This window comes from Pontixanthobacter sp., assembly GCF_049682855.1.
GTDB lineage: Bacteria > Pseudomonadota > Alphaproteobacteria > Sphingomonadales > Sphingomonadaceae > Pontixanthobacter.
On the sequence record NZ_JBAUIK010000017.1, the window covers coordinates 1 to 57,671 of the forward strand.

Here is a 57,671-nt window from a genome sequence, read left to right on the forward strand (position 1 = left end):
CGTCTGACGACACGCTGGAGGGCGGCGAAGGCGATGACCGGCTGGTTGGCGGTATCGGCGCTGATGCGATGAGCGGGGGGCTTGGCAACGACATTTATTATGTTGACGATGCAGGCGATACAGTAACGGAGAACGCTGATGAGGGCACTGATACGGTAGTCTCGACGGTCAATTATACGCTGGGCGATAACGTAGAGAACCTGACCTTGACGGGCACCGGACCCTTAAACGGCACCGGCAATGCGCTTGATAACCGCATCGTTGGCCGCGATGGTGTTAATGTGTTGAGCGGCCTTGCGGGTAACGACGTGCTGGTCGGCGGCGCGTCTGACGACACGCTGGAGGGCGGCGAAGGCGATGACCGGCTGGTTGGCGGACTTGGTAATGACACTGCCGTATTTGCAGGAGAGATTTCTACATATTCGATCATCACGTCTGGAGGGTCGTTCTTGGTCAGAGACAATGCTGCCGCGGTCGATGGTGATGATGGTTCCGACAGAGTTTTGAGTGTTGAATATTTGACTTTCAAGAATGCAGAAACAGTATCCCTCTCTGCTCCGATCATTCTGGATCTCGATGGCAACGGCATTGAAACAATCAATGCAGCTTCAAGTTCGGCGCGTTTCGATCTTAACGGTGATGGTATTGCTGATGATACTAGCTGGATCGGAACTGGTGATGCATTTTTGTTTCTGGATCGCGATGGGAACGGAACAATGTCAGGAGCTGACGAGATCAGTTTCATAGATGATGTTGAAGAAGCCGCCTCAGACCTTGCAGGTCTACGCGCCTTTGACTCAAATGGTGACGGTGTCCTTACAAAAGACGATGATCGTTTTGATGATTTCGGTATCTGGCGTGATGCCAACGGAGACGGTGTGGTCAACGATGGTGAAACCTTGTCTTTAACAGAGGCGGGCATCGCGTCGTTCGACTTAACCGGAACAGCGGTTGAATCTGTTTTTGAATTTGGCGAGGTAGCCGTCGTGAATACGGGCAGCTTTACCCTCGCAAATGGCGAGCAGCGCACTTTTGCCGATGCCGCATTGACCTACTATTCGGGTTCATCAGCTCCAATGGAGTTTGGCAGCGATAGATCAGTGCCAACCGATTATGCTTCACAAGATCCTGTTGAATTCCGTTATGGCAATTGGGTCGAAGGGTTGTTAAGCAGTGGATGGCGTCGCATGGCTGGAACTATGCTTAGTGATCCAGACCTTCGCAGGAATACTCGCTATTCATCTCCGCATATGGCGAGTAGCGACTTGACTGCAGGACAAGCTGCGGAGCCTCAGCGACTGCATGTATTGCCAGAAATACAAAGGCCTTTGTCTGATCTCCGAAGTACGACTGAGACAGAAATCAGTACGGCAAACGCAGTCGCAGACAATGTGCCATCCAGTTGCCCTACTCTGCATCTCACACGCGATAGGATGGAAATTTATGGAGGCGGCCCGCTCGTGCTGGATGGATTGACCATACAAGATATTATGGAACAGCGTTTTTTCGGAGGTCCGGACGCTTTGGATACCGACACTCCGGCTGTTCAACCTACTGCAGCTTTGCCCAAAACGTTGAGACCAACGACCGAGGGCGATGATCTAACCTTTATGGGTAAGGATGATCCAATTGGCACACCCGCAAATGGTCTATCGGATATCAACAATACGCGACGTTTAGCCCTGCTGCGGCAAGATATGGCCAGCTTTGGCATCCAAGGCGCATTAGATGAGAGGCAAGCAAGGCAAAGTTCAACGCAATTGTTAGATCATCTGTACTCCTAACCGTATTGAAGGGCTTGTGGAATGGGCGCAGCTGTCAAGAACGCTAAGCAGTGCCATGCCGGAATTGATCTGGTGTTTGAGCTTGGATCGATACTGGCCGTAATGGCTACGACTCATGAGCGTCTGCTTTCTCGGCCTTCAGTTCCATAAGCAGCTATTCCACTTCCTTTCCCGCTTACGGTCTTTCGCTAACGGTTGCTTGGTAGATATCCCTTAAAAGCCGTCTGTCCGCTTTTGGTGCGAGGATCAGGCAAAGCCCAAGCGCCCGCCATCGCGATTCATCAACTTTCGAACCATTAGTGGAACAGGGGACTGTAAAGGACGTTCTACCCATCTCAGGCGCGCCCCACTTTTTGTGCGATTCCCTTACACATGTCTTACACACTTACACAAAACCTTACACAAATTTGGCTTGACGAAAAAATTATAACTTGTTATCAGTATATTAAATTTGTCTCGTTCCACTCAAAATGCGGTTCTTAACGGAGTGCCCGTTCGAGTCGGGCCAGGGGCACCACTCCTTTCAACAGTGCAGCGATTGCGCTCTCGCCGGTGATTGGGCGCGCATTATTATAGCCGCTAAGCGTCCAAAGCCTGCCAGGTTCAGTCGGACGGCTCAGCTATATCACATGACATTATGCAGGGTTTGCGCCATCGCGCCCCGTTTTGGCCCCGCTTGATCGCGACCTCACTTATTTGCGATTTGCGCATCGTGAGACTGCAATATCGACCCGTCATCGCCATTATCGCGGCGGCTGGGCCCGTAATCGGGATCGATCGAGCCATCGTGATGGGGGTGTCGCGCTCCGCCGAATAGGAGCGAGTTCATGCGATTTTAGCTCCGACTGTATAAATGCACGCCGCGCGAGCTCAGGCGGGTCGATCAATCGGACCGATAATCGACGAAATAGCTTGTGTTTAATGCTGTCCTTTGAGAGTCAGTGTTGTAACGATGCCAGACGCACCCTCCTATCACGCCCTTGCGGCGATGGCCGTGACAATCGCGATGTTTGTCGCCTTTGCGCGCGGACGGCTTTCTGTTGAGATTGTTTCGCTGCTGACCATCGCAGTTATTGCGGTTGGGCTGTATTTTTTTCCGCTGGAAGATACCAAGCCAACGGACGGGTTGGCGCTCGCATTTTCCGGGTTCGGCCATTACGCGCTAATTACCATCTGCGCGCTGATGATAATGGGGCGGGGACTGGTGGTGACCGGCGCGCTGGAGCCTGCCGCACGGCTGCTGGAGGGGGTGTTCAAGATTAATCTGCAGCTCGGCCTGCTGGTTTCACTGCTCATCGCGTTTTTTCTGTCGATGGCCGTTAATGACACGCCGGTTCTGGTTCTGCTGCTGCCGATATTCGTGGCGCTGGCCAACCGCGGCGGGCTGGCAGCATCGAAGACGCTGATCCCGCTTAATGCCGCTGTTCTGATCGGCGGGATGGCAACTACCATTGGGACTTCGACCAACATTCTGGTGGTGTCAATTGCGGTTGATTTGGGCATGCCGCCGATGGGCGTGTTCCACTATACACCGATAGTGCTGATCGCCGCATTGGTTGCGCTGCCATATTTATGGCTCGTGATGCCCCGATTGCTTGGCGATAACCGGGTTGAAACAGAAGATACGGTCCGACGCTTTGAAGCGCGCTTGCGGATAGGGGCGGACAGCGTTCTTGCCGGACAGGAATTGGCGGCGATTTTGCCCAAACTTCCCGCAGATCTGAAATTCATTGGTGCGCCCGATGGTGCCATATATGAAGACCAGCGATTGCTTGTCACTGGAACGCATGAAGCATTGGAAGATGCCATGCGCACGCTGAAAGGGGAAGTTGCTCCGGGTTGGGTATTGGACCGGATCAAGCGCAAATCGACTGAAAAACGCAGAGACATAACCGTGGTCGAAATGACTGTGACGGGGGATTCGCGGTTGATATCACGTACCATGTCGACCTCTGGCATTGCCGATTTATACGGGGTTGCGGTTTTAGGTATCCACCGGCCCGAGCGTATTCTGGGGCAACAGCGGGACGAGTTTAATCCTGGCGGAGATTTGCGCATCGCGGAAGGCGATGTGCTACTGGTTATGGGGCTGCTTGAAGACCTGCATGATTTTGCCCGCAATGATAGCCTGTTGATCCTGGACGGTGCCCGCGAGTTGCCGCGCCGATCCAAGGCTGTTCTGGCCGCAGCGATCATGTTCGGGTCGGTATTTACCGCGTCGATTGGATTGCTGCCAATTGCGATTTCTGCGCTGGCCGGGGCGATACTGATGTTTGTTACCGGCTGCGTGAAGTTTGACCGCGTCGGCAGGGCGCTATCGGCGAAAGTGATCGTGCTGGTCGCTGCCAGTATCGCGATTGGCCGGATTATACTGGAAAGCGGCGCTGCCGCATGGCTTGGCGAATTGATGTCTATGGGATTGCAGCATTTGCCGCCTGCCGCAGTGTTGGCTGTCATTATGCTGTTCGTCACTTTGCTGACTAACTTTGCGTCCAATGCGACGGCGGCGACTGTGGGTACGCCGATTGCCTTTAACATCGCCTCGCAATTGGGTCTGCCGGCAGAGCCATTGATTCTTGCGGTCTTGTTTGGCTGCAATCTGTGTTATGCGACACCCATCGCATATCAGACCAATATGTTGATTATGGCGGAAGGCAGTTACGAATTTAAGGACTATATTCGCACCGGTGTGCCGCTGGTGGTGCTGATGGTCACTACGTTATCGATATTGCTGGTGATGACATATGGGATGTAGCTGTTAACGTTGGTGAGACGATTTCTTTTGATGGGGGTGTCAGTATGATGAGAACGGTTTTGGTAGCAAGCTGCGCGGCACTTGCCTTGAGCGTGCCGGTCAACGCCAACGAGCTGCGTGACGCATTGAGCGAAGATATGCCCGCGCTGATGGCGCTGTACCGTGATCTGCATGCCAACCCTGAACTAAGCTTCCAGGAAGTAGAGACCGCGGCAAAATTGGCAATTCGGGCCCGCGCGCTCGGTTTTGAGGTAACCGAGAACATCGGTAAGACCGGCGTCGTTGCCGTGATGCGCAACGGGGATGGGCCAGTGGTCATGCTGCGCGCAGATATGGATGGGCTTCCGCTAGAGGAGAAGACCGGACTACCTTATGCATCCAAGCGGACGGCGGTTCCGGCATCAGGGGTCGAAACCGGCGTGATGCACGCCTGCGGTCACGATACGCATATGACAGCTTGGGTTGGCGCCGCGCAGCTTCTGTCCGAACGCAGGGACCAATGGTCGGGCACGCTGGTGATGATCCTTCAGCCTGCCGAAGAAATTGGCGAGGGCGCTCTCGCGATGCTGGAGGACGGGCTTTATACGCGGTTCCCCAAGCCGGATTATGTTTTGGGATTCCACGATGCGGCCCAATTTCCCGCCGGCATGATCGGGTATTCGCCTGGCTTCGCGCTGGCCAATGTCGACAGTGTCGACGTAACCGTTCCCGGCGTGGGCGGCCACGGTGCCTATCCGCATACGACGAAAGATCCGATTGTTCTGGCCAGCGCCATTGTGATGAAGCTGCAAACTTTGGTGAGCCGCGAAAGCAGCCCGCTAGATCCCGCAGTGGTTACTGTGGGCAGTTTTCATTCTGGCCATAAACATAATATCATTTCAGACGAAGCGCGCCTGCAGATTACGGTGCGGTCCTACACGGACGAATCGCGCCAGCTCTTGCTGGATGGCATCGCCCGTATTGCCAAGGGTGAGGCGATAGCCGCAGGCATGCCTGAGGACCGGATGCCGGTTGTAACGGTACAGGATCCCTATACGCCATCGACCTACAATTCGCCTGACTTTACGGAAACCGTCATGGACGGTTATCGCGCGCGTTTTGGCGAGGAGCGCGTCATGCAAGTACCATCGGTGATGGGCGGAGAGGATTTCGGCCAGTTCCTGCGCGCAAGCCCCGATGATACGAAGTCACTTATTTTCTGGGTAGGCGGGGTGCCGCAAGACCAGTTTGACAAGGCGCAGAATGGAGAGGGTGAATTGCCCTCGCTGCACAGTCCGTTCTGGGCGCCTGACGCTGAAAACGTTATTGCGACTGCAGCAGAAGCCATGAGCGCGACGGTGCTGGACTTGCTTAAGCCCGCGTAGAGTCAGCTGCGGTCAGAAATCTGCGCTCGGGCCTGATCCTCCGGAACGGGCAAGCGAACTGTTAGAAACGAGCTCGATCGTGTCTCGGCTTGTCACCGGACTGACCCCGCCGTTCAGACGCGCCAGCAGGGCCTCCTGATCGTTCTCGGACATGGTGAGGAATCTGTCGCGCGTAATGCCCAGGTGTTTGAGCTCAACATCGGTAACGGCGCTCACAAGCTTGCGCAGTAAGGGCACATTTCTGGCACTATTGGCAGCCGTAGAAAATCCGCCAACCGGCGTAAGCGAACCTGGTGCAGCGCCGCTATAAAATCCGCCCAGTCCCCCTGAGTCTGAGACGCTACTGTTGGCGATGACCATGACCGGGTCCTTGGGTTTCTCGGCATAGGCCTGAATATCGGCTGCCTGCTCCACCACGGCCTCTCGGCTTTCGCCATCGGCCATTAAGGCGAGCACAACGGTAAGGCCCACGGTGACCAATGCGAAATGCTTGTACATCTTGGCATTTACGACAATGAGTTTTTGTTTGCTGGCCATATTTTCCGCTTAACGCGTAGAGGTTAAGCATCATCTTGAATTTATGGTTATCAAATACGTAACCGCCGATGCGATGTTCTGTTATTGCTGAAGCGGCAAAATGTGCGGCCGCCAGAACTGAAGCTCTGACGGCCGCGTCTCCTCCCCAGGAGATAGGTTTGATGAGTCAGCTATAGGTGCCGAGCCGGTGGTGAAGCGCATTGATTTTAGCGAGCTCTTCGCGGTCATCAGTCGTTTTCGCATGGCTCGCCAGAGCGGTGCGCAGCAATTTGAAATCAGCGGTCGACAGCAGCGCACGTGCGCGGCCAGGTTCGCTTGGCTTTTTCTCGGTATCGGACATGCTATCTTCTTCCTTTATTCCAGCTGCCACCTGTCAGGCGGCGGCGGTTCTACCTGCATCATCAGGCAGCGGCAAACTGGTTCATCGTGTTCTTGGCGCCGCCGGCCTTCAGAGCTGCTTCGCCCGCAAAAGCGTCCTTGTGATCGTCACCAATATCGCTTCCTGACATGTTCTGGTGTTTGACACAGGCAATTCCTTCACGGATCTCCTTACGCTGTACCCCTTTGACATAGCCAAGCATACCTTCATCGCCAAAATACTCCTTGGCGAGATTGTCAGTGCTGAGCGCCGCCGTGTGATAAGTGGGCAAGGTGATCAGGTGGTGGAAAATACCTGCCTGTGCAGCCGCATCGCGCTGGAATGTGCGGATCTTCTCATCAGCCTCGATTGCAAGATCGGTTGCATCATAATCGACGCTCATCAAATTATCCCGCTCGAATGCCGACACGTCCTTACCCGCCTCGGCCCAGGCATCATAGACTTGCTGACGGAAATTGAGTGTCCAGTTAAAACTGGGGGAATTGTTATAGACCAGTTTCGCATTGGGAATAACTTCGCGGATGCGGTCCACCATACCGCCGATCTGGCCAATATGCGGCTTCTCGGTCTCGATCCACAGCAGATCAGCGCCGTTCTGCAGTGATGTGATGCTATCCAGGACGCAGCGATCCTCGCCGGTTCCAGCGCGGAACTGGAAGAGGTTGGATGGCAGACGTTTTGGCCGCAGCAACTTGCCTTCACGGCTCAGAAAGACATCACCGTTCTGGATGGCAGACGGATCAATCTCTTCACAATCAAGGAAGCTATTATACTGGTCGCCCAGGTCGCCTTCTTCTTTTGTGACAGCGATCTGCTTGGTAAGACCGGCTCCGAGCGAGTCTGTGCGCGCGACAATGATGCCATCTTCAACACCCAGCTCAAGAAATGCGTAACGGATAGCACGGATTTTCTGCAAGAAATCTTCATGCGGGACGGTAACCTTACCATCCTGGTGGCCGCATTGTTTTTCATCAGAAACCTGATTTTCGATTTGTAATGCACAGGCACCGGCTTCGATCATTTTTTTGGCCAGCAGATAGGTAGCTTCCGCATTGCCAAAACCAGCATCGATATCAGCAATGATAGGAACGACATGGGTTTCATAATTATCGATTGCGTGTTCTAGCCGTTTGGCTTCGACCGCGTCGCCCGCATCACGGGCAGCATCGAGCGCGCGGAACATTCCGCCCAATTCGCGGGCGTCAGCCTGTTTGAGAAACGTGTAGAGCTCTTCAATCAAGGCGGAGACGCTGGTTTTTTCATGCATGGATTGGTCAGGCAACGGGCCAAATTCGCTGCGCAACGCGGCAACCATCCAGCCGGACAGATAAAGGTAACGCTGTTTGGTTCCGCCAAAATGTTTCTTGATCGAAATCATCTTCTGCTGCGCGATAAATCCGTGCCAGCAGCCGAGTGACTGCGTGTACTGTGCCGGGTCCGCATCATATGCATCCATATCAGCACGCATGATTTTGGCTGTGTATCTGGCAATATCGATGCCAGTGTTGAAGCGGTTTTGCAGCTTCATCCGCGCGGCTGTCTCCGCATTGATCGCACTCCACGGTGAACCTTGCTTTTTAATAGCCTGGTCCAGTTCGCTGATAGTGTTTTGGTAAGTCATATTATTCTCCGAGGGAGGGGAAGGAGGGGCGGCAATTGTGCCTGCCCGACCGCTATGAACGAGTACCGTGCACAATAATATGGAAAATTACATACTTTCTTGTCTTTTGACACGATATAGGCAAGGTGTCTGTGTAATTATGTAATGAAAGTGACAAATGCCAGATCAAGCCATCTTTGCCGGCGCAGCGATCCGCCGGCTGCGCAAGCGTGAAGGGCTCACTCAGGCGGCAATGGCGTCTCGACTGTCATTCTCACCCAGTTATCTCAATCTGATTGAGCGTAACCAGCGGCCATTGTCGGCCCGGGTAATTGTTCAAATCGTCGATCAGTTCGATTTTGACCCGCGCAGCCTTCGCGAAGATGAAGCGATTGGCGGGGTTGACGGCATGGCCCGCCGCCTCACGGATGAACGCTTTGCCGGTCTTGATATTGATCGTGATGAAATTGCCGAGTTTCTGGCGGCCGCTCCGCATGTCGCCGCCGCTTTCGCTAAGCTGTATGATACCGCTGGCGATAGCGTAGAAACCGCGAATGACCCGCTTGCGCAAGCGCGTGCTGAAATCGAAAAATGGCGCAATCATTTTGCCGATTTGGATGATGTCGCAGAGGGATTAGCGGATGAGCTGCGGCTTTCTCGCGGTGATCTGGGCGTGGCGCTGGCAAAACGTCTGCGCGTCAAACATCAGTTAATGATCCGCATCTTGCCGAGCGATGTGATGCCCAATGCTCTGGTGCGGCTCGATCTGCATGCGCGGCAGCTGCAATTGTCCGAAATGCTGACGCCAGCCTCGCGTAATTTTCAGATTGCGGTGCAGATCGCTCAGCTTGAGCAGCGTGACGAGATCGTCAGCCTCGCGTCAGGCTCAAAATTTACTGATGAGGCCGCACGGTCCTTGTTTGAACGCCATCTATATGGCTATTTTGGAGCGGCATTGCTGATGCCCTATGGCCGCTTCTTCAGAGCCTGCGAGAGCACGAATTATGATTTGCAGATTTTGCAAATGCGTTTCGGCGTGAGCTTTGAACAGCTCGCCCACCGGCTAACGACCATGCAGCGTATTGGCCAGCGCGGGCTGCCGTTTTTTATGGCGCGTATTGATCGGGCCGGGCAGTTCTCCAAACGTTTTTCCGGTGCCAGTGGTGCAACCTTACTCGAAACAGACAAGAGCTGCCCGTTATGGATCGCCAACCGCGTTTTTGACCGTCCGGGACAGTTATGCACCCAGCCTATCAAAGTCGACGGAGGCGAGGCCGGACCTGATAGCTGGGTCACGATGGCCCAAACCGTATCGGGTAGCGGTGCACCGCACGAGGCACAATTTGCTGTGGTTCTAGGTGTCGAGAGCCGCTTTGCCGACAGCCTCTCGCTCGACAGGATTGAAGAAAAACCGGTTGCGATTGGTTTGGGGTGTGCCCGCTGTTACCGGCCCGAATGCCGTCAACGCAGTCTGCCCCCTGGCAGAGCTACCCTGCGGTTTGACCCGGTGGTGCGCGGCAACACACCGTTTGCCTTCGGCGAGGGCTGAGATCAGGCATTAGCGGAGCGTTAAGATAGAAAAATTCTTGAATACAGTGCATTAGGCCATCTGTGTAAAATTTACCGACATTTCACTTCTTTGCCGTATCTGGTTTTGATCAATTGCGATTCCAGGCCGGCACACATGATCCGTTTGTTTAAACATTATATACCCAACGCGGTGGTTCTGCTCGCCCTTTGCGATATTGCCTTGCTGTTTTTGGCCGGTGAGCTGGGCTGGCAGCTGCGTGCGTCGCAAATCGGCATGACACCTGGCTTGCTCAGCGACCGGTCATTTTCCATGATCGCATTCGTTGCAATGGTGTGGATCGCGATGGTCTCGGTCGGCTTGTACGGCAGTGATGCGCTACGCTCCTTGCGGTTTGCCTGTTCGCGTCTGCTGGTTGCTATCAGCCTTGGCATTATCGCGGTCTCTGTTCTGGACTATCTGGTCCCGGGCTCGGGTTTATGGCGATCAACGCTGCTCTATGCGATGGCATTCGCGGTGATGTGTTTGATCGGTAACCGACTGGTCGTCGGAAAGTTTCTAGGCACATCAACATTTCGGCGCCGGGTCATGGTCCTCGGGGCCGGTATGCACGCAATGCGTCTGAAAAAACTGTCTGAAAAGGACGGATCGGGTTTCTCGATCGTGTCCTTTGTCGGGATGAATGAAGGTGAGCAGATCGTCAAAGAGGCGATAGCGCGCTCGGCTGTGCATGATCTGGGTAAATTCGCTGAAAATCTCGGTGTCAGCGAAGTCGTGTTAGCATTGGAGGAGCGGCGCAATTCATTGCCGCTCAAAGATTTGCTGCGGATGAAAACCACTGGCGTTCACATCAACGATTTCAGCAGCTTTGTAGAGCGTGAGACCGGGCGGGTCGATCTCGATTCGGTCAATCCCAGCTGGCTCATATTCTCGGACGGGTTTTCATCGGGGCGCATGTTTTCAAGCGCGGCCAAACGGATGTTTGATATTCTGGCAAGCGGCCTGTTGCTCCTTCTCACCCTCCCGATTATTGTCCTGTTCGCCATACTGGTGAAACTCGATAACAAAGGTCCGGCGTTCTTCCGTCAACCGCGGGTTGGTCTGTTCGGCCAGACTTTCGATGTGATCAAGCTGCGTTCGATGCGCACCGATGCGGAGAAAGACGGGGTAAAATGGGCGGAAGAAAATGACCCGCGCATCACCCGTTTGGGGCGCTTTATCCGTAAAGTGCGGATTGATGAATTACCGCAAACGTGGAGCGTGCTGAAAGGCGAAATGAGCTTTGTCGGGCCGCGTCCCGAAGTCCCCAAATTCGTGACCGATCTTGAAGAGCAGCTTCCCTATTACGCGGAACGGCATATGGTGAAGCCGGGTATCACCGGTTGGGCGCAGATCAACTATCCCTATGGCGCGTCAATCGAAGATGCGCGGCACAAGCTCGAATATGACCTTTATTACGCCAAGAATTATACGCCGTTTCTTGATCTGTTGATCCTTCTGCAGACGCTGCGCGTGGTGCTGTGGCCTGAAGGCGCGCGTTAATGGGAAGCTGGACCGAAGCGTGGCTTGTTGCAGGCTTCGCCATGTATCTTGGCGGCGCAGCAGCCTGTGCCATCGGTGCTGGGTGGATATGGCGGATGGGCGACCGCGACCGGCCTGATCGCAGGGCAGTTCTCGCGGCGCTTTCTCTGACTGCAAGCTGGTGTGTCATGGTCGCTGCGTTCGGACCCTTGTCATCGTGGTCCTCCATGGCAGAAGTTTGCCGCAATCTTGCATGGTTACACGTATTGTACCGCCTGTTTGCGCATGATGGACGGCATGAAACCTTGCGGCCCATCCGGCCTGTCATGGCGGCGTTGGCATTTGTTGAGTGTCTGCAGATTGTTTTGATCGTTATCGCGGTTCGCTTTGCAATCACCACAGAGTTAGAAATTCTGGTCTTTCAGGTATCCGCGATGTTCCGCGTAATGGTATCGGTTGGCGCGCTGGTACTGCTGCACAACCTCTATGTCGGGGCAACGCAAAGCATCCGGCCCGTGCTGCGATGGACTGCGGCTGCTCTTGCAGCAATGTGGTCCTTTGATCTCAATTTCGATACCGTCGCCTATCTTGGCGGGGAATTGCCGCTCGAACTTGCCGCGATCCGCGGATTGGTCGTCGCGTCCATGACCGTACCCTTAGCGATTGGCTCTACCCGCAGCGCCGCACAAATACGATTACGGCCATCGCGCAAAGTTGCCTTTCAGACATTGTCGCTGTTGGTGATTGGCGCGTATTTGCTGTTGATGGTGGGCATAGCCCAGTCGCTATCCATGCTGGGCGGCGATGTGGGCCGGTTAACTCAGGTTGGCTTCACTTTTGCAGCCACCGTGGTTGCCCTATTGTGGCTCCCTTCGCATCGATTAAGGGGTTGGGTGCGGGTGACGGCGGTCAAGCATCTGTTCCAGCACCGGTATGATTATCGCGCGGAATGGCTGCGCTTTACCCAAACCATTGGCCAGATTGATGGGCATAGCGACGGGCTTGGGGATTTGAAAACTCAAACCGATACCGGTCAAAACCCGGTCGTTTCCAGTGAGACTTTGCAGGGTGAGACTTTGAAAAACCCTACATTGCCGGGGCAAACGTTACAGGAACGCATCGTCAAAAGTATGGCCGACATTACCGACAGCCCATCGGGCCTTTTGTTCCTGGTGGGTGAGGGTGGTGCGCTGGAGCTGGCATCGCGGTGGAACTGGAAGAATGCTGCGGTCCCTGCAACAGATCCGATCCCCAGGGATCTCGCTGACCTATTCGAAAGCCGTGGCTTCATTCTTGATCTGGATGATATTCGTGCGGGCAAAGACTGGCATGGCGAAGCGGTTCTGCTTCCCGATTGGCTGCGCTGCGAACAGGCAGCGTGGGCGATTGTACCGCTCCTCCACTTTGACAGGCTGATCGGCGTTATCGTCTTGTCGCGCCCGGCAGAACCACGACGGCTCGATTGGGAGGATTTTGATTTGCTCCGCGTCGTTGGCCAGCAATTGGCGAGCTATCTCGCCGAGCAGGCCGGGCAGACATCGCTTATGGAATCTGCCCGGTTCGATGAATTTAACCGGCGGATCGCATTTGTGATGCATGACATCAAAAATCTCGCAAGTCAGCTCTCACTGTTGTCGCGCAATGCGCAGCGGCACGCCGACAATCCGGAATTCCGTGCAGATATGCTGGTCACATTGAAAAACAGTGCTGATAAATTAAACGGCCTTCTCGCACGGCTTAACCGGTATGGCACCAGCGGATCGGAAACACGCGGACCGATCGATATGTTGCATGTCGTCAAACGGGTGATGGACCAATACGAGGCAGTTCACCCATTATCTCTGGCGCGAAGAGAGAGCGGAGAGATTATCGCCAATGCCGAAGGTTTGGAACAGGCGCTGGTCCATCTCGTTCAAAACGCAATCGATGCCAGCGACGCCGGCTCTCCTGTCTCTCTTGACATTAGCAGTGACGGAGCAAGCGGGCGGATTGAAGTCATCGACTCCGGCTGCGGGATGAGCGCCGAATTCATTCGCGACGGCTTATTCAAACCGTTTGTGTCGTCCAAAAATTCCGGTTTCGGCATTGGCGCATTTGAAGCGCGGGAAATGATCCGCGGTATGGGCGGACGGCTCGATGTGGATTCGCGTGAAGGCATTGGAACACGCTTCGCGATATCCTTCCCGCTGGCCGCCGCGCAAATCGGCGCAAATGAACCAAAACTGCAACAACAGATGAAGGTGGTGTGATGGCCCATTCGAAACCAGACGCCTTGCCCAAATTGCTCATTGTCGAGGATGATGAAGGTCTGCAGGCACAGTTGAAATGGGCGTATGAGGATTTTGACGTCACGGTTGTGGGCAACCGCGAAAGCGCCTTGGCTGCGCTACGTGCGGAAGAGCCGCCGGTGGTGACGCTTGATCTGGGCCTTCCCCCTGACCCGGACGGCACGACCGAAGGTTTTGCCATTCTCGATGCGATTATGGCGTTGAAACCTGACACGAAGGTTATCGTTGCATCGGGTCATGGTGCCCGTGAGAGTGCACTGCGTGCGATCGAGCGTGGGGCTTATGATTTTTATCAGAAGCCGGTGGACATTGAGTCGCTCGGCCTTGTCGTCCGGCGCGCCTTGAAGCTGCACCAGATAGAAGATGAAAACCGCCGTCTGGCGGGACAGGTAGGCGAGGATAAAACTGTTCTGGGTAAATTGATCACGGCTGCGCCTGAGATGGTGAAAGTGGCCCGCACTATTGAACGCGTTGCCGGTGCCAATGTGTCAGTCATGTTGTTGGGGGCCAGCGGAACGGGGAAAGAATTGCTGGCCCGCGGTGTCCATGATTCCAGTGATCGCAAATCCGGCGCTTTTGTGGCAATCAACTGTGCTGCAATACCTGAAAACCTGCTGGAAAGCGAGCTGTTTGGTCATGAAAAAGGAGCCTTCACAGGAGCGGTAAAAACCACCCAGGGCAAAATTGAGATGGCGCATGGCGGGACCTTGTTCCTTGATGAGGTGGGCGATATTCCGCTGCCGTTGCAGGTGAAATTGCTAAGGTTCCTGCAGGAGCGTACGATTGAGCGTATCGGCGGGCGCACCCCGATCAACGTCGATACGCGAATAGTGTGCGCCACGCACCAAAACCTTGAGAGTATGATCGAGACTGGCGGTTTCCGCGAAGACCTGTTTTACCGCCTCGCCGAGATTGTCATCAAGATACCAACCCTGGCGGAGCGGCCGGGTGATGCTACGCTGCTGGCCAAAGCTTTCCTCAACCGGTTTGCGACCGAAATGAATCCGCAGGTCAAGGGGTTGGCTGCCGATGCGCTCGCGGCGATTGATGGCTGGAATTGGCCGGGGAATGTGCGTGAGCTGGAAAACCGTGTCAAACGCGCGGTCATCATGGCGGATGGCAAGCTTGTGTCAGCAGCCGATCTTGATTTGGAGGGTAGCGAAGAAGACGGCGGCGATGCGCTCAATCTCAAAAGCGCGCGCGAGCAGTCTGATCGCAAGATAATCCGCCATGCACTCGCCCGTAGTGAAGGCAATATTTCGACTACCGCCAAGCTTCTCGGAATAAGCCGGCCAACTTTATACGATCTTTTGAAACAGTATGATCTGCAAACTTAGCATTCCTGCTGGTGCAATTTTGGCGGCAGCATTTTCGCTGGGATTGGCTGGATGCAGCGATCCTGAGCCCGATCCGTCACCTCTGGAGCAGGCCGAGAAAGCGCTTGCCGAGGGAGAGGGCCTGGCCGCGGAAGTGATACTGCGCGATATGCTCGCAGCAGGCGCAGACCGGACTGCATTGGCAGCCTATCTGGGGGAGGCTGAACTGCAGCAAGGGCAATTGGCAGAAGCGCGCCAATGGCTGGGCGATGGTGCGTTTTCTGAAGATATGCGCGGGCACGGCTTCCATATGCTTGCCCGACTGGAAATGCAGGAAGGCAATTTGCCTTCTGCCGGACAGGCATTTGATCAGGCGTTGAAATACCAACCAGAGAGTGCTGAGCTGTGGGTGGATATTGGCCGATTGCGTTACCGGGGCGGTGAACAGGTTCAGGCGGTCGATGCAAGTATTTATGCCGTTGAGCTCGATCCTGAAAATGCCGAAGCTTTGCGTTTTCGTGCCCAATTGGTGCGCGATGCCGAAGGGATGCGAGAAGCCATTCCTTGGTTTGAGCGGGCGCTGGAACGTAATCCCGAAAATGTCGATCTGATGCTTGATTACGCCGCGACGCTTGGCGAGCTGGGCAGAGTAAAGGACATGCTGAGCGTCATCCGCGAAGTATCGCGGATTGATGTTGGCAATAAGCGTGTGTATTTTCTTCAAGCCGTGCTGGCTGCGCGAGCCGGGAATTATGATCTGGCGGGGCTACTGCTGCTGCGCAGCAGCCGTGCGGATCAGGAGATGCCCGCGGCCATGCTGCTATCAGGCATTATTGATCTGGAAAACGGAAACTATGCCAGTGCCGCACAAACGCTTGAGCGGCTGGCTGGCAGACAGCCGGACAACCGCCGTGTGCGCCAATTGCTCGCGCGGGCGTTGTCACTGGGCCAGAACGACCGCGAGCTGATTTATCGCTTTGCCGGGACAGCGCAGCAGCCGAGCGCGTCCCCTTATCTAAGAATGCTGGTGGCGCGGTCTTATGAAGCGTTGGGTGATCGTGAGAAAGCTGGGCCTATGCTGGATTTGGCCGCACTGCCACGAGGCCGAAATTTGGTCGCTGTACCTGCCGGTTCTGACTTGAACGTAGCAGAGGCGAGGGGAGGGGCCACCGGATCGGCTGCATTGGGCTTGATCCGCGCCCGAATCAGCGCCGGTCAAGCAGCCGGCGCGCCTGCTGTGGCGGAACAGTTGCTGCGCAATTTACGCGGGTCCGCTGATGCGCTCGCTCTGGCGGGAGATGCCAATATGGCGGCGCGTAAATATCGCGCTGCGATCAATCGATATACGCAGTTTGGAACGGTGCGAAAGCCGTGGCTGATCACCAGAAAGCTGGTCACTGCGCTGGAGGCGAGCGGCCGCGACAGCGAGGCTCTGGCAGTCCTGGCGCGGTACTTCGTGGGTGATCCGGGCAATACGGAGGCCGCGGCCAGTCTCGCACGCGAAGCCTATATGCGTGATGATTATACCAGCGCCGCCATATTTGCTGATCATGCCTTGACCAATGGCGGAATGCGCGATCCGGTGCTGCACGCCATGCGTGCGGAAATTGCGATCAAAATGGGCGAGACAGAACTAGCCGTGAAGATGGCTAAGCGCGCCTACGCCTTGCAGCCCATGAGTGAAGTGACCACCAATGTGCTCGCGAATGTTTTTCGCGACATTGGCGGACATGATCAAAAGGTTGATACGCTAACAGCCAAGGCGGCAAAGCTGCCGGCCTGATCCACGAAACAGCCGGCGCTTTCGCTCGACAATCCTGAAATCGCAGGGCAGTGGGCAGCCATGCTGCAGCGCCTTGTCCGTATTGATGTGATGGTCCGTATGCTGGTGCTCGCGATCCTGCTGGCCACGTTCCTGCCGGTGACGGGCCAGCGATTGGAAGCTGCTTACGCGGTTTCTAATGTAGCGGTATTTTTACTGTTTTTCCTCAATGGTATCCGCCTGTCGCGCGGTGATGTGGCACGGGGCATCCGGCATGTCCGTTTACTGGTTCCGCTCGCCCTGTGGTGTTTCGGGGCAATGGCTGCGGCGGGATACGGCTTGTCCCTGCTCGCTGCGGGGCTGGTTCCGCCCTTGATCGCTTTGGGGCTGCTGTATCTAGGCGCTTTGCCTTCAACGGTGCAATCTGCAACCGCCTACACTTCGATTGCGGGCGGCAATGTTGCAAGTTCAGTCGTATCTGCCGCTCTGCTCAACATTTTGGGTGTGTTTGTTTCCGCCCCGATTTTTGCATGGCTGAGCGGCGGCGCATATGCAGATGTGAACCTGGACAGCCTAATCAGATTGTTTTTGATTGTGCTGTTGCCGTTTGGCTTAGGGCAAATGTCCCAGTTGCGAATGTTGCCGTGGCTCCATTCGCACCCTTCGTTGATCGGTTGGATGGACCGGACTGCCATTTCCATCGCCGTCTATGTCGCGTTCTCCGGCGCTGTCGAGCAGGGCATATGGACGCGCCTGGATCTGGTGAGCTGGGCCTGGTTGCTGGCATTACTATGCCTGTTATTGGTCGTCGCCTATGGCGGCGCCTGGCTGCTGTCGGGGGTCTTGTCCCTGCAGCGCGGTGAGCGTATTTCTTTTATGTATTCTGGTGCGCATAAAAGCGTCGGAATGGGCGCACCGCTTGCTTTGGTGATGTTCCCGCCAACGGTTGCGGGGATTATTCTGGTGCCGTTGCTGGTATATCACCTGCTGCAATTGGTGGTTTCTGCACCCATCGCATCACGGTTCAACCGCGCCGCTTAATCAGCTGGTGCCGCCGCTGCGCGATTATACCGGACCGACCACCAGAGCGACAGGCCAATCAATACCGCACCGATCAAACCGGTGATTGTCTCGGGTATGTGAATGATGGCAGACAGGAGCATAATCACACCCAGGATAATAATCGCCCAGAACGCACCATGCTCCAGATATCGATACTGGGCGAGCGTTCCTTGACGGACCAGATGAATCGTCATGGAGCGGACAAACATTGCGCCCACTGACAGCCCCAAAGCTATTACGATCATATTGTTGGATAGAGCAAAAGCACCGATGACACCGTCAAAACTGAACGAGCTGTCGAGCACTTCGAGATAAAGAAATCCGCCGAGCCCGGACCGGACAACCTCACCGGCGGCCTTCTTGCGTGCCTCCCTCTGTTCGATAAGCACGCCCAAGGCATGCACCCCGATAAACGTGACCAGGCCCAGGATACTTGCCGTCAGGAATGGCGCCGCATCGCCCTGGGGAAGCTGTACCGAAATGGCATACACCAATAGCAATACAAGGCCAAGCTCGACTGCCGGAACGCTCGAAAACCGGGTAATCATGCACTCCAGTGAGGCGATCCAGTGCACATCCTTGTCGCTATCGAAAAAGAAAGTCAGTCCAACCATCGCCAGGAACGCCCCGCCAAAGCCCGCAATACCCAAATGCGCATCCGACATTATGCGTTGATATTCATCTGGCCGATCCAGCGAAAGTGTTATCGCCTCGATCGGGCCAAGATCTGCGGCAATCGAAACAATGGCAATCGGGAAGATGATCCGCATTCCGAATACGGCGATCAATATGCCCCATGTGAGGAAGCGGCGTTGCCACACCTCGTCCATTTCGCGCAGCACCGTCGCATTGACAACCGCATTATCGAAACTGAGTGAAATTTCCAGAATTGAGAGAACAAGCACAATCCACAAGATTGACAACGTGCCGGTGATGGTGCCGGTGCTTGCCCAGCCATACCATCCCGCCAACACCAAACAGACAGCGGTAAAGGCGAACGAAAATGTGTAAAACCGTAGCAGAGTGGCCATTGGAAAACCTCTTAGGTGCGTAACTGGCGCGTGACAGCGCGCGGCTACGCCTCAATTTCGGTTCGTGCAATGCCGCGTTCGCGCTTTCGCTGCGCAGCCAACCTATGGCTTGGGCTGGTATGTCTGATCCTGGCCCGGAAAAATACGCGCGCGAACCTCCTCGGCATAGGTCTGTACGGTCTTGTCGATCACCCCGGCGATATCATCGTATTTCTTCACGAAGCGCGGCACCCGTTCGAACATACCCAGCATGTCATCGGTGACAAGAACCTGCCCGTCACACTGTGCTGATGCGCCAATACCGATTGTCGGACAGGCGACCGCACGCGTCGCGGCAACCGCGATTGGCTCCACTACGCCTTCGATCACGATTGCAAACACGCCGGCATCATCAAGCGCCTTTGCATCGGAAACGATTTTCTCTGCCTCATTGTCGCTGCGGCCACGGGCCATGTATCCGCCAAGAACGTTCACCGCCTGGGGGGTGAGGCCTATGTGCCCCATCACCGGAATCCCTCGCTGGTTCAAGAATGCCGCGGTTTCCGCCATTGCTGCGCCGCCTTCCAGCTTTACCGCAGCAGCGCCGGTTTCTTTCAGCAGGAAAGCGGCACTAGTGAAGGCCTGTTCTTTGGATGCTTCATATGATCCGAACGGCATGTCCACAACAACCACCGAGTGATAGGAACCACGCACCACCGCCGCGCCATGATTGGCCATCATTTCCAATGTCACCGGGACCGTCGAAGGCAGTCCGTAAATCACTTGGCCCAGCGAGTCCCCGACGAGCAGCATATCGCAATGGGCATCCAGCAATTGCGCTTGCCGCGCGGTGTAGGCCGTCAGCATAACCAGCGGTGTTTGCGTTGTGCCGTCAACTTTACGCGAACGGATGCGCGGTACGGTGAGGCGCTTCATCGGGGCAGGGGTGGGAGTGGCGCGGCTTGTTGCCGTGTCGAGCTGGAAAGTCGTAGACATACTGCCAGCTTCTAGCCGAGCGGGGGATTTGCGCAAATACCAACTCGACTAAGAGCGCGATTCATTGCAGAAGCTCGCAGTAGAGGGCACACAGGGCTGCCGATAGAGGATTTCGGGAATGGTTGCAGCGACAGGTACAAACGGACACAAGGCGCGCGATGGTTGGTCATCGCGCTCCGCCTTTATCTTGGCTGCGGTCGGTTCGGCAGTCGGGCTGGGCAATATGTGGCGTTTCCCGGCAGAGGCTGGTGCCAATGGCGGCGGCGCATTCGTATTGTTCTATATCCTGTGCGTGACCTTGATCGGATTGCCAATTCTCCTGTCAGAGACGCTTATTGGCCGTCACGGACAGGCTTCAGCACCTGAAAGTGTCCGGCGGATTGCAAAGGAATCGGGTAAATCCACGCATTGGGATCTGCTGGCGTCTTTCGGTGTACTTGGCGCGTTCCTCGTTCTCAGTTTTTACTGCGTCGTCGGTGGCTGGGTGCTGTATTATATCGGTGTTTTTGCTCAGGACCTGATGGCCACAGGCATAGTGGGCGGAGCTTTCCAAGGGCGCCCGCCAGGCGATATCGAGGCGCTTTTGCCTGATCTTTTTGGCAATGGCCTGTTGATGGTGGGCCTGCATGTCGCATTCATTGCGATCACGTTTTATTTCGTATCGCGCGGTGTGTCTGGCGGTATCGAGTGGGTAGCGACCTGGTTGATGCCGGCATTCTTTGTGCTGTTCCTGTTGATCACCATATATGGCGCATTTACCGGAGCGTTCGCCGAAGCTTTGTCCTATCTCTTCACTTTTGACGCTTCGAAGCTGACCGGTTCGGTGATGCTTGCAGCTGTCGGCCAGGCCTTCTTTTCCCTATCGCTGGGTGTCGCAGGGATGATGACCTATGGCGCATATGTTGGCCGTGACGTAAATTTGGCGGGCACGTCTGGTATCATCGCCTTTGCTGACACCGCCGTGGCGCTGCTCGCTGGTCTGTGCATATTCCCGATCGTTTTTGCCGCCGGGCTAGAGCCGAATGGCGGGCCAGGGCTGATGTTTCAGTCTTTGCCGATTGGTTTCCAGACCATGCCGTTCGGTTCGGTGGTTGGATTGCTGTTCTTTGTAATGGTGTTCTTTGCCGCCCTGACCAGCTCTGTTTCGCTGATGGAGGCGCCGACCGCCTGGCTCAAGGAAAAGGCGAAGATTTCACGAAATGCGGCGACATTGATAGTTACCACCGGTGCCTTACTCATCGGTGTTTTTGCCGCGCTGTCATTCAACGACATGGCGCAATTCCGCCCGCTCGGCTTCATCCCTTTATTTGAAGGGCAGGGGATGTTCGATGTTCTGGATACGGTGACCAGCAAAATCTTGATGCCGATCGGTGCGATTTTGACCGCCCTGTTCGTCGGCTGGGTGGCGGAGCGGCGCTTGATCGATTCTGAAAATGGGTTGAATGGCGGGTTGGAAAAACTTTGGCTGTTTCTGGTCAGATGGGTGTGCCCGCTGGCATTGATCGCCATTCTGATTGTGGGCATTTTCCCTTCTGTCCTGGGGGGATAGCTTGCCATGCAACAGAAAGGCCGCTCTGGTGCAGAGCGGCCTTTTCAATATAAATGCAGCTTGATTAAAGCGCAGTTTTGACGTTCTTGTCATCAACATCACCGCGAACATCCATTCCCAGTGCCATTTTGGCGGTGGTGAGAAGGGACTGATCACCGTCCCAAATCTCTGCCGTGCCCAGATCCATCCGGAGCATGATCATGTTGGGGTCTTGTTTCCCCTGGGGGAACCATGCTTCGACGAAATTACTCCACTGCTTATCGAGACGCTCAGCACTTTTCTCTTCGCCTAAAACGCCCTTGAAACGGGCAAACATATTGTGCCCCTTGGCTGCAAACGTCACCGTTGCCGGGCCCATATTCGCCAATGAATTGTCGCGGGTGGTAAAGAACCAGATTGTGCTATCTGCATTCTTATCAAGCTGCGCGGTCATCGGAACCGCAGCATCTGGCTCATGATCCCGCTGCAGGAATACGAAAGGCGAATCTGCCAAAGCTTTCCAGAATTTTGTTTTCAGGGCGTCTGCGTTACCGTCTGTATATTTCATAAAAACCTCTTGTGTCTGTATGATAAACGAATAGATTTGCGGGATTAAAGTTCCGAAGCGGATTTCCAATGTCATTCGCTGCAACCAGATCGCGGTTCGGCCGTGTTGCGCATCCGCATTCAGACGATTTTCGTAATGACAGATGGGGTAATAGAACATATAAAGAACACGTGAGCTCTTTATCGACAATTGAAAAACTTGGCATTCTGGCGGATGCCGCAAAATATGACGCCTCGTGCGCGTCATCAGGAACGTCGAAAAAAAACTCTCTGGGCGGAAAAGGGATCGGCTCGACCGAGGGGATGGGGATCTGCCATGCCTATACGCCTGATGGCCGGTGTATATCGCTGCTTAAGGTGCTGTTGACCAACCATTGCATTTTCGATTGTCATTATTGCATTAACCGCAAAAGCAGCAATGTTCGCCGTGCGCGCTTCACGCCGCAGGAGGTCGCCGATCTGACCATCAATTTTTACAAGCGCAATTATATTGAGGGGCTGTTTCTGAGCTCTGGCATCATAAAAAGTTCCAATTTTACAATGGAACAGATGGTCGAATGCGCACGGATTCTGCGGGAGGAGATGGATTTTCGCGGATACATCCACCTCAAAACCATTCCTGAGGCTGATCCCGAGCTTGTTCATCAAGCGGGCCTGTTTGCGGACCGCATTTCTATCAACGTTGAATTGCCAACCGTAAAAGGGTTGTCACGGTTGGCCCCTGACAAAAGCGCAAGCCAGATTGAGGGGGCGATGGGCAATGTGAAAGCCGATATCAGCGAAGCCAAAGACGCTAAAAAGCGATTTCGCCATGCGCCGCGTTTTGCCCCAGCAGGGCAGTCTACGCAGATGATTGTTGGCGCTGATGCCGCGAATGATTCCGATATAATGGTCAAGGCGAGCAAGCTGTATACAGGGTACAAGCTACGCCGTGTCTATTATTCGGCATTCAGCCCGATACCTGATGCGAGCGCGGTTCTGCCGTTAAAACGCCCACCTCTGATTCGTGAACACCGGCTTTATCAATCTGATTGGCTCATGCGTTTTTATGGGTTTCAGGCGCAGGAAGTGATGCAGGCGACCGGCAGTGATGGAAACCTGCCGCTCGATATCGATCCCAAGCTCGCATGGGCGTTAAAATTTCGGGAGACGTTTCCGCTCGATGTTAACCGCGCACCCAAGGAATTGTTACTGCGAGTTCCCGGACTTGGCGTTACCGCAGTACATCGAATAGTGGCGGCGCGGCGCCACCGCATGCTAAGACTGGCTGATGTCGGCAAGATGACCGTGTCGATTGCCAAAGTTCGACCTTTCATCTGCGCAGCGGACTGGCGGCCAACGGCGTTAACTGACCGCGCCGATTTAAAAACATTGCTGGCTCCCAAGCAAGAGCAACTGGAGTTATTTGCGTCATGACGCCAGTTCAAGCCCTTGAAAAAGGAGGAGTTTATACCGTTTCATTGCCGAGACCGGATGATTTCGATTATTGGCGCGATGCTGCGCGTAGGCTGATCCAATGCGGCGTCGCGCCAGACCGGGTGTCGTGGCGTGAGCGGGGAGAAGCGATGGATTTGTTCGCCGTATGCAGTGACCAGAATGATGATGGTGCACTTCCCGCGCCGCCAATCAACCCTTCCGTGGTGAAAACCAGCAAGCGTTTTCTGGATTGTGCCAGAAATGCCGCGCTTCACTCTGATGAAGAGCGGTTTGCTTTGCTGTACCGGTTATTGTGGCGATTACAGAGCAATCCGCGGATCATGGAAGACAAATCGGATGATGACGTTCGGCGCATCGAAGATTTGGCTAAGAACGTCAGGCGTGACAGCCATAAAATGCATGCCTTTGTACGGTTTCGCCGAGTGGAAGGCAGCGATGGCGACGCCAGTGATCGCTACGTCGCCTGGTTTGAGCCGGATCATCATATTGTGCGCGCCAATGCAGGATTTTTCAAACGTCGCTTTGCCAATATGCAATGGTCGATCTTGACCCCAAGGGGCTGTATTCATTGGGATGGAACCAGACTTTCAGAAAGCGGGCCCGCCAGTCGTTCCGATGCACCCGCTGATGATGCGATGGAAGATTTGTGGCGACAATATTTTGCCTCAACGTTCAACCCGGCTCGGCTCAAAATCGGCGCGATGATGAGCGAGATGCCGAAAAAATACTGGAAGAATATGCCCGAAGCGGCTTTGATACCGGAATTGATCGCCGGCGCGCAATCTCGGGAATCGCGCATGGTGAATGCGGGCGCTTCAGAATTTTCGGAGCCGGTCGCGTCGCTGCACGATATCGCCTCCGGTATCGGCGCATGCAGACAGTGTGCCATCGGGTGCCTGGATACACAGGCTGTTCCAGGCGAGGGCCGTCATGACGGCGCTGCAAGTCTCTCAAAACGGGCGACTTTCATGATCGTGGGTGAGCAACCGGGCGATCAGGAAGAAAAGGCACAGCGGCCATTTATCGGGCCTGCGGGCGAGGTCCTAAGCGCGCATCTGCAGCAGGCCGGAATCAATCGTGAGGACGCGTATCTCACCAATGCGGTAAAGCATTTCAAATATACTTTGCGCGGCAAGCGGAGGATACACCAGTCACCCACGGCGAAAGAAATCGACACGTGTCGCTGGTGGCTCGACGCGGAGAGAAGAATTATCCGGCCGCAGTTTGTTTTGGCTTTGGGTGCAAGCGCGGCGCGGGGGCTGCTGGGTAAGACAGTTAGCATTACGCGGGCGCGCGGGGTTCCGCTACAGATGGACGATCAGAGCGAGTTGTGGATCACGGCGCATCCATCCTATTTGCTCAGGCTGGATGGTGATGCGCGGGCAGAGCAGGAACGGCTGTTTCAACAGGATTTAAAGACGTTTGCTAAGCGGTTGGAATCTTACAATAAAAACCTTCAAGTTTAGCGGAAGGGGATCTACGTGCGGCGACGCTATGCCGCTATGATAGATTGACGTCATGCCGCCATAAGGTTGGGGCCAAAAAGCAGCCAGGAGCAGTCGCTAACCTGCTGAATTATTGAAACATGTGTTCAACCGTCATTAAACCGCTTCAATCGAATAGCCAGCTGATCGCACGGTTCGAATGGGGTCTTTTGCGCTCTCGATAGCAATCGCCTTGCGCAATCGCCGAATGTGGACATCGACAGTGCGCAGTTCAATATCGCTGCCAGTACCCCACACGCCGTCAAGCAATTGCCCGCGTGAAAAGACCCGCCCTGGGCTTTCCATAAAGAATTTCAGCAAACGGTATTCGGTCGGGCCCAGTTGCAGATTTCGCCCTTGGCGTTCGACGCGGTGGGCCACCGCATCGAGTCGAAGATCGCCCAATTCAATCGATTCGCCCGCCAGAGCTGGCCGAATGCGCCGCATCACGGCAGCAACGCGGGCTAGCAACTCCCGAGGTGAGAACGGTTTTGTCAGATAATCATCTGCGCCCGTCTCCAGCCCGCGAATACGGTCATCCTCGGCCTCACGCGCGGTGAGCATAATAATGGGTACATGCGCCGTGTTTTTGCCGCGCCGCAATTGGCGGCAAACCTCAATACCGCTGGTTCCCTCGACCATCCAGTCAAGGATGATCAGATCGGGCGTGTCTTCGACTGCTAGAATCAGCGCCTCGTCGCCATCGGGTGTGACGCGAACATCGTAGCCCTCATTCCTGAACCGGAATTCGAGCAGTTCCGATAAGGAAGGATCGTCTTCGACCAGCAATAATTTGGCAACGGACATGCAGGGCATCCTCGAAGAACGTTATACGATATCGGTACAGTACATTCGCGCGTGCATTGTTACAGTTTCGCTACAATCATCAGCTGCTTGTTCACAGTTTATGTGTCATCGTCCGGCGGATACGTACCTGTTGCAGCAAAATGCACCATTTCTGCGACATTGGTTGCATGATCGCCAATACGCTCCAGATTACGGGCGATAAACAATATCTGAGCCGCAGTAGAAATAGTCGCAGGGTTTTCGACCATGTAGCTCACAACATTGCGAAAAATACTGTTATAAAATGCGTCTACCTTCGCATCTGTTGCGATGACTTCACGCGCCAAAACCGGATCACGCGCAGCGTAGGCTGACAGGACATCATGCACCATATCACTTGCGATTTCACCCATCGCGGGCAGTAATGTCAGAGGTGCAAACTTCTGTGCGTCATCTATATCCTTGATCCGCTTGGCGATATTCTTGGAATAGTCACCGATCCGTTCGACTACGCCAGCTATCTTGAGTGCGGCAATCACTTCGCGCAGATCGTCCGCCATCGGCGCGCGCAATGCGATAATGCGTACAGCCAGTTTATCGACTTCCGTTTCCAGAGCATCAATCTTTTTGTCGCGCTGCACAACACCGGCGGCCAAATCTTCATTGCTGGTCGTGAGGGCATCCAGCGCCTCCTGAATCGACAGTTCGGCCAGGCCGCCCATTTCCGCAATCAGCCCGCGCAATCGTGTGATGTCTTCATCAAATGATTTAACTGTATGGTCGTTCATCAGCCGTACCGCCCGGTAATATAATCCTGCGTGCGCTGCTCCACCGGATTGGTAAATATGTCCGATGTGCGGCCATATTCTACCATTTTACCCAAATGAAAGAAAGCGGTCCGCTGGGAGACGCGGGCGGCCTGCTGCATGGAATGGGTCACGATGACAATCGCATAGCTTCCGCTAAGATCTGCAATAAGTTCCTCAATCTTCGCTGTTGCGATAGGATCAAGGGCCGAGCAGGGCTCGTCCATCAAAATGACTTCAGGATCAACTGCGATGGCGCGCGCGATGCACAGGCGCTGTTGCTGGCCGCCCGATAGGGCGGTTCCGCTATCGGCCAGGCGGTCTTTTACCTCTTCCCACAAACCTGCACGGGCGAGCGAGGTTTCGACGATCTTGTCGAGTTCCTCCTTACCTTGCGCAATACCGTGTATTTTGGGGCCATAGGCGATATTGTCATAAATGGATTTCGGGAAGGGATTGGGTTTCTGAAACACCATCCCGACGCGGGCGCGCAGCTGAACCACATCCATTTTCGACCGGTAGATGTCATCGCCATCAAGCGTAATCGTACCTTCTACGCGGGCACTCGGAATGGTATCATTCATGCGGTTCATGGTCCGCAGAAATGTTGACTTTCCGCAGCCCGAGGGACCGATAAATGCCGTGACATATTTGGTCGGGATTTCGATCGACACATTATCGATCGCCATTTTGTCCCCATAATAGACGGAGACATCCGAAGCGTTCATTTTCGCATCGGCTTTGTCCAGGTTGGGATGAATGACTGTCACCACTTTTTCTCAAACTTGTTGCGCAAATAAATGGCGAGACCATTCATCAGCAGGAGGAAGAGCAATAGCACGATGATAGCGGCAGAGGTACGCTCCACAAAACCGCGGTCGATTTCATCGGACCATAGGAAGATTTGCACCGGCAAGACTGTCGCAGCAGAGGTGAACCCCTCTGGCGGAGTTGCCACAAATGCGCGCATGCCGATCATCAATAGAGGCGCGGTTTCACCCAAGGCACGTGCCATGCCAATGATGGTTCCGGTCAAAATACCCGGAAGGGCGAGCGGCAGAACGTGATGAAACACCACCTGCACGGGTGATGCGCCAACGGCCAAAGCACCGTCGCGGATCGACGGCGGAACGGCTTTGATCGCGTTGCGTCCCGATATGACGATTACCGGCATCGTCATCAGTGCCAGGGTCATACCGCCAATCAACGGCGCGGAGCGCATGTTGGGGAAGATCCATAGGAAAACGGACAAACCAAGCAGCCCAAAAATAATCGAGGGTACGGCAGCCAGATTGTTGATCGACACTTCGATAATGTCGGTCCAGCGATTTTTTGCAGCATATTCCTCAAGATACAGTGCCGCCATAACGCCAATTGGAAAGGCCATCAGCAGTGTGACCAGCATTGTAAGCATGGAACCTTTGAGCGCCCCCCAAATACCGGCGGATTGCGGATCGGTGGCGTCTGAGCGGGTCAGGAAATCGAAATCGAACCGCTTCTCGATCTTGCCCTGAGCCTCCAGCCTATCCGCCATTTTCTGCAATTCGGCCGCGCCTTCATTCTCAAATCCTTCCGCGAGATCGGGAGAGGACGGTAGCCAGAATTCTGTATTGCCACGCAAAATACCAGGATCGGCGATGATAGCATCAGCGACTTCGCGCCAGGCATTGCTGCTGAGCTCAGCAGCTACGTCTGCGCCGAGTGATTGTTCTGCATAAAACTCTACGACTGCGGGAAGACCCTGACTTTCCAGAGTTTGAACCGCCTGGGGTTGCGCCATCATTTGCGGATCAGCACTCAACCCGGCTTCGGGAAATTTGATCGGAACCGATAATTCGGTCCGCTGAAATCCGCCAATTCCATTTAAGGTCATGGTGATCAGCAGAAATGCCAGCACACAGATCGAGAACGCCACTGCGATCAGCCCGAGCAGCTTGAACCGGCGCTCCGAAGCGTAACGCTTTTTCAGACGCGCTTCAAAAACCTTGGAACGGGCCGGCTGTCCTCTGCCAAAGATGTCAGAAGAAGGCGAAGAGGGTGCAGTGTCACTCATAGGCTTCACGGAACCTCTTTACCACGCGCAAGGCGATGAAATTCAATCCAAGTGTGACCAGAAACAACACAAATCCGATCGCGAATGCGCTGAGTGTGGCCGGGTGATCAAAGCTTCCTTCGCCGGTCAACAATTTCACGATCTGGACCGTCGCTGTCGTCATCGCATCTAGCGGGTTCGCCGAAAGATTGGCAGCGGTGGATGCCGCCATTACCACAATCATCGTCTCTCCTATCGCGCGGCTGATGGCGAGCATGATACCAGCAACGATACCCGGTAAGGCTGCTGGAACCAGAACGCGTTTAATAGTCTCGGATGTGGTCGCCCCGACGGCCAGACTGCCATCGCGCATGGCTTGCGGGACGGCCGCGATTGAATCGTCAGCCATCGACGAGACGAAGGGAATGATCATCACCCCCATAACCAATCCAGCCGCAAGGGCGCTTTCGCTGGATGCACCGGCTATGCCCACCGATGCAGCCACATCGCGTACGAACGGCGCAACAGTCAGCGCCGCAAAATACCCATATACGACGGTCGGTACACCAGCCAAAATTTCGAGCGCCGGTTTGAGCCAGCTGCGCACTTTTGCGTCAGCATATTGGGTGAGGTAGATTGCGCTCATCAATCCCAGCGGAATGGCGACAATCATGGCGATAATCGCGCCTATATAGATGGTGCCCCAAAACAGCGGGATCGCGCCGTAGCGGCTTGGATCGGGATTGTCCGGATTGCTCATCGGGTCAGGCGACCAGCTTGTTCCAAACAGGAAATCGATTGGATTGACCATGCCGAAGAAACGGGCAGTTTCAAAAATCAGACTGACCACGATGCCGAGGGTGGTCAGGATCGCCACCATTGATGCCAGCAGCAATAGAGACATCACCGTTCGTTCTACCCGCGTGCGCGCCGAAAAATCTGGCTTTAGCCGCAAAAATGCCCATGTACCGATGGCAAATCCGATAATGATCGTCGTAAGCAATCCAATCAGATTATAGCGATTGAGCGCCTGCGTGAATGGCTCCACCAGGCCATTTGCCGCGTCGTTGAAAACGGCAGTGGTTGAACCGTTTGCGAGTGCCTGCGCTTCCCTGAGAATCGATTCCCGTTGGACACCGAAGGCAGGCAAATCGGCCGCTGCCGGACTGGCAAGCACCGATTGCACGACAAGATAAGGCGACGCGACTGACCATAAGGAAATAAAAGCGATAAGCGGGATTACTACCCACAATGCGACATACCATGCGTGATACGCAGGCAGCGATGCGATTGTACCGCTTGTGGATTCGCGGCGAAAAGACCACGCCCGTGCACGCGCGGCCAGCCAGCCGGCAAGCCCCAGGCCAATGGTTAATAATAACAGGATCGCTGGGGACATTGGTGTTGAAAGCCCTGTATCGCCCGTCAGGCAGATTTGTTATGAGTGCAGTCGCACCCTCGATATGCGATGCGGACTATCGTAACCATATGCAACTTATGTGACATATTCCTTGTGACATTTATATGTCATTCCTGTTACAGACGCTATGATTTGCCTTTCAGTGCGGGAAGACGCACCGACACTGTCGTCCCTTGGCCAACCCTGCTCGTGATATCAAGCCTTCCACGGTGGCGCTCCACAATATGCTTGACGATCGCAAGCCCCAGACCGGTTCCGCCAGAGGCACGGCTGCGCCCCGGATCAGTCCGGTAAAATCGCCGCGTAAGATGCGGGATATGCTCGTCTGGAATGCCGTCGCCGGTATCGATTATGTCGAGCCTGGCTTCGTCGTTGATCGTTTCAGTCAGCGAGACGATAACACGCCCCGCCGGATCGCCATATTTAAGCGCATTATCCACCAGATTGCGGACAACCTGCTCCAATTGACGGTCATCGCCCTGAACTGTGAGATCGTGCAGAATTCTCAAATCGAGCCGATCAGCGCGCCTGAAACCTGCGGCATCGTGCGCGGCTTTTTCAATCAGCGGCCTCAAGGCAATTGGCAAGTCCGGTTGTTCGTGCTTGCTAGCCTCAATCCGCGAAAGCGATATCAGGTCAGAGACCAAATGCTGCATGCGCTGCGCTTCGCTGTGGATAGTACCCAGGAACTTGCTGCGTGTCTCTTCGGGTACGCCAGCATCTTCCTGAAGCGTTTCGACATAGCCGATCACGGAGGCGAGGGGGGTGCGCAATTCGTGGCTGGCATTGGCGACAAAATCAGTATGGGCACGGCTAATATCCGCCTCTGCTGTGAGATTGATCAGCTCGACAATTGACAGCCCGTTTTGCAGGACCTGACGATTGAGCCGCCAGATATCCTTTCGTCGGACCAAGCCGGTGACAGTGGTGATCCCGCCCTTTTTCTTTTCCAGCAACTTTATCGCCTTGGGCTGGCGGAATACCATGCGGATATCCTGCCCGACAATGTGCTTGCCGAGCAGTTTACGGGCGCTGCGGTTGGCGACCGATACGCGGCCGTTTTCGGTTACAAGGACCGGGGTGCCGGAATATTCGAGCAACGGCTTCATGTTGCCGCTGCTATATGGATTATATTCGGGTTTTGCTGGCGGTGCAGGCGGGCGGGCGCGCGCGAGGAACAAAGTTCCAACCCAGATAATACATACAGCGATTGCCAGAAAAATGTCAGTGCCGACAGCCATCAGGCCAATCACCGAAAGCAGTGCCAACGCGATCCCTGCGGCCGGTATTGTGGATTCGGTATTGCCCATCTGTGGCGCAATAGCTGCGCACACAAGACGCTGCCAGAGAGAACTTTACCAGAGGATACTTTGCGAAACCCAGCGGGATGAAGCATCATAACCGGTGCAACAAACGTGGTGACCCCTACGGGAATCGAACCCGTGTTTCAGCCGTGAAAGGGCCGCGTCCTAACCGCTAGACGAAGGGGCCTTGAAAGGCATGCCGTCCGTGACAACCGGATCAGACATAGCTCTGCCATCGTTGGTGACCCCTACGGGAATCGAACCCGTGTTTCAGCCGTGAAAGGGCCGCGTCCTAACCGCTAGACGAAGGGGCCAAAACGATGGCGTGGCGGGGCAATTAGGGCCGCCGATGTTCGGCGTCAAGTCCGGGCTGATGAAACTGCTATTTTCAGTGCTATGGCTTGCACTCTGTTTCAGTCAGCCCAGGCGGCGTCTTCCAGGTGGAGCTCGGCTGCGGGGCGGGTCCCCCAATCGTCAATCTTGGCCCGGCCAGCAAGCCACATCTTGCGCCCTTTTTCGGCATGCAGAATAGCCTGTCCCATCTCGGTTTCCGCCGCACGAAAAGCGATAGCTTTCAAGGAACCACCATCATTGCCGCCAACTATCAGCCGCAAATGATCGGTGCCCACAATGTCGGCTTTAATCAGGTGAACCGGACCGACCGCGACTTTTGGGCCCGGCCAGCCAACGCCGTAAGGGCCGCCCTGTTCGAGGGCATTGACAAGTTCGGGCTGGAGCCCGCGCGGGGCGACCGAGAGGTCAAGCTTGAGCGATTGGGACGTCTGCGCGCGCGACACTGACGCACTTAACCGCTGGTCAAGCCAGTCGGCAAAGACATCCAGCCGCGCGCTTTCGGCAGTCAGTCCTGCTGCCATCGCATGTCCCCCGCCAGCCAGCAGCAACCCTTCTTCACGTGCCGCAATAATCGCCGCTCCCAAGTCAACGCCAGCGATCGAACGGCCAGACCCCTTGCCTTCACCGGTGGTTTCATCAAGCGCGATCACCAATGACGGCTTGCCAGTCTTTTCTTTGATACGTCCCGCCACTATGCCGATCACGCCGGGATGCCAGTCGGTACCGGACACAACCACCACTGCGCGGTTATGCTGCGCTGCAATCTGCGCCTCGGCGGCCTGTTGCACTTCGGCTTCGATGGCGCGGCGTTCTTCATTCAGCGAGGACAGCTGCGCCGATATCCTTGCTGCTTCGTCAGGATTTTCGGTGATGAGCAGCCGAACCCCCAGGGTCGATTCGCCGACCCGGCCACCAGCATTAATCCTGGGTCCCAAGGCAAAGCCCAGGTCGCTACAGATCGGAGCTCGCTTCAACCGGCTTGCATCAATCAAGGCCGCCATGCCGATATTGCGGCGTTGGCTCATAATTTTGAGACCTTGTGCGACAAAGGCCCGGTTAAGGCCGTGAAGCGCCGCGACATCGGCGACGGTTCCCAAAGCAACCAGGTCGAGCAACGACATCAAGTCAGGCTCTTCCCGATCGGCAAAATAGCCCTGCACGCGTAATGTGCGGGTCAATGCGATTGCCAGCAGAAACGCCACGCCAACAGCCGCCAGATGGCCAAATGATGCGGCTTCATCGCTTTCGTCGAGCCGATTGGGGTTCACCAATGCGGCTGCTTTTGGCAATTGATGCGCGCATTTGTGGTGGTCGACCACAATCACATCCACACCGGCCTCCCGCGCCATGCCGAGTGCCTCATAAGCCATAGCGCCGCAATCCACGGTCACAATCAGGCTGGAGCCAGTCTTACCCAGTTCGACCAGCGCCTTGCCGCTGGGACCGTATCCCTCCAGCAGACGATCCGGTATATAATATTCCGCGTCACATCCAATCAGTCGCAAAGTCCGGATTAATAATGCCGCGCTGGTCGCGCCATCCACATCATAGTCCCCGTAAATGGTGATTTTCTCTCCGCCGACGACGGCCTGCGCTATTCTTTCAGCTGCTGCGTCCATATCGTTGAAGATCGACGGGTCGGGCAGAAAACCGCGCAGCGTGGGGGTACGATGCCGGTCGAGATCAGTTTGCGGGACGCCCCGCGACAACAAAATCTGTGTCACAATATCGGTGCCCAGCGGGCCGATTGCACCCGCTTGGCCTAAATCCATATTGCCGCCGCGCCAATGCCACGCCTTGCCCGACAGCGAATGCGATACCCCGCAAACGGGTGGCAGAGATGTTTCGGAAACAGAAGCCATACCGCAACCGTTACCCTATGGCGGGCCGCGCTGCAAAGCCAACTGTTTGACAATCGACAATTGCTGTACAGAGTTTCTGCATGAGCGCACCGCCGAGTCTTCTGATCATATGGCATAGCCGTACCGGGGCAAGCGAGCAGATGGCGCGCGCCGCGCTGGCTGCTGCAGCGCAAGGCTCCGCCATGATGGCGGCAGAGGATGTCACGGCCGGCGACATGCTCGGCGCTGCGGCATATCTGTTTGTCTGTCCGGAAAATCTGGCCGTCATGAGTGGTCTGATGAAGGAGATGTTCGACCGGTTATATTATCCGCTGCTCGGCCAGATAGAGGGCAGAGCCTACGCGACGATGATTGCCGCCGGATCAGACGGAGAAGGGGCCACCAGGCAAATCGACCGGATCGCCAAGGGCTGGCGGCTCAAACGCGTTTTCGCGCCGATGATCGTCAATTTCCAGGCGCAGGACGCCGCGTCAATCCTTGCGCCAAAATTGGTACCCGACCACCATCTACAGCAATGCGCTGAACTCGGGCTTGCGATGGCAGAAGGCGTAAAGCTTGGCATCTACTGAAGAACTTGATCGAAAACGGAGCTAGCCATATTTGCTGGACTCGACCTTATGTAGTTTTCCTTACATAGATCGAACACCCATATTCAGGAGCAGGTCCAATCAGCAACAATGCACAAAATAATCCGGGTGCAAGGCTGCGAAGCGAATACCCGCCAGAACATGTTGTTGCCGCTATTCAACTTTTGTTTTCCCCAGAGGGGAGGCCTACTCTCACAGATTTACAGGCGGCCACCAATTCTCTTCAGCCGTTATCAGCCGTTGCGTCGGGTGAAGAGCACGCCAACGAACCGCTTCACTGGGCTGAGCTGATCTGGCATGGTTTAAGCTATGATCTCGTCGGCCTGTCTCCGGGAAAAGGTGCTTTGCCAGCAGCGGTCAGTGACGATTATGCTTATGCGGATACACCGGTCCGATTGGAAGCGGTCAATATCGTCGCGGGGTCGCATTTGGCAGGCGCCGAAAGCACTATCCCGATCGTGAAAGCACTATGGAATATGGCAGCCGGTCTGGCCAATAGGTTGCCGCATTGCAAAATGGTCCTTTGGCAGCATTCTGACATTGCCCATACGCCTTTACAGTTTGGCGAGTTGGCAGCGGCTTGGGATAAGAAAATGCTGCTGCCGGTTGGCATGCTGGTGCGGGTGTTGGACGATATTGACCGCGGCATCAAAACGCGCGGCCTGACCTTTTTCACCGGACAAGAACTGCGAATTGAGCCGGAACTGACCGATGACAGGGATTGGGCGGGCCGTCTGGCGATGCGTTTGGCTGAGGCTCTCATTATCCGCGGAAGTCTGTCCGAGGCAGAGGAATTCACCGGCCCGGATGGGAGCAAACTGCGTCTTGCGCCATCAAAGAACCGCAAATTTGTCAGGGTATGGCGCTCCTAGCGTCAACCGAGTTTTTCCATCAAGTCAGCCTTGGCCGCAAGGTATTCTGCCTCCAGCCGGTCAACCCGGTTCGCCACGCTTTCTACCGCAGTCACGGTGCCGACACCCTGGCCGGAACCCCAGATGTCTTTCCAGGCTTTCGCTTTGCTGTTGCCGCCAGACCCAAAATTCATTTTGCTTGGATCGCTGACCGGCAAATTCTCAGGATCAAGGCCAGCTTTTTCAATAGAGCCGCGCAGGTAGTTCCCGTGAACACCGGTAAACAGGTTCGTATATACGATGTCACCTGCGCTGCTATCGACGATTTCCTGCTTATAGGCCTGATCGGCGTTGGCTTCCTCTGTCGCAATCCATGCCGAGCCGATATAGCCGAAATCAGCGCCCATCGCCTGTGCTGCCAATACCGAACGCCCATGCGCAATGGAGCCTGACAGAGCCACCAATCCATCAAACCATGTGCGAATTTCCTGCATTAACGCAAAGGGTGACTGAGTACCTGCATGCCCGCCAGCACCGGCGGCAACCGGGATGAGGCCCGTCGCGCCTTTCTCAATCGCCTTGCGGGCAAACCGGTCATTGATCACGTCATGGAGCGAGATACCGCCCCATCTTGTAACAGCTTGGAACACTTCTTCGCGAGCCCCCAGAGAGGTGATGACCATCGGGACTTGCCATTTGGCACAGACGTCCATGTCTTCATCAAGCCGGTCATTACTGCGGTGGACAATCTGGTTGACGGCATAGGGCGCTGCCGGATGATCAGGATTGTCCCGGTTATGCGCCGCCAGTTCTTCGGTTATCCGGTGGAGCCATTCGTCCAGTACACCCGATGGCCGGGCATTCAACGCCGGAAACGATCCGATAATTCCCGCCTTGCATTGGGCGATAACCAATTCCGGGCCCGAGACAATAAACAAAGGTGACCCGATAATGGGCAGCCTCAGGCGGTCGAAAGGTGAGGGAAGGGCCATTGAAATTCCGTTCGTTTTATCGGCAGCGGCGCGATATACTGCGCCGGTATCGTGAAGTAGTAAGGAGCGGCAGAGCAAAGGGTTCCGCCCAGCCGCAATGTCAGTTCAGGCAAGGACGCTTTCTATACCGTAGAATGCCGCTGCGTTACCGGCATAGAGCGCGGCCTTTTCATCCGCCGAGTAATCGGCACTGATCCGCTTGAACGCGTTCCACAACACCGGATATGTCGCGCCCCACCGATCTACCGGATAATTGCTTTCAAACATGGCGCGATCCGTGCCGAAGGCATCAATGCAATGTTCGATATACGGCACCCACATCATCGCGAGATCGGCAGAGGTGACATTCTTGGCCGGGCCAATTTCGGGCATACCGCAAAACGCCATCGCCAAGCCGCCAAGCTTGACCGACACATTATCGCATTTGCCAAGCGCGGTAATGGATGCTTTCCAACGATCAAAATTTTCGCCGAGCTTTCCTTGATAGGACGCGATATTGAGCGGGGTGCCGCAATGGTCGAGGACGATTTTCTGATCGGGAAATGTTTTGGCAAGTGCGATCACATCGGCCAATTGTGGCTCCAGCACCCAGGCATCAAAGGTCAAATTTCGGTTGGAAAATTCGGCAAAGCCGGTTCTGAAATCGCTGCTGCTATATAGCCCTTCTGGCGCGTGAAATGGCGGGCCGAGTACTGCGGGATCAGCATCCCAGGCACCTTGATGGCGGATGCCCCTGAAGCGTCCATTTCCGGCGGCAACTAGCGCGTCTAGCACGGGAGCCACATCGCTGCCCAGCGTCAGGTCGGCATGGCCGATAATGGCCGCGCATGCCCTAAGCGGGCCGTACAGGCCGCTGGCGCTTTGCGCGGCAACACCGTTTACAAACTCCACTTCCCCGACGGGTTTCATCGCGCCGGTTGCATCTGCGTTGTAGAACGCGCCGCATTCCATAAAGATTGTTCCGACTATGTTGTGTCCAGAGCTGACATCGGCATGCAATTGATCAAACGTGTAATGCGCAGCACCGGCGATCGCGGAGATAAAATTATGCTGCGGTTCAGGAAACATCGGCACCATTTGACGCAGATCCCACAGGTGATGATGCGGATCGATAATCGGAAGATCGGGCTCCAGGATGTCTTCAGTCATATCCATTCTCCTTTATCACACGGCATCCCCCAGCGATACATACTCACCGGGCAATAGCGGAATTGGCGGCGCTCAATACGGCACGTACACTGGCGGTCGCGACATCTTCATCAATTCCGCATCCCCATATGGCGGCGCCGCTGCCATCGATACATTCGAGGTAGGTTGCCGCCCGCGCATCCCGGCCAGAGCCAAGCGCATGCTCCGTGTAGTCCTTGATTTCCAAATGCAGCCCAAAACTGTCTTCGATCGTGGCCAGCACCGATGAGATGAGGCCCTTGCCGCGACCGCTTACGCTTTGTTCCACGCCTTCGACTGCGATAGTTCCGGCAAATATCCTCGTGCCATCCGCAGCGCGGCTTTCTTCATAATCGATCAACTGGAAATGTTTTGGACGGGTTTGCACGTGGTAGGCCTGCTGGAACGCCGCCCAGATATCCGCCGCGTTTAATTCACGGCCCAGATTATCGGCCAGAGATTGGACATGTTTTGAAAAATCTGCCTGCATTTTCTTAGGCAGCTTCAGGCCCTGATCCTTCTCCAGCACCCAGGCAAAGCCACCTTTACCGCTTTGCGAATTCACGCGGATGACGGCTTCGTAATCACGGCCTAAATCGGCGGGATCAATTGGCAGATAGGGCACCCGCCAATACTCGTCATTTTGGGTTTCGTTCGCGGCAAAGCCTTTCTTGATCGCATCCTGGTGGCTGCCGGAAAATGCCGTAAATACAAGCTCTCCGCCATAGGGGTGGCGCTCGTGGACCGGTATCTGATTGCAATATTCAACTGTCTCTATCACCCGGTCGATGTTGGAAAAGTCAAGGCCCGGGTCGATGCCCTGGGTATACATGTTGAGCGCGGTAGTGACGAGGCAGCAATTGCCAGTCCGCTCTCCATTACCGAACAGGCAACCCTCAACGCGGTCCGCGCCGGCCATAATGCCAAGTTCTGCTGCGGCCACTCCGGTTCCCCGGTCATTATGCGTATGCAAACTGATGACCGCTGCATCACGGCCGGGCAAATGACGGCAGAAATACTCGATCTGGTCGGCGTAGACATTCGGGGTTGCCGCTTCCACCGTTGCAGGCAGATTGAGGATGATGGGTTTTTCAGCAGTGGGCTGCAACACGTTCATCACTGCGGCGCATACCTCGATACTGAAATCCAATTCTGCGGTTGAGAAGGTTTCCGGGCTGTATTGGAAATGCCAATCGGTTCCGGGGCGCTTCGCAGCCTCATCGCGCATGATCTGTGCGCCCTGCTGCGCAATCTGCAGCACTTCGGCTTTGCTCATGCGGAATACGATATCGCGCCAGGCCGGGCTAACGGCATTGTATAGGTGAATGATCGCGGAACGGGCGCCATGCAGGCTTTCGAAGGATGCGCGGATCAAATCCTCGCGCGATTGAGTGAGAACTTGCAGCGTGACGTCGGTGGGAACGCGGCCTGATTGTACCAGGCCTTGAATGAAATCGAACTCGGTTGCCCCTGCGCTGGGGAAGCCTACCTCAATTTCCTTCACACCGATTTCGACCAGTAAATCAAAGAAGCGATTTTTCTTCACTGCATCCATCGGGTCGATGATGGACTGGTTCCCGTCACGCAAATCGGTGGATAGCCAGCGGGGCGGGGCGGTGATGGCCCGGCTAGGCCATTTTCGGTCGGGTAAATCAATCTGCGGGAATGCGCGATATTTGCGCGATGGATCATGAAGCATAGTCATAGGGCGGTCTATCTGATTGCGGGGCGATGGGCTGGCTCAAACTCCCTTGGGCGCTCTGGCGCACCGGATCAGGCCGCGCCGCATCTTACGCCCAAGGGCGCGTAAGTCGTAACAGAATATCAAAAGAACCGGCCATCATTGCTGTATGCGAAACTTGGCCGTGGCTGTCCAGCGTCTTTCTTTTTTTCGGCTCAAACGCATATCGGGGCGCAGGGCGTGCCAGCGTAATGCGCGAAACCAGGAAAACTTTTCCCGCGTTTGTAACGAATGTCTTCAAGCCTGCGAACAAGTGAGTGTTCAATCCGACTACGCATCCAATTTCTTACCCACGCAGGACATCATTATGAAAAAATCTCTGATTATACTGTCTGCCTTGGCAGTTATCGCGCCAATTACAGTGTCACTTACGCCTGTCGATGTTGTTGCGAAGCCCGTATTTGTCGGCATCGAAGGTGAGAATATCGCCGTCGGTGGATATGATACCGTCAGTTATTTCCGCGGCAACGGCACGCCTGCTATCGGCCTTGCAAAATTTGCCGCGGAGCATGACGGCGCAGTTTATCATTTTTCCTCAGCTGAGAACATGAAAGCGTTTCAGGACGACCCTGCCGCATTTGCCCCGCAATATGGCGGCCACTGCGCCTGGGCCATGTCGCGCGGCTCCCTCGCTCCGGGTGATGCCACGCTGTACAAGATCGTCGATGGCAAGCTCTATCTGAACTTCAACAAGCAAGTTCAGCAGACGTGGCTCTCGGATGTCGCTGGCTTCATTTCGAAGGCGGACGGACAATGGGTCAATATCCCCGACGATGCCAAGTTCGGCGCGTGATCGAGCAACAAAAACAATAGTCCCAACATCTCTACACACGATAGGAATTTGAAATGAACAGCAAGAATATCGCAGCCATGCTGCTCGTCGCCGGCGGACTTTCAGTGGTCTCCACCCCTGCCATCGCTGACGCACCATGCGGCCCAGCAGGTTTCAGCAATTCCAGCAGTTATGCCGACCAGCGCCAGAAACGCCAAGAGCGCAAGGCAGCACGCACGATCAAGGCTTCAGCTAACCCCTGCGCCGCCAACCCCTGCGCCGCTAACCCCTGCGCCGCCAACCCCTGCGCCGCTAACCCCTGTGCTGCCAATCCCTGTGCGGCCAAGCCATGTGCGGCCAAGCCATGTGCTGCCAATCCCTGTGCTGCCAATCCCTGTGCTGCAAACCCCTGCGCCGCTAAACCGCGCTAGGGTTTGACGCCAAATTCGGTCGGTTGCCGCGTTCTCCCCCAGTTGAGCGGCAACCGCCCGAATTCTGTTTTATCTTAGGAAACACAGTGGACCGCAGCGAGGCCAGCAATCTATTCATCGCCAGCACGCAGGCCATGTTTGCCAGCGGGGCGCCGCTGATGCAGCGCGTAATTGGCAACGCAGATGGTGAGGCCCAAAGCTGGAGCCATTATCCTGAAAGCGACGTGGTCAATGGCGGTTTATCCGCCCGCTGGTTCTACCACTGCCACGCACCCGAAGAGCGCGGCGAGAACGAACACGGCCATTTTCATTTATTTGTCGGCAAACCTGCTTTGCCAGCTGAAGTAACGTCAATAATGCCGGCCCCTCCGACGAAGCAAAAGCGCGCCGATGTGGTCCATGTCGCTGCCCTGTCTATCAATCATAGCGGGCTGCCAACGGACTGGTTTACGGTCAATCGCTGGGTCACTGATGAGTGGCTCTATCCTGCCTCGTCTATTACTGATATGCTCGGCAAGATCGATTTTCGCGGGCCGTCCGGTGATCCGCTCGTAAATGATTGGCTGACCGCGCTCGTGGCATTGCAGCGGGAACCCGTTGCGCGCATTTTGGCCGAACGTGATGCAGTGATTGCCCGCGATACGGTACAGGCAGAGGATCGGGGCGCAGAAATATTATCCTCCACGCCCCTCAATCTCGAAACACTGCTTGATTAAACACGCTGAGCCAATGCCAGCGGCTTAGTTTTTATCTTTATCGACCAGCTTGTTGGCAGAAATCCACGGCATCATCGCGCGCAATTCCGCACCGGTTTTCTCGATCGGATGTGCTTCGGCCGCCTTGCGTGATGCCTTCAGCTCGGGCTGACCGGCGCGGTTATCCAGCACAAAGTCTTTCACGAAGCGGCCCGCCTGAATATCTTCCAGCACACGCTTCATTTCCGCCTTTGTTTCAGCAGTGATGATCCGCGGACCCGTTTTGATATCGCCATATTCCGCCGTGTTGCTGATCGAGTAGCGCATATTGGCGATGCCGCCTTCATACAGCAGATCGACAATCAGCTTGGTTTCGTGGAGGCATTCGAAATAGGCCATCTCGGGTGCATAGCCGGCTTCCACCAGCGTTTCGAAACCGGCCTGGATCAGATGCGTAATACCGCCGCACAAAACCGCCTGCTCGCCGAACAAATCGGTTTCGCACTCTTCCTTGAAATTGGTTTCGATAATACCCGAACGGCCACCGCCCATCGCGCTGGCATAGGACAGAGCGAGCGATTTGGCATAGCCGTTGCCGCCGGAACTGGTGCCTTCCTGATGCACTGCGATCAGGCAGGGTACGCCGCCGCCACGCTGATATTCACTGCGTACCGTATGTCCAGGACCCTTGGGCGCGATCATGATAACATCAATATCCGCTGGCGGTTCGATCAGACCGAAATGCACGTTCAGACCGTGAGCAAAAGCAAGCGCTGCACCAGATTTCATATGGCCTGCCATATCCTCGGCCCAGATCGCCGCCTGATGTTCGTCCGGTGCAAGAACCATCACCAGGTCAGCCCATTCAGCCGCCTCTGTATTACCCATGACTTTAAAGCCAGCGGCCTCTGCCTTTTTGCGCGTGGCAGACCCTTCGCGCAATGCAATGGCGACTTCGGCAACGCCGCTATCACGCAGGTTTTGCGCGTGAGCATGGCCCTGGCTGCCATAACCGACAATCGCGACTTTCTTGCCTTTAATCAGATCAAGATCGGCGTCGGAATCGTAATAGACTTTCATTATTTCCCTTTCCTGTGGTGAGCGGCTTTAAGAGCCGTTAGCACCACGCATCATCCCTGCGATCCCCGTCCGGCCAACCTCAACCAATCCGAGCTCTCGCATTAGAATGACGAAATTATCGATTTTGTCCGGGGACCCTGTGAGTTCAAATATAAAGCTGCTGGTAGTTGTGTCGACAACCTGAGCGCGGAATACGTCCGCGAGGCGAAGCGCCTCCACCCGGTCATCGCCCGTACCAGCGACTTTGATGAGAGCCAGCTCTCGTTCAACATGAGCGCCGGCCTCGGTCAGATCGACGACCTTATGGACCGGCACCAACCGTTCCAGTTGCGCCTGAATTTGATCGATAACCTCTGGCGGACCATTAGTGACGATCGTGATCCGGCTGATCGCGTGATCTTCAGAGATATCGGCCACGGTCAGGCTGTCGATATTATAGCCGCGGGCCGTAAACAGCCCGGTGATCTTGGCAAGGATACCCGGTTCATTATCGACCGTTACAGTCAACACGTGGCGTTCGGATGCGGCTTTCGTGATTTGCATGATAATGTCCTTAAACCGCGGCCCTAGACAAGCGCCTTGGCTTCATCATCCATCGTTCCGTCAACGTGATCACCATATAGCAGCATATCAGTATGCGCTGCGCCGCTGGGGATCATCGGATAACAATTGGCATCCTTGGACACCTGGCAATCGACAATTACGGGCCCGTCATGGGCCATCATCGCCTCGATACCTGCATCAAGTTCGCTTTCATTGTGAATGCGGATACCTTTCCAACCATAGGCCTCTGCGAGCGCCACAAAATCAGGCAGGCTGTCCGAGTATGAATTGGAGTAACGGCTTTCATAGGTCAGTTCCTGCCATTGGCGCACCATGCCCATATATTCATTGTTGAGAATGAATACTTTCACCGGCAGCCGGTACTGGCTCGCCGTGCCCAGTTCCTGAATATTCATCTGGATTGATGCCTCACCGGCAATATCGATCACGAGATCGTCAGGATTGCCGAGCTGCGCACCAATGGCTGCGGGAAGCCCATATCCCATCGTTCCAAGCCCGCCACTGGTCAGCCACTTGTTCGGATCAAAGAAATGGAAATATTGCGCAGCCCACATCTGGTGCTGGCCGACTTCTGTGGTGATAATCGGATTGCGTGTGCGGGTAAGTTCAAACAGACGTTCGACTGCCTTTTGCGGCATGATCTCGCTATCATGCGGCGGATAGGCGAGACTTTCGCGCGCGCGCCAGCCGTCAATGCGGGCTTTCCACTCGGTCAGATCGCGCGGTTTATTGCTGCCCCATGCATCAATCAATTGCCGCAAGACTGCGGAACAATCACCGACGATTGGCAGATCGACCGCAACAGTTTTGTTGATTGAGGCGCGGTCAATATCGATGTGGATTTTGGTCGATCCGGGCGAGAAAGCATCCAGCCTCCCGGTTACACGGTCATCGAATCGCGCACCCACGCAGATCATCAGATCGCACCGGTTCATCGCCATATTGGCTTCATAGGTGCCGTGCATACCCAGCATGCCCAACCAGTCATCATGCTGAGCGGGAAATGCGCCCAGGCCCATCAATGTCGATGTCACTGGCGCCCCGGTCACGTTTTGCAATTCGCGCAGTAAGGTCGAGGCTTCCGGGCCGGAATTGATGACGCCGCCGCCGGTGTAGAGTATCGGTCGCTCTGCTTTTTCGAGCAGAGCAATGGCTTCTGCTATGGCATCCGCGTCACCTTCAACACGCGGTTGATAGCGTTTGGAAGACGGCAATTCTTCAGGAGCGTCGGACCATTCGGCAAGCGCAATCTGGACGTCTTTGGGAATGTCAATCAGAACGGGGCCGGGCCGTCCGGTTGTCGCGATGCGGAACGCCTCTGCAATGACCGCCTGTAATTCGGACGGGTCTTTGACGAGGTAATTATGCTTCGTACAATGGCGCGTGATGCCGATCGTGTCGGCTTCCTGGAAAGCATCGGTGCCAATCAATGCAGTCGGGACTTGACCGGTAATAATCACCAGCGGAATGGAATCGAGATAGGCATCGGCAATGCCGGTAACCGCATTGGTCGCGCCGGGGCCGGAGGTTACCAGAACCACGCCGGGTTTGCCGGTGGACCGCGCGTAGCCCTCTGCTGCGTGGGCAGCGCCAGCTTCATGACGGACCAGAATATGGCGAATGCGCGGATTATCGAACAGCTCGTCATAAATAGGCAAGACTGCGCCGCCGGGATAGCCGAAGATACAGTCAACCTCCTGCTGAACCAGACTTTCTACCAAGATGGATGCGCCGCTGCGCTCCTGCTGTGCCACTGTTTCTCTCTACTTCCTGAATATACCGCTGGTGTGTTATGCCTATTTAATCACTGCGCCTTTTGCGTAACAAAACCCTCCCGTCAACTGTTAATCTTGAAATATTAATTCAAAATGAGTGCTCAAAACAAAACTTTCGGGGTCTATCCGCTGCCAGTTCGGAGGGGATTGATTGCGAAACCAGGTGTATTGCCGCTTTGCATATTGCCGTGTGGCCATTTGTCCACGTGCAATCATCTCATCGCGCGAACAGCCGCCTTCTAACCAGCCAGCAATTTCACGGACGCCAATAGCCCGCATGACCGGCAATTCAGGATTGAGGCCGCGTGCCAGCAAAGCCTGTACTTCTTCAATTGCGCCATTACGCAGCATCCAGTTGAACCGCGCGTCACATTTGGCATAGAGCTTTTCACGTTCTGGCACCAGAATTAACGGATGCAGATGGATAGATTTGGCAATTCCGCCCACCTGCTGGCCGTGCCATTTCCACATGGGTGTGCCGGTGGATCGTATAATCTCGAGTGCCCTGGCAGTACGGGCGGTATCGGCGGGCGCGAGCCGCGCGGCGGCTTCGGGATCTTCTGCTTCCAGGGCGGAACGGGCATCGCTCTGATCCATAGCGCGGATGGCTGCGCGTATATCGGGATCGATCGGCGGTATGGGAGAAATGCCATCGAGCAAGGTGCGGATATAAAGACCAGTCCCGCCCACAAGGATCGGCATGGTATTGTCGCAGTGAAGCCGCGCAATCGTTTCTTTCGCGGCCTTTGCCCAGTCCGCAGTCGAACAAGCGGTGGCCCCGTCCCATGTTCCGAACAGCAGATGCGCCACGCCGCGCATGTCTTCTGCGGTGGGTCGGGCGCTGAGCGTGCCGAGATCACGATAGACCTGCGCGCTGTCACAATTGACAACCGCAGCCTTCCTTCCGCGGCTTTTCAACGCCAATGCCAGATTAACGGCAATATCGGTCTTGCCGCTGGCGGTAGGCCCTGCGATGAGCGCCAGGGGCGGCTTGCCTTTGGAATCAGGAGAATGCGTTGTGCTCACGGCCCGGCTGATAGCAGACCCAGCAGGACTTGAAACGCATCTTGAGGCGGCGCTCGCACAGTTGCGCGATCAGTCAATGCCAGTGGCAATGTCGCGCATGCTGGAGCTGGAAGCTCCGGTTGTTCATCTTTCCTTGCCGGACGGAAATCAGGTCCGTTTGCGAGAGGTGATCGAAACCCATTTCGCGCCGTCCGCCGTACTGATTGCCCATGCCGACATCACCGTGCCGAGGCTGTTCGTTTCCGATATGGACTCAACCATGATCGGACAGGAATGCATAGACGAGCTCGCTGATTTTGCCGGACTGAAGGATCATGTTGCGGCCATAACGGAACGCGCGATGCGCGGTGAGATAGATTTTGAATCGGCTTTGAAAGAGCGCGTAATGTTACTCGCAGGCGTGCCGGAAGCTGCCATTGCACAGTGTCTGGCCGATCGCATCCGGCCAGAGCCCGGTGCGCGAACATTGGTGCAGACATTGAAGGCGCATGGGTGCCGCTCTGCGCTGGTCACCGGCGGCTTCCATCATTTTGCCGACGATGTGGCGGTGCAACTTGGTTTTGATCGGGTCACTGGCAACCGGCTTGAGGTCGCTGACGGCAAGCTGACCGGGCGGCTGACCGGACCGGTTTCGGATAGCAGCACCAAAAAAGCTGTTCTTGCAGAGGAACTGGGGAAATTAGGCGGCGGGCCGGTATTGGCTGCCGGGGACGGAGCCAATGACATACCGATGTTGCAGGCAGCCGATTACGGGGTCGCTTACAAAGCTAAGCCGGCCGCGCGCTCTGCTGCATCCAGCTGGGTCGATAGAGGGGATCTGACGCAGATTCTCAGTCTGTTGGGCATTCCGCGCCGCGACTGGAGGCACTAATCCGGGTCATAGCCAGCTGGCGATCTGGCTGAGCGGCTTTTTAATCAGTGCATGGGCGGGCACTGTTGCATTGGCAGACGGTATACCCGTGACAATAATCATAGCCGGTTTTTCTATCGCCGGACGTTCGCATATCTCGCGCAGAAATCCCATCGGGGAAGGGGTGTGTGTCAAAGTGGCGAGCCCCGCGCGGTGCAGCGTGGTTATCACCATTCCGCAGGCAAGACCGACACTCTCATTGACGTAGTAATTTTGCGTTGTGCCGTCGTCCTTGATCCCGCCTCTGCGCTGCGCGAATACCACGATCAGCCAAGGAGCAGTTTCAAGAAAGGGTTTCTCGGCATCAGTGCCGAGCGGATCAAGAGCGCCCAGCCATTCGTCGCCGGCCCTGGCGCTGTTGGCATCGGACCCGTAAAACGCCGCTTCCTCCGCCTCCGCCGCGACGCGGATTGCGCGCTTTTTATCAGGTGATGATACCACGGCGAAATGCCACGGCTGATGATTGGCGCCGCTCGGCGCACTTCCGCCTGCCAAAATCGCCTGCTCGATAATCTCGCGGGGAACGGGCGCGTCAGAGAAATATCGACAGGACCGGCGCCGCGACAGATCGCTGCGGAAGGCTCTGGCTCTGGCAATACGGTCTGCATCGGACATGTCTGGCAATGTATACGGAACGGATTCGTGCGGTTTCATGCGCGCAGTATCGCCGCTTTGACGCCAGCTTGAAAGGGGTTTAACGCTTTCTTATTGACATTAATGTAAGTAGTGGCTAGTTCGAAAATCAACCCGGTATGTCGCGTTTGGAGTCCATAGATAATGTCAGCTATTGATCGGCCCTTACATCACCCTGATCGTACACTGACTGGCTTTCAACCGGTCAAGGCTATTACTCATTTCAGGAAATTGATCGCCAACAAGGAAGATACCGAACAGGTTTTTCATATTATTGAGGCGCTTAAGGGCCGCAAAAGCGCGCGGCAGGCTGCGCGGTTCGTTCAGTCGCCAGAAGGTCAGGCGCTGCTTCGTGAAGATCGTGACTTGCCAGCAATGCTGGATAATCACGCAAACTGGGCTGATATGGCGGAGCATAGCGTGGCCCAGCACTATGTCCGGTTTATGAAACGGGAGGGGCTCACCGCTCAGGGGCTGGTTGAAGAATCATACAAGTGGCTTAGCAAAGACGATCGCCCAAGCGATTTATATGAATGGTATTTTGAACGCCTGCGTGACATGCATGATCTGTTTCATGTGCTCAGCGGCTATGGCCGTGATGCGCTGGGTGAATTGTGCTTGCTTGGCTTCAGCTATGCGCAAAACCATAATCGCGGTGTCTTGTTCATCGCCTATGCCGGTGCGCGCCAGTTGAAAAAAGATTCGGGCAGTGCAGCGCCCGTATTTGCCGCTGTCCGCGAAGGGCAGCGGCTTGGTGCAGCGGCTGCCAAGCTCGCCCATCAGGATGTCGAACAGCTGCTGGCTCTGCCGCTTGAAGAGGCGCGTGAGCAGCTGGGCATTGGCGAGCCTGTATTGTACCGGCAGTGCCTGGAAACCTTTAGGGCTGAAGGTCTGTCCACCCAGGATCCGGGCAATTTGCCTGCACAGACCCAGCAGGAATGTTGCCCGGCATAAAGTCAGATGCATCCCGGATCAGGATTTATTCTTCCATCCAGCCTTTGAAGAAGCTGTCATTGGCCTCGCGCAATGTGTCAGCAGAAATATCGAACAGAACCGTATCCTCATCATCTTTCCATGAGAAGCCGTTTCCGCCAGTAAACCCGATCCAGTCAGCACTGACACCGGCATTGTCGCATTCCGCTTTGAACGCTTCCCATTCTTCGCGTTCGGTAAAGGTGAACGTCGCGATATAGCGCGATTGGTCCTCCCCAAACATATCAAGCAGCGAATCGCCAAGCGTGTGAACTGTTGCGCCAATACCGCTCGCCATCACCATCTCTGCCAGTGCCACAGCAGCGCCGCCATCGGATATATCGTGCACTGCTGTGCAGCGCGCCTGTTCAATCAAGCCGCGCACAAATTCGCCAACGCGTCGCTCCATTGCCAGATCAACCGGCGGAGGCGCTCCATCTTCCAGCCCGCGAATTTCACGTAGCCATGTCGATTGGCCCAGATGTGATCCGATTGCGCCAATGGCGCCTTCTGCGCGCATTGCATCCAGATCCGGATTGCCCGATTTCGCGTTCCAGAGCGCATCCCCATTATCGGTGAAACCGCCCAGAACAACAATCGCATGGCCCTCATCCCTGAAAGCAATCGTGGCCATATCGTCCAGATCTTCAAGCACGCCCACACCGCCAATCGCCGGAGTTGGCAAAATCGCACTACCGCCGCCGGTCGCCTTGCTCTCATTATACAGGCTCACATTGCCGCTAACGATCGGCAAATCTAGCGCGCGGCATGCATCGCCCATCCCTTCCAGACAGCCGACCAGTTGCGCCATGATTTCGGGGCGCTGCGGATTGGCGAAATTGAGGCAATTGGTCACTGCCAACGGACGCGCGCCCACGGCGGACAGGTTACGATAGGCCTCTGCAATGGCGTGTTTGCCGCCCTCATAGGGGTCGGCATAGCAATAACGCGGGTTGCAATCGGTGGTCATGGCGAGGGCTTTATTGGTCCCATGTACGCGTATAACGGCCGCATCACCGCCAGATTTTTGCAACGTATCTGCGCCAACCTGGCTGTCATATTGCTCCCAAATCCATCTGCGCGAAGCCAGGGCCGGGGTGGCGAGCATGTGCAGCAGTTCCGCGCCGTGGTCAGCACTCGCAGGAATTTTGCTGACAGAGGGGATAGCTGCCCATGCACGGTATTCCTCTTTGGAAATGTAAGGCCGCTCATATTCGGGCGCGTCTGACGCCAGCGGCCCCAGCGGGATATCGCAGACAACTTCGCCGCCAAACTCCAGTACCATATGCTTAGTGTCGGTAACTTCACCGATAACGGCGAAATCCAGTTCCCATTTTTCGAAGATGTCTGCGGCCATCGCCTCTTTGCCGGGTTTGAGAACCATCAGCATTCGTTCTTGGCTCTCGCTCAGCATCATCTCGTAGGGCGTCATGCCCTCCTCGCGGCAGGGCACCCGGTCCATATCGAGCCGGATGCCGGTGTTGCCATTGGTCGCCATTTCAACGCTGGACGATGTCAGGCCCGCCGCGCCCATATCCTGAATAGCCACTATCGCATCGGTTGCCATCAGTTCGAGGCAGGCCTCGATCAACAGCTTTTCAACGAACGGGTCGCCCACCTGAACAGTGGGGCGTTTTTCTTCGATATCATCACCGAAATCGGCACTTGCCATTGTCGCGCCATGAATACCGTCGCGTCCGGTTTTTGATCCGACATAGACTATGGGATTACCGACACCGGTGGCGGCGCTGTAGAATATCTTGTCCGCATCAGCGACCCCCACGGTCATGGCGTTGACCAGAATATTTCCGTCATAGGCGGGGTGAAAGTTGGTTTCGCCGCCGACGGTCGGAACGCCAACGCAATTGCCGTATCCGCCAATGCCGGCGACCACACCCTTGACCAGATGCTTCATCTTGGGGTGATCGGGCGAGCCGAAGCGCAAGGCATTCATATTGGCAACCGGGCGCGCGCCCATTGTAAAGACATCGCGCAGAATACCGCCAACCCCAGTGGCCGCGCCCTGATAGGGCTCAATATAGGAGGGGTGGTTGTGGCTCTCCATCTTGAAAATGGCGGCCAATTTTCTGCCATCGGCCCCTGCGCCGATATCAATAACCCCCGCATTTTCACCCGGGCCGCAAATAACCCACGGCGCTTCTGTCGGCAGTTTCTTCAAGTGAAAGCGCGATGATTTGTAGGAGCAATGCTCTGACCACATTACCGAAAATATACCCAGCTCAACCAGGTTTGGTTCGCGTCCGAGTGCGGTTAGAACGCGCTCATATTCTTCGGGACTGAAGCCGTGTGCTTCCACGACTTGCGGTGTGATCAGATCAGGTGATTCAGCCATGCACGTCGTTTAGCGGCGCGGCCCGCCACCTGCTAGCCCCCGATCATCCTTGTGCCGCCTACTTGTCCCCACCCAAGATGCAATCCATGCCGCAAGACCGAAGCTGGCGAGGGCTGTCAGATATAGCGCCGGACCAGCTTCTGTCGGCGACGGGCCGAACCAATTGATCGATTGAATCAACAACAGAAACGCCAGCAATATCCAGGGCGGCATAACCGGGCCCTTGGTTCGCGATATATACCACAGGAACGCCGCAAGCGTTATCCCCAGTTCCAATATGATAGCGGCCGCCGGATAATTCCACAGACCAAAACCATACCGGTCCTCTCCGCCAGCCAGCGTAAGGTCAGGGCGGTGGACCAGCAGATCGACAAACCAATGCGACAGAACGACCGCGCCGCCGATCAGCGCGGTCACCAGCTCGCGGCGCATCAGCAGCAGAAGCACCACGAAAGCGAGCGCCTATCCGGCACAGCCCAGCAGACTATGCGTATAGGGCATATGATACAGATCCAGCGGGTTCATCGCCGTGATGCCGGGCTCAATTCGCATTCTTTCCAATCCCACTGTGGCGAACAGGAAGAATCCCCAATCCACCAGCTGGGCCGCGATGAACAAAGTCCCCAGCTTGGGCGAACGCTTGGACGCGGCAGCAGCGATGAAGGCTGGTGCCCAATGGCCGATAAACATTCAGGTCACCCCAGTTTCTGCACAAGGTAGGTTGCCGTTGTCGCTGCGATAGATGTCGCAAAGGCGCCCCATACAATGTCCGTGATGCTGATATATGTCGGCCATACTTTTAAGGTTGCCTGATTGGTCAGATCATAGGTTGCATAGCATAATCCGCCCAGCAAAGCACCGTTGAGCGCGGCCTGGCCCAACCCGCCTTCGAGACCGGGACGGACGGCAAACCACACCATCCCGGCGATGTAAATCAGATAGAATACCAGAGCAGGACCGCCGCGAAAACTGTCAGCCATGAGTTCGCCGATCGCTGGCCGGTAAAAATTGGGCCCGGCCCAACGCAGCCAGATGGCATCAAGAATTCCGAACGAGACTGCCGCGCCGGCATAGGCGATAAGCCACTGCATATAAGCTCCCCTGCTTTTTTGTTTCGGCGGTCCAGTGCGCTTGACCAATACCGCTGTGAGCGTCATTGCATGATCATTATGGCAGACGCAAACCCCAACGCCCAAACCAAGATAGCGGAAATGACGTTTGAGGATGCTCTGAGAGCCTTGGAGGAGGTGGTTCGGCGTCTGGAAAGCGGTGAAGTGCCGCTCGACGATTCGATCAATCTTTACGAACAGGGCGAGAAATTACGGCAACATTGTCAGTCTCGTCTTGATGCCGCGCAAGCGAGGATTGAAAAAATCGTACAGGCGCCTGATGGCCGCGCAGTCGGGTCGGCTCCGTTTGACGCGGAGGGTTAAAACCGACGTGGCTGCCGCAACTGACCATCGCCTGAAAGACGGTTTGCTGACGATCCAGTCGGAGATTGATGCGGCGTTTGATCTGTTGCTTCCGGTGCCGGGCGACACGCGCGCGCGGCTTGTGGAAGCCATGCGGTACGCCGCGATCGGCGGCGGCAAACGGATACGCCCCTTATTGCTCACCGCCACAGCCGATCTGTTCGGTGTTGACCGGCACGCCGCTGTGCAAGCCGGATGCGCAGTGGAAGCGATCCATGTCTATTCGCTGATTCACGACGATCTGCCATGCATGGATGATGATGACATGCGCCACGGCAAGGCGACCGTACACCGGCAGTTTGATGAAGCAACTGCCATACTGGCAGGCGATTCCCTCCACGCGCTGGCTTTTGAAATATTGTCTGACAGCAAAATCTACGGTGATCCTTTCATTCGCGCGGAACTGGTTTCCACTCTCGCCACGGCAAGCGGCATGAACGGTATGGCGGGCGGGCAAATGATGGATATGGCGGCGGATGATACGTCCTATGATTTGCCCGCAGTCACGCGATTGCAGCAATTGAAAACCGGTGCGTTACTGGCCGCTTCGGTTGAAATGGGTGCGGTTCTGGGTAAAGTTGCACCCGAAGGCCGCGCGGGTTTGCATGCCTACTCCCGTGATATAGGACTGGCCTTCCAGATCGCGGATGACTTGCTCGATCATGAAGGCGATGAAGCGAAAGCGGGCAAGGCTCTGCGCAAGGATGATGAGCAGGGCAAACAGACCTTTGTCACTCTGATGGGCGCAGATGGGGCGCGTGATCAGGCGCGCGCGCTGGTCAATCAGGCAATAGAGCGGTTGTCGCCCTATGGTGATGATGCAGCATTGTTGATCGATCTGGCCCGGTTTGTTGTGGAGAGGGACCGATGAGCGAACGTGTTGGTATCTATCCGGGCACATTTGACCCGGTTACACTTGGCCATGCGGATATTATCCGGCGCGGGGCGAAGCTCGTCGATCGTCTGATTATCGGGGTGACTACCAACCCTTCCAAAAACCCGATGTTCTCAACCGACGAACGCCTGACCGCTGTGAAGCGTGAAGTTGCTGATCTTGGACTGGGCAATGTGCAGATAGTCGGCTTCAATGCATTGCTGATGAAATTTGCCAGGGCCCAGGGGGCCAGCGTTATCATTCGCGGGCTGCGGGCTGTGGCGGATTTTGAATATGAATATCAGATGGCAGGCATGAACCAGCAGCTCGACGCAGATATCGAGACGGTGTTTTTAATGGCGGATGTCTCATTGCAGCCAATCGCGTCCAAGCTGGTCAAGGAAATCGCCCTGTTTGGCGGTGATGTGACGCCTTTTGTTAGTGAGAACGTGCGCAATGATATTGTACGGCGGGTCGAAATGATCGGCCGCCAAGGTGACTACTAATATGCTTCATTCATTGAAGTGACAGCACCATACCGTTAAACGGGGCATATCCAGAGACATTCTAGCTTTGACAGGAATATCATGTTCGCACGCCTGATCGCCCTTGGCGCTCTATTCACCACATTCGCGTCGCCTGCCGCGGTGGCGGCGCAAGACGCTGCTGCTGAACCCGCTGCACAGGCGCAGGAAGAACCACGCCGTTTTCTGCCGGTGAATTTCAACGTGCAGGAAGATCGTGAGAATATCCTTGTGCTGGATCTTTCGGACGGCAACCGGGTGCAAATTCGGTTGATGCCAAGCTGGGCACCTGCTCATGTGGAACGAATTAAAACGCTCGCCCGGGACGGATTTTATAATGGCGTTATATTTCACCGGGTTATTGAAGGCTTTATGGCACAAACCGGCGATCCTACCGGCACTGGCCGCGGCGGATCGGAGCTTCCCGATCTTAAGGAAGAGTTCAATCCGATGCCGCATTTGCGCGGGACATTGGCGATGGCACGCGGGGCCAATTCGGAAGATAGCGCCAACAGCCAGTTTTTTATCGTATTCTACCCGCGGTTCAGTCTGGACAAGAAATATACCAATTTTGGCCGGGTGATATCCGGCATGGCTGCTGTTGATGCCATCAATCGCGGCGAGCCGCCAGCGAATCCCACACGCATTGTCCAAGCCTCCATCGCAGCCGATGATATGCCAGCCCCAACACTGGTTCCGGCAAATGTTCCAGAGGCTCCGATTACTGCGGACGTGCTTAACGCGCCGCTCCGCTGATCGCGGCAAGCACGCCGATCACAGGATAGCAGCCGATGCGTGTTGATCTGTTCGATTTTGATCTGCCGCATGATCTGATTGCCCTGCGCCCGGTCAGTCCGCGCGATAGTGCCAGAATGCTGCTCGCATCGGGTGCAGAGGCATTGGCTGACCGGTGCGTTCTTGATTTGCCTGATCTGCTGAACCCCGGTGATATCCTGGTGTTTAACGACACCCGGGTTATCCCTGCGCAGCTGGAGGGGCGACGCGGTGAAGCCCGCATCGGTGCGACTTTGCACAAGCGGGTTGATCTGCGGCGCTGGCAGGCCTTTATCCGCAATGCCAAGAGACTAAAAATAGGCGACGAAATCGCTTTTGGCGGCGGTGTGAGCGCCGTTGCAGAGGCGCGTGGTGATGATGGCAGCTTCACCCTGTGCTTTGATGGGGATGAGCCGGTCGAAGTTCTGCTCGAACGGGCAGGGCGGATACCGTTACCCCCGTACATCGCTGGAAAACGTCCTGCGGATGAACAGGATAGACGGGACTATCAAACCGTTTTTGCGAAGGAGGACGGCGCCGTTGCCGCACCCACAGCGGCATTACATTTCACAGATCGCCTGATGGCGGCGCTGGATGCGAAGGGCATCATGCGCGAAACGCTGACGCTGCATGTCGGCGCGGGGACGTTTCTGCCGGTCAAGGCGGAGGATACGAACAATCATCATATGCATTCTGAATGGGGCCGGATTGATCCGTGCACTGCTGAGCGCATTAATGCCGCGCGTGCTGCTGGCGGGCGGGTCATATCAGTCGGGACCACCAGTCTACGCTTGCTGGAAAGCGCAGCGGATGAGAGCGGCACAGTGCAGCCGTTCGAGGGCGATACAGCCATTTTCATCACGCCTGGCTACCGCTTCAAAGCGGTCAACGGCCTGATGACCAATTTCCATCTGCCCAAATCGACCCTGATGATGCTGGTCAGTGCGCTTATGGGGGTGGACCGGATGAAAGCGGTCTACGCCCATGCGATTGCGCAAAAATACCGGTTTTACAGCTACGGCGATTCATCCCTGCTCATTCCTTAGCGCAGGAAACACTTGGCAGCCGCCATATTCTGCGCGAAGGCTGCCCCCATATGGAACCCATTCTACAGATCGCAGGTCTGACGAAGACTTACCCCGGCGGATTGACCGCACTGGATGATGTTCACCTCGATATACATAAAGGCGAGATATTTGCGCTGCTTGGGCCCAATGGTGCGGGTAAAACGACGCTGATTGGGGCGGTTTGTGGGCTGGTGCGGCCCAGCGGGGGTACGATCCGTGCATTTGGCGAGGATCTGTCGCGCAATTGGCGCGCTGCGCGAGCCAAAATTGGTCTTGTCCCGCAGGAACTTTCAACCGACATGTTCGAGGAGGTTGGCCGATCGGTCGCGTATTCGCGCGGTTTGTTCGGTTTGGCACCTGATCCTGCCCGGATGGAGGAGATCCTGCGATCGCTTAGCCTGTGGGACAAGCGTAAGGAACAAATCCGCGCATTGTCGGGCGGCATGAAGCGGCGGGTGCTGATTGCCAAGGCTCTTGCGCATGATCCGCAATTGCTGTTTTTGGATGAGCCAACCGCTGGCGTTGATGTCGAGCTGCGCCGCGATATGTGGAGGCTGATCGGCGCGATGCGGGAACGCGGCGTCACCATTATCCTGACGACCCATTATATTGAAGAAGCTGAAGAAATGGCCGACCGCGTTGGCGTGATCCGTCACGGCAAAATCCTGATGGTGGATGATAAGGCGGCGATGATGGCGCGCTTGGGCCGCACGGAAGCGGTGATTTCACTGCCCGTTTCGCTTGAAGACATACCCGTATCACTCGCCGGATACCCCGTCACGCTGTCCGGTAACGGAAAACAGCTGGTTTATCGCGGCGGGGATGGCAGCGGCAAGGGCAAGGCGGAAGTCGCCGCATTGACCAAGGCTCTCACGCTCGCGGGTATAGACTATGACGGGATTGATATACACGAATCCAGCCTGGAAGATATCTTCGTCGATCTGGTCGAACAGCGTAACGGAGGCACCGCATGATCGGCTTCAATATTCGCAGCATGTGGGCCATTTATACGCGCGAATTGATGCGGGCGATGCGCACGGCATTCCAATCGATCCTCGCGCCGGTTCTTACCACGTCGCTTTATTTCATCGTTTTTGGTGCAGCCATCGGGGAGCGAATGCCCGATCTTGGCGGCGTAGAATACGGCGCCTTCATTGTGCCGGGTCTATTGCTGCTGACATTGCTCAGCGAAAGCACATCCAATGCCAGTTTCGGCATTTATATGCCGCGCTTCACCGGTACAATTTACGAGCTATTGTCCGCGCCCGTGGGTGTTGCCGAAACGCTCGCCGGTTTCGTCGGGGCGGCGGCTACCAAATCGCTGATACTCGCCGCGATAATCCTCGCGACCGCCACTTTGTTTGTGGATTATTCCATTGCGCATCCGTTCCTGGCAATCGGCTATATTATGCTGGTCGCGGCGAGCTTCTCGCTATTTGGGTTTATTCTTGGCGTGTGGGCGGATAGCTTTGAAAAACTTGGCATCATCCCGCAGCTGTTTCTCTTGCCGCTGACATTTCTTGGCGGAACGTTTTACTCGATCGATATGCTACCCCAGCCGTGGGACACGATCGCGCTGTTTAATCCGATCGTGTATTTGGTAAGCGGGTTGCGCTGGACATTTTACGGCAGCTCGGACGTCAGTATCTGGGTGTCGTTCGCAATGACGACCGGGTTCCTGGTGCTGTGTGTGACCGTTATTGGCTATATTTTCAAAACTGGCTGGCGGCTAAGATCGTAACGGCAATGACGCATAGTGCTGCATCAAAATGCGCCATTGATGCGCATTTCATTCAGCTGCCGGAAAGCTGGCCGAGCGCATTGGCGCGATCGCGCCATAAGGCGTGTATTTTAGGACAATAATTGATGAAAAATTCCGTTCTATTGGCGAGTGCATTCGCTATCTGCATAACCGCCCCTTCAACCGCTTTTGCCCAGCAGGACGCAGCCAAAGCGCAGGTTATTATCGGCGGTTCTGCGGGCTATCACGATATTTCTGACGATGGCGCTGCCGCTGGCCTCGATAGCGGTGGTTTTATCTTCGGCGGAGTGGCCGGCGTCGATGTGCCGGTTGGTGAAAAGCTGTTTATCGGCGCCGAAGCCAATTATCACTTTGGCGAAGGTCTGATCGATAGCGAATACGGCATTGCCGCACGCGCAGGCTATCGCCTGGAAGGCGGCGCCAAGCTGTTTGTACGTGCTGGTTATCAGGAAGTCGATTTTGACCTTGGGGCGTTCGAAAATGCCGGGTTTGATGACACTGCTGGCGATTATCTTCTGGGCGCTGGTGCAGACTTGCCGCTGGGCGACGGGCCGCTGCAACTGCGCTTCAATGTCGATACGATCGCCTTTGATAGCGTTCGCGGGACCGCCGGGCTGGTACTGGCGTTTTAATTTGCGGTAAGCCGCACTTTACATATTTGGGCCGGATCCGCATGAACGATCCGGCCCATCATGGATGCAACAGGTCCCACACAATTTTGCCGGTCAAACCAAGCGACGCCGCAATCATCAGCGGGCGGATTAGTTTGGCACCGTGACGCATGGCAAAACGTGACCCGGCATATCCGCCCAGCATTGCGCCAACAGCCATTGTAATACCCAGCATCCAGACCATTTTTCCGCCAATGGCAAAAAGCAGCACTGCCGCCCAATTGCTGGTCGCATTGAGCAGCTTTGCATTACCTGTGGCCCGCGTCAGCCCATGTCCGCGCAAGCCCACCAGACTTGCGGTGAAAAACTGCCCCGTGCCAGGTCCGAAAAATCCATCATACAGCCCGATCGATCCAGCCACCGGCGCATACCCCTTGCGAGTGAGACGTTCCTGCGCGTCTTCATCATGCATTCGCGGAGACAGAATAACATAGGCGGCAAGGCCAATCAGGAAAACCGGCACGATATACCGCAAGATTCCCGCATCCACTTGCTG

53 protein-coding genes and 2 tRNA genes (1 of these 55 running past the window's edge) are annotated in these 57,671 nt (G+C 55.6%); 26 read left to right on the forward strand and 29 right to left on the reverse strand.

Translation table 11 applies throughout. From position 1 onward, the window contains the following. On the forward strand, positions 1-1,784 hold a 1,784-nt coding region (locus tag WA922_RS11195), incomplete at its 5' end, for a calcium-binding protein (protein ID WP_424771792.1). A gap of 688 nt (positions 1,785-2,472) precedes the next feature. Here the strand turns inward: WA922_RS11195 and WA922_RS11200 are convergent. Then, positions 2,473-2,613 carry a hypothetical protein gene (locus WA922_RS11200; RefSeq protein ID WP_424771793.1) on the reverse strand — a complete coding sequence of 47 codons (141 nt, stop codon included), beginning with the start codon at positions 2,611-2,613 and terminating at the stop codon, positions 2,473-2,475. Positions 2,614-2,736: 123 nt separating this feature from the next. Here WA922_RS11200 and WA922_RS11205 point away from each other — a divergent pair, with 123 nt between their 5' ends. Then, on the forward strand, positions 2,737-4,539 hold the full coding sequence (locus WA922_RS11205; protein WP_424771794.1) for an SLC13 family permease: 1,803 nt from the start codon (positions 2,737-2,739) through the stop codon (positions 4,537-4,539). A gap of 44 nt (positions 4,540-4,583) precedes the next feature. Beyond that, a complete protein-coding gene (locus tag WA922_RS11210; RefSeq protein ID WP_424771795.1) occupies positions 4,584-5,903 on the forward strand; it encodes an amidohydrolase in 1,320 nt (439 codons plus the stop codon). Positions 5,904-5,915: 12 nt separating this feature from the next. Here WA922_RS11210 and WA922_RS11215 read toward each other — a convergent pair whose 3' ends face one another. From WA922_RS11215 to WA922_RS11225, 3 genes are all read right to left on the reverse strand, one after another. Beyond that, complete coding sequence (locus tag WA922_RS11215) at positions 5,916-6,440, reverse strand: hypothetical protein (protein WP_424771796.1); 525 nt, start codon at positions 6,438-6,440, stop codon at positions 5,916-5,918. Positions 6,441-6,606: 166 nt separating this feature from the next. Continuing rightward, entirely contained in the window at positions 6,607-6,780 is a 174-nt protein-coding gene (locus WA922_RS11220) for a hypothetical protein (protein ID WP_424771797.1), read from the reverse strand. Positions 6,781-6,841: 61 nt separating this feature from the next. Continuing rightward, the gene (locus WA922_RS11225) at positions 6,842-8,440 is read right to left on the reverse strand and encodes an isocitrate lyase (protein WP_424771798.1); all 1,599 of its coding nucleotides are present in this window, start codon (positions 8,438-8,440) and stop codon (positions 6,842-6,844) included. A 157-nt stretch (positions 8,441-8,597) separates the two neighbouring features. Between WA922_RS11225 and WA922_RS11230 the strand changes: the two genes are divergently transcribed. From WA922_RS11230 to WA922_RS11255, 6 genes are all read left to right on the forward strand, one after another. Next, entirely contained in the window at positions 8,598-9,968 is a 1,371-nt protein-coding gene (locus WA922_RS11230; protein ID WP_424771799.1) for a helix-turn-helix domain-containing protein, read from the forward strand. 135 nt (positions 9,969-10,103) lie between these two features. Next, positions 10,104-11,489 carry a TIGR03013 family XrtA/PEP-CTERM system glycosyltransferase gene (locus WA922_RS11235; protein ID WP_424771800.1) on the forward strand — a complete coding sequence of 462 codons (1,386 nt, stop codon included), beginning with the start codon at positions 10,104-10,106 and terminating at the stop codon, positions 11,487-11,489. Next, positions 11,489-13,717 carry an XrtA/PEP-CTERM system histidine kinase PrsK gene (prsK, locus tag WA922_RS11240; protein ID WP_424771801.1) on the forward strand — a complete coding sequence of 743 codons (2,229 nt, stop codon included), beginning with the start codon at positions 11,489-11,491 and terminating at the stop codon, positions 13,715-13,717. Before WA922_RS11235 ends, prsK begins: the two co-directional genes overlap by 1 nt. Continuing rightward, on the forward strand, positions 13,717-15,093 hold the full coding sequence (prsR, locus tag WA922_RS11245; RefSeq protein WP_424771802.1) for a PEP-CTERM-box response regulator transcription factor: 1,377 nt from the start codon (positions 13,717-13,719) through the stop codon (positions 15,091-15,093). The genes prsK and prsR overlap by 1 nt, the downstream gene beginning before the upstream one ends. Continuing rightward, positions 15,077-16,855 (forward strand): tetratricopeptide repeat protein, encoded by a 1,779-nt coding sequence (locus WA922_RS11250; RefSeq protein ID WP_424771803.1) that lies wholly within the window; start codon positions 15,077-15,079, stop codon positions 16,853-16,855. The genes prsR and WA922_RS11250 overlap by 17 nt, the downstream gene beginning before the upstream one ends. 60 nt (positions 16,856-16,915) lie before the next feature. Continuing rightward, the gene (locus tag WA922_RS11255; protein WP_424771804.1) at positions 16,916-17,875 is read left to right on the forward strand and encodes a bile acid:sodium symporter family protein; all 960 of its coding nucleotides are present in this window, start codon (positions 16,916-16,918) and stop codon (positions 17,873-17,875) included. Here the strand turns inward: WA922_RS11255 and WA922_RS11260 are convergent. Next, positions 17,872-18,927 carry a DUF475 domain-containing protein gene (locus tag WA922_RS11260; RefSeq protein ID WP_424771805.1) on the reverse strand — a complete coding sequence of 352 codons (1,056 nt, stop codon included), beginning with the start codon at positions 18,925-18,927 and terminating at the stop codon, positions 17,872-17,874. The two genes, WA922_RS11255 and WA922_RS11260, sit on opposite strands and share 4 nt — an antisense overlap. Positions 18,928-19,029: 102 nt before the next feature. Beyond that, positions 19,030-19,902, reverse strand: coding sequence for a 3-methyl-2-oxobutanoate hydroxymethyltransferase (panB, locus tag WA922_RS11265; protein ID WP_424771806.1), 873 nt, complete (start codon positions 19,900-19,902; stop codon positions 19,030-19,032). Positions 19,903-20,020: 118 nt separating this feature from the next. On the opposite strand from panB, the gene WA922_RS11270 reads away from it, so the two are divergent. Then, complete coding sequence (locus tag WA922_RS11270) at positions 20,021-21,451, forward strand: sodium-dependent transporter (protein ID WP_424771807.1); 1,431 nt, start codon at positions 20,021-20,023, stop codon at positions 21,449-21,451. 64 nt (positions 21,452-21,515) lie between these two features. On the opposite strand, the gene WA922_RS11275 is transcribed toward WA922_RS11270, so the two are convergent. Further along, entirely contained in the window at positions 21,516-22,073 is a 558-nt protein-coding gene (locus WA922_RS11275; protein ID WP_424771808.1) for a pyridoxamine 5'-phosphate oxidase family protein, read from the reverse strand. Positions 22,074-22,168: 95 nt separating this feature from the next. Between WA922_RS11275 and WA922_RS11280 the strand changes: the two genes are divergently transcribed. Both WA922_RS11280 and WA922_RS11285 read left to right on the forward strand, forming a co-directional pair. After that, on the forward strand, positions 22,169-23,413 hold the full coding sequence (locus WA922_RS11280; RefSeq protein WP_424771809.1) for a putative DNA modification/repair radical SAM protein: 1,245 nt from the start codon (positions 22,169-22,171) through the stop codon (positions 23,411-23,413). After that, complete coding sequence (locus WA922_RS11285) at positions 23,410-24,900, forward strand: UdgX family uracil-DNA binding protein (RefSeq protein ID WP_424771810.1); 1,491 nt, start codon at positions 23,410-23,412, stop codon at positions 24,898-24,900. Before WA922_RS11280 ends, WA922_RS11285 begins: the two co-directional genes overlap by 4 nt. Before the next feature lie 135 nt (positions 24,901-25,035). Here the strand turns inward: WA922_RS11285 and phoB are convergent, their stop codons facing one another. From phoB to recJ, 9 genes are all read right to left on the reverse strand, one after another. Next, positions 25,036-25,725, reverse strand: coding sequence for a phosphate regulon transcriptional regulator PhoB (phoB, locus tag WA922_RS11290; protein ID WP_424771811.1), 690 nt, complete (start codon positions 25,723-25,725; stop codon positions 25,036-25,038). 98 nt (positions 25,726-25,823) lie between these two features. Next, positions 25,824-26,492 (reverse strand): phosphate signaling complex protein PhoU, encoded by a 669-nt coding sequence (gene phoU, locus WA922_RS11295; protein ID WP_424771812.1) that lies wholly within the window; start codon positions 26,490-26,492, stop codon positions 25,824-25,826. Then, complete coding sequence (pstB, locus tag WA922_RS11300) at positions 26,492-27,238, reverse strand: phosphate ABC transporter ATP-binding protein PstB (protein ID WP_424771856.1); 747 nt, start codon at positions 27,236-27,238, stop codon at positions 26,492-26,494. Before pstB ends, phoU begins: the two co-directional genes overlap by 1 nt. A 38-nt stretch (positions 27,239-27,276) precedes the next feature. Further along, positions 27,277-28,563, reverse strand: coding sequence for a phosphate ABC transporter permease PstA (pstA, locus tag WA922_RS11305; RefSeq protein ID WP_424771813.1), 1,287 nt, complete (start codon positions 28,561-28,563; stop codon positions 27,277-27,279). Then, positions 28,556-29,941, reverse strand: a complete 1,386-nt coding sequence (gene pstC, locus WA922_RS11310) for a phosphate ABC transporter permease subunit PstC (RefSeq protein WP_424771814.1) — start codon at positions 29,939-29,941, stop codon at positions 28,556-28,558. The genes pstA and pstC overlap by 8 nt, the downstream gene beginning before the upstream one ends. A 146-nt stretch (positions 29,942-30,087) precedes the next feature. Continuing rightward, a complete protein-coding gene (locus WA922_RS11315) occupies positions 30,088-31,272 on the reverse strand; it encodes an ATP-binding protein (RefSeq protein ID WP_424771815.1) in 1,185 nt (394 codons plus the stop codon). A gap of 106 nt (positions 31,273-31,378) precedes the next feature. Continuing rightward, positions 31,379-31,453: transfer RNA gene (locus tag WA922_RS11320), tRNA-Glu, on the reverse strand. A 52-nt stretch (positions 31,454-31,505) separates the two neighbouring features. After that, positions 31,506-31,580, reverse strand: a tRNA-Glu gene (locus WA922_RS11325). A gap of 99 nt (positions 31,581-31,679) precedes the next feature. Then, positions 31,680-33,482: a single-stranded-DNA-specific exonuclease RecJ gene (recJ, locus tag WA922_RS11330; protein ID WP_424771816.1), complete on the reverse strand. Its 1,803-nt coding sequence runs from the start codon at positions 33,480-33,482 to the stop codon at positions 31,680-31,682. Positions 33,483-33,562: 80 nt separating this feature from the next. Between recJ and WA922_RS11335 the strand changes: the two genes are divergently transcribed. Together WA922_RS11335 and WA922_RS11340 are read left to right on the forward strand one after the other, a co-directional pair. Further along, entirely contained in the window at positions 33,563-34,051 is a 489-nt protein-coding gene (locus WA922_RS11335) for a flavodoxin family protein (protein ID WP_424771817.1), read from the forward strand. 182 nt (positions 34,052-34,233) lie between these two features. Further along, positions 34,234-34,941 (forward strand): hypothetical protein, encoded by a 708-nt coding sequence (locus WA922_RS11340; protein ID WP_424771818.1) that lies wholly within the window; start codon positions 34,234-34,236, stop codon positions 34,939-34,941. A 2-nt stretch (positions 34,942-34,943) separates the two neighbouring features. Here WA922_RS11340 and WA922_RS11345 read toward each other — a convergent pair whose 3' ends face one another. From WA922_RS11345 to leuA, 3 genes are all read right to left on the reverse strand, one after another. Beyond that, positions 34,944-35,912 carry an NAD(P)H-dependent flavin oxidoreductase gene (locus WA922_RS11345; protein ID WP_424771819.1) on the reverse strand — a complete coding sequence of 323 codons (969 nt, stop codon included), beginning with the start codon at positions 35,910-35,912 and terminating at the stop codon, positions 34,944-34,946. Between the two features lie 105 nt (positions 35,913-36,017). Continuing rightward, complete coding sequence (locus WA922_RS11350) at positions 36,018-37,061, reverse strand: amidohydrolase family protein (protein ID WP_424771820.1); 1,044 nt, start codon at positions 37,059-37,061, stop codon at positions 36,018-36,020. Between the two features lie 43 nt (positions 37,062-37,104). After that, positions 37,105-38,784 (reverse strand): 2-isopropylmalate synthase, encoded by a 1,680-nt coding sequence (leuA, locus tag WA922_RS11355; protein WP_424771821.1) that lies wholly within the window; start codon positions 38,782-38,784, stop codon positions 37,105-37,107. Between the two features lie 160 nt (positions 38,785-38,944). On the opposite strand from leuA, the gene WA922_RS11360 reads away from it, so the two are divergent. Both WA922_RS11360 and WA922_RS11365 read left to right on the forward strand, forming a co-directional pair. Then, positions 38,945-39,613, forward strand: a complete 669-nt coding sequence (locus WA922_RS11360) for a YHS domain-containing (seleno)protein (RefSeq protein ID WP_424771857.1) — start codon at positions 38,945-38,947, stop codon at positions 39,611-39,613. Positions 39,614-40,109: 496 nt separating this feature from the next. After that, positions 40,110-40,739 carry a DUF6969 family protein gene (locus WA922_RS11365; RefSeq protein ID WP_424771822.1) on the forward strand — a complete coding sequence of 210 codons (630 nt, stop codon included), beginning with the start codon at positions 40,110-40,112 and terminating at the stop codon, positions 40,737-40,739. A gap of 24 nt (positions 40,740-40,763) precedes the next feature. On the opposite strand, the gene ilvC is transcribed toward WA922_RS11365, so the two are convergent. From ilvC to miaA, 4 genes are all read right to left on the reverse strand, one after another. Then, positions 40,764-41,798 carry a ketol-acid reductoisomerase gene (gene ilvC / locus WA922_RS11370; protein WP_424771823.1) on the reverse strand — a complete coding sequence of 345 codons (1,035 nt, stop codon included), beginning with the start codon at positions 41,796-41,798 and terminating at the stop codon, positions 40,764-40,766. A 27-nt stretch (positions 41,799-41,825) separates the two neighbouring features. Continuing rightward, positions 41,826-42,341 carry an acetolactate synthase small subunit gene (gene ilvN / locus WA922_RS11375; RefSeq protein ID WP_424771824.1) on the reverse strand — a complete coding sequence of 172 codons (516 nt, stop codon included), beginning with the start codon at positions 42,339-42,341 and terminating at the stop codon, positions 41,826-41,828. A gap of 23 nt (positions 42,342-42,364) precedes the next feature. Next, complete coding sequence (gene ilvB, locus WA922_RS11380) at positions 42,365-44,116, reverse strand: biosynthetic-type acetolactate synthase large subunit (protein ID WP_424771825.1); 1,752 nt, start codon at positions 44,114-44,116, stop codon at positions 42,365-42,367. Positions 44,117-44,206: 90 nt separating this feature from the next. After that, positions 44,207-45,163: a tRNA (adenosine(37)-N6)-dimethylallyltransferase MiaA gene (miaA, locus tag WA922_RS11385; RefSeq protein ID WP_424771826.1), complete on the reverse strand. Its 957-nt coding sequence runs from the start codon at positions 45,161-45,163 to the stop codon at positions 44,207-44,209. Between miaA and serB the strand changes: the two genes are divergently transcribed. Continuing rightward, positions 45,156-46,034, forward strand: coding sequence for a phosphoserine phosphatase SerB (gene serB, locus WA922_RS11390; protein ID WP_424771827.1), 879 nt, complete (start codon positions 45,156-45,158; stop codon positions 46,032-46,034). The genes miaA and serB overlap by 8 nt on opposite strands. Before the next feature lie 6 nt (positions 46,035-46,040). Here serB and WA922_RS11395 read toward each other — a convergent pair whose 3' ends face one another. Continuing rightward, entirely contained in the window at positions 46,041-46,727 is a 687-nt protein-coding gene (locus WA922_RS11395; protein WP_424771828.1) for a nitroreductase family protein, read from the reverse strand. 123 nt (positions 46,728-46,850) lie between these two features. Between WA922_RS11395 and WA922_RS11400 the strand changes: the two genes are divergently transcribed. Next, the gene (locus WA922_RS11400; protein WP_424771829.1) at positions 46,851-47,660 is read left to right on the forward strand and encodes a Coq4 family protein; all 810 of its coding nucleotides are present in this window, start codon (positions 46,851-46,853) and stop codon (positions 47,658-47,660) included. 25 nt (positions 47,661-47,685) lie between these two features. On the opposite strand, the gene purL is transcribed toward WA922_RS11400, so the two are convergent. Genes purL through WA922_RS11420 form a run of 4 tightly spaced genes read right to left on the reverse strand, consistent with a single transcriptional unit; the run spans position 47,686 to position 51,122 of the window. Next, positions 47,686-50,031, reverse strand: a complete 2,346-nt coding sequence (gene purL, locus WA922_RS11405) for a phosphoribosylformylglycinamidine synthase subunit PurL (protein WP_424771830.1) — start codon at positions 50,029-50,031, stop codon at positions 47,686-47,688. A 9-nt stretch (positions 50,032-50,040) separates the two neighbouring features. Continuing rightward, positions 50,041-50,481, reverse strand: coding sequence for a hypothetical protein (locus WA922_RS11410; protein WP_424771831.1), 441 nt, complete (start codon positions 50,479-50,481; stop codon positions 50,041-50,043). Between the two features lie 12 nt (positions 50,482-50,493). After that, positions 50,494-50,721 (reverse strand): hypothetical protein, encoded by a 228-nt coding sequence (locus WA922_RS11415; RefSeq protein WP_424771832.1) that lies wholly within the window; start codon positions 50,719-50,721, stop codon positions 50,494-50,496. A gap of 5 nt (positions 50,722-50,726) precedes the next feature. After that, positions 50,727-51,122: a DUF2177 family protein gene (locus WA922_RS11420; protein ID WP_424771833.1), complete on the reverse strand. Its 396-nt coding sequence runs from the start codon at positions 51,120-51,122 to the stop codon at positions 50,727-50,729. 78 nt (positions 51,123-51,200) lie between these two features. Between WA922_RS11420 and WA922_RS11425 the strand changes: the two genes are divergently transcribed. From WA922_RS11425 to WA922_RS11460, 8 genes are all read left to right on the forward strand, one after another. Beyond that, positions 51,201-51,464 (forward strand): exodeoxyribonuclease VII small subunit, encoded by a 264-nt coding sequence (locus tag WA922_RS11425; RefSeq protein ID WP_424771834.1) that lies wholly within the window; start codon positions 51,201-51,203, stop codon positions 51,462-51,464. 7 nt (positions 51,465-51,471) lie between these two features. Beyond that, the gene (locus WA922_RS11430; protein ID WP_424771835.1) at positions 51,472-52,374 is read left to right on the forward strand and encodes a polyprenyl synthetase family protein; all 903 of its coding nucleotides are present in this window, start codon (positions 51,472-51,474) and stop codon (positions 52,372-52,374) included. Continuing rightward, positions 52,371-52,883: a pantetheine-phosphate adenylyltransferase gene (gene coaD, locus WA922_RS11435; protein WP_424771836.1), complete on the forward strand. Its 513-nt coding sequence runs from the start codon at positions 52,371-52,373 to the stop codon at positions 52,881-52,883. The genes WA922_RS11430 and coaD overlap by 4 nt, the downstream gene beginning before the upstream one ends. Before the next feature lie 81 nt (positions 52,884-52,964). Further along, a complete protein-coding gene (locus tag WA922_RS11440) occupies positions 52,965-53,657 on the forward strand; it encodes a peptidylprolyl isomerase (RefSeq protein ID WP_424771837.1) in 693 nt (230 codons plus the stop codon). Between the two features lie 35 nt (positions 53,658-53,692). Continuing rightward, entirely contained in the window at positions 53,693-54,721 is a 1,029-nt protein-coding gene (gene queA, locus WA922_RS11445; RefSeq protein WP_424771838.1) for a tRNA preQ1(34) S-adenosylmethionine ribosyltransferase-isomerase QueA, read from the forward strand. 50 nt (positions 54,722-54,771) lie between these two features. After that, positions 54,772-55,716, forward strand: coding sequence for an ABC transporter ATP-binding protein (locus WA922_RS11450; RefSeq protein ID WP_424771839.1), 945 nt, complete (start codon positions 54,772-54,774; stop codon positions 55,714-55,716). Next, entirely contained in the window at positions 55,713-56,483 is a 771-nt protein-coding gene (locus WA922_RS11455; RefSeq protein ID WP_424771840.1) for an ABC transporter permease, read from the forward strand. The genes WA922_RS11450 and WA922_RS11455 overlap by 4 nt, the downstream gene beginning before the upstream one ends. A gap of 125 nt (positions 56,484-56,608) precedes the next feature. After that, positions 56,609-57,136 carry an outer membrane beta-barrel protein gene (locus WA922_RS11460; RefSeq protein WP_424771841.1) on the forward strand — a complete coding sequence of 176 codons (528 nt, stop codon included), beginning with the start codon at positions 56,609-56,611 and terminating at the stop codon, positions 57,134-57,136. A 58-nt stretch (positions 57,137-57,194) separates the two neighbouring features. Here WA922_RS11460 and WA922_RS11465 read toward each other — a convergent pair whose 3' ends face one another. Beyond that, positions 57,195-57,671, reverse strand: partial view of a TSUP family transporter gene (locus WA922_RS11465; RefSeq protein WP_424771842.1) — the 3' portion only. Its footprint extends 294 nt past the window's final position; the window shows 477 of its 771 coding nt (coding positions 295-771); the start codon falls outside the window, past its right edge — the gene reads right to left on this strand; its stop codon occupies positions 57,195-57,197.

What these genes read in the sequence shown, in the direction of transcription:
- WA922_RS11200 (WP_424771793.1), bottom strand. Translation starts at nt 2,613, where the DNA reads ATGAACTCGCTCCTATTCGGCGGAGCGCGACACCCCCATCACGATGGC.
- WA922_RS11205 (WP_424771794.1), top strand. Translation starts at nt 2,737, where the DNA reads ATGCCAGACGCACCCTCCTATCACGCCCTTGCGGCGATGGCCGTGACA.
- WA922_RS11210 (WP_424771795.1), top strand. Translation starts at nt 4,584, where the DNA reads ATGATGAGAACGGTTTTGGTAGCAAGCTGCGCGGCACTTGCCTTGAGC.
- WA922_RS11215 (WP_424771796.1), bottom strand. Translation starts at nt 6,440, where the DNA reads ATGGCCAGCAAACAAAAACTCATTGTCGTAAATGCCAAGATGTACAAG.
- WA922_RS11220 (WP_424771797.1), bottom strand. Translation starts at nt 6,780, where the DNA reads ATGTCCGATACCGAGAAAAAGCCAAGCGAACCTGGCCGCGCACGTGCG.
- WA922_RS11225 (WP_424771798.1), bottom strand. Translation starts at nt 8,440, where the DNA reads ATGACTTACCAAAACACTATCAGCGAACTGGACCAGGCTATTAAAAAG.
- WA922_RS11230 (WP_424771799.1), top strand. Translation starts at nt 8,598, where the DNA reads ATGCCAGATCAAGCCATCTTTGCCGGCGCAGCGATCCGCCGGCTGCGC.
- WA922_RS11235 (WP_424771800.1), top strand. Translation starts at nt 10,104, where the DNA reads ATGATCCGTTTGTTTAAACATTATATACCCAACGCGGTGGTTCTGCTC.
- prsK (WP_424771801.1), top strand. Translation starts at nt 11,489, where the DNA reads ATGGGAAGCTGGACCGAAGCGTGGCTTGTTGCAGGCTTCGCCATGTAT.
- prsR (WP_424771802.1), top strand. Translation starts at nt 13,717, where the DNA reads ATGGCCCATTCGAAACCAGACGCCTTGCCCAAATTGCTCATTGTCGAG.
- WA922_RS11250 (WP_424771803.1), top strand. Translation starts at nt 15,077, where the DNA reads ATGATCTGCAAACTTAGCATTCCTGCTGGTGCAATTTTGGCGGCAGCA.
- WA922_RS11255 (WP_424771804.1), top strand. Translation starts at nt 16,916, where the DNA reads ATGCTGCAGCGCCTTGTCCGTATTGATGTGATGGTCCGTATGCTGGTG.
- WA922_RS11260 (WP_424771805.1), bottom strand. Translation starts at nt 18,927, where the DNA reads ATGGCCACTCTGCTACGGTTTTACACATTTTCGTTCGCCTTTACCGCT.
- panB (WP_424771806.1), bottom strand. Translation starts at nt 19,902, where the DNA reads ATGTCTACGACTTTCCAGCTCGACACGGCAACAAGCCGCGCCACTCCC.
- WA922_RS11270 (WP_424771807.1), top strand. Translation starts at nt 20,021, where the DNA reads ATGGTTGCAGCGACAGGTACAAACGGACACAAGGCGCGCGATGGTTGG.
- WA922_RS11275 (WP_424771808.1), bottom strand. Translation starts at nt 22,073, where the DNA reads ATGACATTGGAAATCCGCTTCGGAACTTTAATCCCGCAAATCTATTCG.
- WA922_RS11285 (WP_424771810.1), top strand. Translation starts at nt 23,410, where the DNA reads ATGACGCCAGTTCAAGCCCTTGAAAAAGGAGGAGTTTATACCGTTTCA.
- phoB (WP_424771811.1), bottom strand. Translation starts at nt 25,725, where the DNA reads ATGTCCGTTGCCAAATTATTGCTGGTCGAAGACGATCCTTCCTTATCG.
- phoU (WP_424771812.1), bottom strand. Translation starts at nt 26,492, where the DNA reads ATGAACGACCATACAGTTAAATCATTTGATGAAGACATCACACGATTG.
- pstB (WP_424771856.1), bottom strand. Translation starts at nt 27,238, where the DNA reads ATGAACGCTTCGGATGTCTCCGTCTATTATGGGGACAAAATGGCGATC.
- pstA (WP_424771813.1), bottom strand. Translation starts at nt 28,563, where the DNA reads ATGAGTGACACTGCACCCTCTTCGCCTTCTTCTGACATCTTTGGCAGA.
- pstC (WP_424771814.1), bottom strand. Translation starts at nt 29,941, where the DNA reads ATGTCCCCAGCGATCCTGTTATTATTAACCATTGGCCTGGGGCTTGCC.
- WA922_RS11315 (WP_424771815.1), bottom strand. Translation starts at nt 31,272, where the DNA reads ATGGGCAATACCGAATCCACAATACCGGCCGCAGGGATCGCGTTGGCA.
- recJ (WP_424771816.1), bottom strand. Translation starts at nt 33,482, where the DNA reads ATGGCTTCTGTTTCCGAAACATCTCTGCCACCCGTTTGCGGGGTATCG.
- WA922_RS11335 (WP_424771817.1), top strand. Translation starts at nt 33,563, where the DNA reads ATGAGCGCACCGCCGAGTCTTCTGATCATATGGCATAGCCGTACCGGG.
- WA922_RS11345 (WP_424771819.1), bottom strand. Translation starts at nt 35,912, where the DNA reads ATGGCCCTTCCCTCACCTTTCGACCGCCTGAGGCTGCCCATTATCGGG.
- WA922_RS11350 (WP_424771820.1), bottom strand. Translation starts at nt 37,061, where the DNA reads ATGACTGAAGACATCCTGGAGCCCGATCTTCCGATTATCGATCCGCAT.
- leuA (WP_424771821.1), bottom strand. Translation starts at nt 38,784, where the DNA reads ATGACTATGCTTCATGATCCATCGCGCAAATATCGCGCATTCCCGCAG.
- ilvC (WP_424771823.1), bottom strand. Translation starts at nt 41,798, where the DNA reads ATGAAAGTCTATTACGATTCCGACGCCGATCTTGATCTGATTAAAGGC.
- ilvN (WP_424771824.1), bottom strand. Translation starts at nt 42,341, where the DNA reads ATGCAAATCACGAAAGCCGCATCCGAACGCCACGTGTTGACTGTAACG.
- WA922_RS11395 (WP_424771828.1), bottom strand. Translation starts at nt 46,727, where the DNA reads ATGAAACCGCACGAATCCGTTCCGTATACATTGCCAGACATGTCCGAT.
- WA922_RS11400 (WP_424771829.1), top strand. Translation starts at nt 46,851, where the DNA reads ATGTCAGCTATTGATCGGCCCTTACATCACCCTGATCGTACACTGACT.
- purL (WP_424771830.1), bottom strand. Translation starts at nt 50,031, where the DNA reads ATGGCTGAATCACCTGATCTGATCACACCGCAAGTCGTGGAAGCACAC.
- WA922_RS11415 (WP_424771832.1), bottom strand. Translation starts at nt 50,721, where the DNA reads ATGTTTATCGGCCATTGGGCACCAGCCTTCATCGCTGCTGCCGCGTCC.
- WA922_RS11420 (WP_424771833.1), bottom strand. Translation starts at nt 51,122, where the DNA reads ATGCAGTGGCTTATCGCCTATGCCGGCGCGGCAGTCTCGTTCGGAATT.
- WA922_RS11425 (WP_424771834.1), top strand. Translation starts at nt 51,201, where the DNA reads ATGGCAGACGCAAACCCCAACGCCCAAACCAAGATAGCGGAAATGACG.
- coaD (WP_424771836.1), top strand. Translation starts at nt 52,371, where the DNA reads ATGAGCGAACGTGTTGGTATCTATCCGGGCACATTTGACCCGGTTACA.
- WA922_RS11440 (WP_424771837.1), top strand. Translation starts at nt 52,965, where the DNA reads ATGTTCGCACGCCTGATCGCCCTTGGCGCTCTATTCACCACATTCGCG.
- queA (WP_424771838.1), top strand. Translation starts at nt 53,693, where the DNA reads ATGCGTGTTGATCTGTTCGATTTTGATCTGCCGCATGATCTGATTGCC.
- WA922_RS11450 (WP_424771839.1), top strand. Translation starts at nt 54,772, where the DNA reads ATGGAACCCATTCTACAGATCGCAGGTCTGACGAAGACTTACCCCGGC.
- WA922_RS11455 (WP_424771840.1), top strand. Translation starts at nt 55,713, where the DNA reads ATGATCGGCTTCAATATTCGCAGCATGTGGGCCATTTATACGCGCGAA.
- WA922_RS11460 (WP_424771841.1), top strand. Translation starts at nt 56,609, where the DNA reads ATGAAAAATTCCGTTCTATTGGCGAGTGCATTCGCTATCTGCATAACC.